Origin of the sequence: Campylobacter sp. CNRCH_2015_1657, assembly GCF_025772685.1 — a bacterium.
GTDB lineage: Bacteria > Campylobacterota > Campylobacteria > Campylobacterales > Campylobacteraceae > Campylobacter_D > Campylobacter_D lari_D.
Map to the genome: position 1 here is coordinate 1 of NZ_JAKMSO010000010.1, position 44,690 is coordinate 44,690.

Consider the following 44,690-nt stretch of genomic DNA (forward strand, 5'->3'; position numbering starts at 1 on the left):
TTACAAAATAAAAAGATGGTTTTAGTATTTATTAAGTGGTAGAAAATCAGAAAAGTTATTTAGAAATTTTATTTAGTAGTAATACTTTAATTTAATATTTTTAATTAGCCATAGTTGATATTTTTGGTTTTTGATATAAAATATTAATTTTTGTAATGTATTGTATCTTTTTTATTTTTGGAGGATATATGAAAAAATTATTTTTAACTTTAACGCTTGGTTTTACAAGCTTATTGGCTAATGAAAAAATATTAAATATTTACGAAAGTCCCACTTGTGGATGTTGCGATCTTTGGGCTAATTATATGAAAGATAAAGGCTATAAAGTACAAATACACAAAAGTGAAGATTTTTTAAAAATAAAAGAAAAAATGAATATTCAGCCTATGTATCAAAGCTGTCATACTGGCGTGATTGATGACTATGCTATAGAAGGGCATGTTCCTGAAGATGCAGTTGCTTGGCTTTTGGAAAATAAGCCTGAGGATGTTATAGGTATTTCTGCTCCTGGTATGCCTCAAGGAAGTCCTGGAATGGAACAAGGTTATGAAGAAGAATATCCTGTAGTTTTGATGCTTAAAAATGGAGATTATAAAATTTATGGGATCTATAAAGGACATAATTTAATCAAGACAAACTAAGTAAAATTGCTTAGTTTATTTTGTATATTAAAGGTATTCTTATATGAAAAGTTTTTTCATATTGTGGAAAATTCTTAGATGCTATGCGTATAGTTTCTAAGGCACTATCATTTAATAGTTTATATTTTGATGGTTTTAATATTTTTAAGTTTAATAAGTTTTTATCCTTAGTCCATGTGAATTCTACTAAAATTTCACCACTCATCCGCATTTTTCGAGCTTGCCTAGGATAAATTAAAGCTTTATTTATAGCTTGCTTAACTTCTTTTAAAAGTTCATTATTATTAGTTAAAGATATACTTTCTTGAGAATTTATCAGGATGTTTTTTTCTTGAGATGTTATTTTTTGAGATGTTATTTTTTGAGATTTTATTTCCTCTTTTAATCGATTTGTTGCTTTAGTATCGGTTGAAGTATTTATTTTTTTAGGTTGAACGATAGGTTTTTCTTTTACTTGTTCTATTTTTTTTATTTTTTCTTGTTTAGATTGTTCGTTTTTTACTTTAGGAGAATCTTGTAAAAATTGTTTTATAGCTATATTAAATTTTTCTTCCTTTGTAGTGTTATGTTGTATATGTAAAAAATTCTTAGTATAAAGAAAAACAAAAAGTAAAGGTAAAAAGATAAATAAAGTAATGAAAAATGATTGATTTTTATGATTACTTATAAAAGTCTTCATCTTTTTTGCTCTGTTAAAATTTGAAAATTTTCATGATTTTTATTTTTTAAAATATCAATAATTTTTACAAAGCTTTCAAATTTTGCCTCTTTATCGCTTTTTAACTCTACTAAGGTTTTAGAATTTATAGTGTCAAATTTTTCTTTTATTTCTTCTATGGAAACTGTTTTTCCATCGATATAAAATTTATTTTCTTTATCGATTAAGATGCTTATTTTGTCTTTATTTTCACTTATGGAATTTGAATTTTCACTTTGAGGTAGATTGATTTTGATTTCACCATGTGCGATAAAAGTGGATATACTTAAAACAATGGCTAGTAAAACAAGCATTATATCTATAAAAGGAATAATATTTAAACTTTCATTTTTTGGTAATTTAAGCATTTTTATCCTTAAAAATACGATATGCATTACTCAAAGTTGATATTTTTCTAAGCAATCCATTATAAGCCATCAAAGAAGGGATGGCAACTAAAATTCCCAAAGCAGTAGCCTTTAAAGCCAGCGATAAGCCAATAACAATAGATTTTACATCAATATTTCCACTTGCTCCCATGTCGTAAAATGTAATCATAATCCCTACTACAGTTCCTAAAAGTCCTACATAAGGAGCGTTAGTGTAAATAATATAAAGCATGGTGATATTTTCACTAATTGCATCATCAAATTTTTCTTGGCATTGATAATCATTTAGTTTAATTTTTCTAAAAAATAAGATGCGTTCTATAGTGCACCATATAGCAATAAATGCCATTAACCCTAAAACAATAAATATAATTAAGTCAATATAAGTTTTTAAAAATTCCATACATCCTCGCTTTAAAAATTTTTGTGATTATATTACTAAAAATTAAATTTTTTATTAATAACAATTATCATAATTGATACAATAAATTTATTTTAAATTAATAATTATTATCATAATATTCCAGTTTTGAAAATTTTATTTATCATGAAAGGAAATAATGAAAAAACATTGTTTATCATTTTGTGTCGCTAGTTTTTTGATCTGCAATGCTTTATCACAAGAAGTTTTATTAGATAGCTCCATAGTAAGTGCTTCGGGTTTTTCTCAAGATATCAAAGAAGCCCCTGCTACTATAAATGTGATTGGTAAAAAAGATTTAGAAAGTAAGCCTTATAGGGATGTTGCCGAAGCTATTGCTGATATTCCTGGTGTAGATTTATTTGCTAGTAAGGGAAAAACTGGATCTTATAATATCACCATGAGAGGTATTACAGGATACACTTTAATTTTAATCGATGGACGGCGACAAGGGATAGGTGGAGAAGTAGGGCCTAATGGTTTTAATGAAATTTCAAATTCATTCTTACCGCCAATTTCTAGTATAGAAAGAATAGAAGTAATAAAAGGGCCAATGAGCACTTTATATGGTTCTGAAGCTTTGGGTGGTGTTGTAAATATCATCACAAAAAAAGTAAGTAACGAGTGGGAAACATCATTTAGTTTGGATAGTATTTTTAATGCACATAAAGAATGGGGTAATACTTATGGCGCAAGTATATATTCAAGTGGTCCATTGATGAATGATCGTTTGGGACTTACTTTGCGTTTTAGAGAATTTTATAGAGAGCAATCTAATGTTGAATTTAGTAATGGGAGTGGTCAAAGAGTGCAAGGTGATCAAGCACAAAGTCCTACAAAAGCAAGTAATTTTAATTTAGGAACTAGATTAAATTACTTAATAGATGATTATAATACTTTGATATTTGATATTGATTTTTCAAGAAATCATTATAATAATAAAAAAGGCCAACTCGGTACATTAACAAAACCAACAGATAAAAATGATGGCTCTTTAACAGGTGGTTATACAGATACCATGCAAGTAGATAAGTTGGTAACTTATTTAAGTCATGAGGGGGTATATGATGATTTTTCAATTACTTCTGCTTTGCAGTATAACCGTGTAAGTAATGATGGGCGTGAGGTAGTTGGCCAAGCAAATCAGCCATTTTTAGGGCAAAATAGAGATATAGTTGCTGAAGATATTATTGTAGATACAAGATCAGTTATTCCTTTAGGCCAAAGTCATATTTTAAGCGTGGGTGGTGAGTATAGACTTGAAAAAATGCAAGATAAAATCGCTAATCCTACGAATTTTGATCAATATTTATTAGCTTTTTTTGTAGAAGATGAATATAGCATAAGAGATGATTTGAGGTTTACTTTTGGCGCGAGGTATAATCATCATGAAATTTTTGGAAATAATATTTCTCCAAGAGCTTATTTGGTTTATAATCCCACTAGTGAGCTTACTTTAAAGGGCGGTGTTTCAACAGGCTTTAGAACTCCATATGCTAATAGATTGATAGCTGGTGCTTATAATTATAGTGGACAAGGTAAGTACCCTATGTATGGAAATCCGAATTTAAAAGAAGAAACATCGCTTAATTATGAATTAGCCGCTGTTTATAATAATGATTTGTTTTATATTTCAGCAACTGGCTTTTTAACAAATTTTAAAGATAAAATTTCTAGTCAAAAATTTAGTAAAGAAAGTATGATTTTGGGTATTGGAAAATGTGAAGCTGATACATGTTATCAAGCGATTAATCATGGCAAGGTTGAGTATAGAGGCATAGAACTTGGAGCTGGGGTTACTCCTGTAGAGCATTTAAATTTAGATTTAGCTTATACTTATCTTGATAGTGAAATTAAAGATGCGCAAGATAAAACTATGATAGGAAAACCAGAAATTGATAGTCTAAAACACAATATCATGCTAAAAGCAAGTTATAATATCTTTAGCAAATTCACTCCATGGATAAAAGGCGAATGGCAAATAGATCGTTATATGGGTGATACAAATATTAATAGAGAGTATTATCAAGATGTCTTTTTAGCTTCTATGGGTGTGCGTTATGATATCAATAAAAAATGGAATATTAATGCGGCAATTTATAATCTTTTTGATAAAAGTTTTACAAATGATTGGGAGTCCTATAAAAACAAAGGTGAAGATACTTGGGTAAATACTTATAATCGCATAGAAGAAGGAAGAAGAATTTATATTTCAATCAACGGCAGTTTTTAATTTTGTATAGTTGGGGAGCCAAAGAGCTTATTGAGAGCTTCTTTGGTTTCGTCTTTAGGATCGTATTTTTTAGCATCTTTTTTAAAATTTTCAAAATGTTCATTTAAATTCGGAGTACTTTTTATTTCTTGTTTTATAGGAGTTTTGAATATATCTTGTAATTTTTGGGTATCTATAGTTTCTATTTTTTGAATTTTAATTTGTGTTTTTTCTCCAAAAAGCTCATGAAGCAAGACTTTGATTAATTTAAAGCCATTGTTTAGGGTTTTTCTATCATCATCTTTAGCATGTGAGCTAATACTTAAAATATCATCTTCAAAAGAAATAAACTGCGTAGTTTTTTTGAAAACTTCAGCTAAATCATAATCTCTTTTGTAAATAGCTTTTAACAAACTTTCATAAGGATTAAGTTTTTCTTCTTTAATTGTTTGTATAGAAAGAATTTCTTGTTGTTTTGGGCTTGGTGTGTTATCTTGTTTTGGACTTTTACTGTAAATAGCCTCATCAATACTTTTTAGATAAGTTGCTTCTATAAGCATGAAAGCCATAACACAAAGTACAAAACTATCATCATCGCTAGAATTTAACATAGTCTTAGCACGCGAAAGAATTCTAAAAAATCTTTCGTAAATTAACATAGAAAAAAGATTGTTTTTGGCAAAAAATGCTTCTTTTAAAAAAAATATCATCTCATCAATGACATTGCTTGCCTCGTAATTTTCAAATTCTTTTAAAAACTCAAGAACTTTATCTTTATCGCTAGCTAAAATGGCTTGATAAAATTCTTCAATTTTAGATGGATCTAAAAAGCCTAGCATCGCAGTAATTTTTTGTGTTTGTATATGATTTTGACAATATACTATGGCTTGATCTAATAAAGTTAGAGTATCTCTTAAAGAACCGTTTCCACTTCTTGCTATGAGTTTTAAAGCTTCTTTTTCATAATTGATATTTTCTTTTTCTAAAATCCACTCAAGATGATTTAAGATATCGTGGATAGAAATTTGCTTAAATCTAAAATGCTGCGTTCTTGAAAGAACCGTAGCAGGAAGTTTTAAAGGGTCAGTTGTTGCTAGTATAAATTTTACATAGCTTGGTGGTTCTTCCAAGGTTTTAAGCAAGGCATTTGCTGCTTGTGGGGTAAGCATATGCACTTCATCGATAATAAAAATTTTAAACCTAGCTAAAGATGGAGCGTATTTAACTTGCTCGATAAGCTCTTGAATGTCTTCTAAGCTTCTATGGCTTGCAGCATCCATTTCTATAATGTCTATATTAGAGCCACTGAGTGAAGATAAGCATTGAGAACATTCTCCACAAGGATTAGCACTTGGTCCCTTTTCGCATACTAGAGCTCTTGAAAAAATTCTTGCACTTGAAGTTTTTCCACTTCCGCGTAATCCTGAAAATAAATAAGCATGCGCTAAGCGATTATTTTCAAGAGCATATTTTAAGCTTGTAGAAACAGTATTTTGCCCTACAAGCTCATTGAAATTTTTTGGTCTGTATTTAACAGCAAGAGCTTGGAGCATTACTACTCATTCATGATGGATAACAACTCTTCATTGCTTTTAGTTTTTAGCATTTTAGAGTATAAGAATTTTAAAGCTTCTATATCATCCATTTGTGAAATAGCTGATCTAATTGCCCAAATTTTTTGAAGTTTTTCAACACCTTGGAGTAATTCTTCTTTTCTAGTGCCTGATTTTATGATGTTAATTGCAGGGTAAATTCTTCTGTCTGAAATATTTCTATCAAGAACGATTTCGCTATTTCCTGTTCCTTTAAATTCTTCAAAAATCACTTCATCCATTCTTGAGCCTGTTTCTATCAAAGCAGTTGCTATGATGGTTAATGAGCCACCATGTTCTATATTTCTAGCTGCACCAAAAAAGCGCTTTGGCTTATGCAAGGCATTTGCATCAACCCCGCCACTTAAAACTTTACCACTGCTTGGTGTGGCAGTATTATAAGCTCTTGCTAATCTTGTAATAGAATCAAGTAATATAATGACATCTTTACCTGTTTCTACCATCCTTTTTGCTTTTTCTATAACAAGTTCAGCCACTCTAACATGATTATAGGCAGGTAAGTCAAAAGTAGAGCTAAAAACCTCGCCTTTGACACATCTTTGCATATCTGTAACTTCTTCAGGACGCTCATCTACTAAAAGTACAATCAAATGAGCCTCCGGATGATTTTTAGCAATAGCGGTAGCTAGTTCTTTCATTAACTCAGTTTTACCAGTTCTTGGAGGTGCTACGATTAAGCTTCTTTGACCTTTTCCTATAGGGGCAAATAAATCAAGCATTCTGCCTGTTAATTTTAAAGGATCATATTCTAATTTGATTTTTTCAGTTGGAAAAATTGGAGTAAGATTGTCAAATAAAGGTCTTTCTCTAGCTTCTTTTAATGGAAGATAGTTGATTGCTTCAATTTTTAATAAAGCATAGTATTTTTCTTGATCTTTTGGCTCTCTAACTTGACCAGTAACTATATCTCCTACACGCAGAGCAAATTTGCGAATTTGTGAGTTTGATACATAAGCATCATTTACACTATCGCTTAAATTTGAGTCCATTCCACGCAAGAATCCATAACCTTCAGGCGAAATTTCTAAAATTCCTGTAAAGAGTATAAAGCCACCTTTTTTGGTTTGTGCTTTTAGAATTTCAAAAATAAGATCTTGTCTTCTAAATTCTCTTGGATTTTCTATTTCTGCTTCATTTGCTATTTTTACTAAGCTTTCTAAATCAAGCAACTTTAAATCTTCTATTTTATAACCTTCAACAGGAATGTGTGTTCTTTGGTGTTGTTTCTTTTCTTTTGTATTTTCCATATATCCTCATAAAATGTAGAAAATGTAGTTTTTGTTTTAGTTTATTCAAAAAAGATTTTATTAAAAAAAATACTTTTTTGTCAAATTTTGGAAATTATAATATAGCTTTGTAAATAATTTTTAAAATTGAAAGTTTGAAAAAATGATAAAATATTGTAAAAACTTATAAAGAAAGTATAAAATGAGATGTAAGCATTGCCAATTAAGCTTTAAACAAGAACAAATGATAGAAAAAAATGGAAATTATTTTTGTTGTAAAGGCTGTGAAAGTGTATATGAAATTTTACAAGAGAATAATTTGGAGGAATTTTATGAAAAACTTGGTAATCAAACTTTAACCCCAGTAACAATAGAATATAGTATTAAAGACTATGAAAAATACATACAAAAAACAAAAGAAGGCTTTAGTGAGGTTTTTTTACTGATAGAAGAAATTCATTGTGCAGCCTGTGTTTGGCTTAATGAAAAAATTCTCATTAAAAGTGAAGGAGTGATAGAGGTTGATATTAATTCTATTACTCATAAAGCTAGAATTGTTTTTGATGAAAAAAGTATTAATCTAGTAAAAATTATCCAAAATATAGAAAGTATAGGCTATAAAGCTAGTGTGTATTTACCTACAAAAAATGAACAAAGAGCAACTCAAACCAAAAGAGATTTTTATGCGAAATTAATAGTTGCTATAGCTTGCGTAATGAATATCATGTGGATATCTGTAGCTAAATATGCTGGGTTTTTTAGTGGTATGGAAGCTGATATTAAAGATATTTTACATTTTGCTGAATTTTTACTTTGTACTCCTGTACTTTTTTACACAGGCTCGATTTTTTATAAAAATGCCTATTATGCTTTGAAATTTAAAAGTGTTAATATGGATACTCTAGTAATTGGTGGAGCAAGTCTAGCTTATATATATTCAGTGTGGGCAATGTTCTCAAGAGCTTCACAGGTATATTTTGACTCTGTGGCGATGATTATTTGTTTTGTTTTTATAGGAAAGTATTTAGAGCTTTTAAGTAAGAAAAAAGCCCTTGATACGCTCGATCATTTGAGGTCATTTTTAGGTAATGAAGTAAGGGTGTTAAAAAATGAAAAAATAGAAAATATCGATGTAGAAGAGGTGCAAATAGGAGATATTATAGAGTTAAAAGAAGGCGATAGGGTTTTAATAGATGGAGTGTGTATTAGCGGTAATATTAGTTTAGATATGTCTAGTTTAAGCGGAGAGAGCTTACCACTTGATGTGCAAAAAGATGATATGATTTATTCTGCTTCTTTAGTTTTAAGCGGGAATGCTTTATATAAGACAAATGCTCTTTATAAGGATTCTAAATTAGCTAGGATTATTGATTTACTTGAAAATTCAAGTGCTAAAAAAGCCAAAATAGAAAAAATGGTGCAACAGGTAAGTAAGTATTTTTCGCCTATTATTTTAATTTGTGCTTTGTTGTGCTTTGTTTTTACTTTTTTTGTACTAAATTTAGGTTTTGAAGAAGCCATGATACGCATGGTTTCTGTGCTAATCATAGCTTGTCCATGCGCTTTGGCTTTAGCTACACCGGTGAGTTCTTTAGTAGCAATTAGTGCTGGTTTGAAGGAAAAAATTTTATTTAAAGAAGCAGGCGTTGTGGAGGATTTGAGCAAGTGTAATGTGACTGTATTTGATAAAACAGGGGTTTTAACAAAGGCTAGTTTGGAAGTTAAAAAAAGCTTTTTAGATGAAAGGTTGGATAAAAATGAATTATTAAATTTCTTACATTTAACTAACCACCCAGTGGCTAAAAGTATTTTAAAATTTTTAGATAGAAAAATAGATAGTAGAATAGAATTTGAAAAAGTTCAAAATTTTCAAGCAAGAGGCTATAAAGCCTTTTTAGGCAAAGATGAATTTTTGGGAGGGAATGAGAAATTTTTCAAAGAAAATCATATGCAAGTACAAGAATTTCAAACTACGCATTTTATATTTGCTAAAAATAAAACTATATTAGCAGTTTTTGAATTAGAAGATAGTATGAGAGAAAGCTCTGAAGAGTTGATTGAATTTATGAAAGAATGTAAAATGCAAATTTATATATTAAGTGGCGATAATTTAAATGCTGTGAGTAAGGTGGCTGAAAAATTAAAAATAAATAATTTCAAAGCCTCATGCATGCCAGAAGATAAGATGCAAACAATAGCTAGGTTAAATCAAACAGGTAAGGTTTTAATGGTAGGAGATGGGGTAAATGATACTTTAGCACTTTCTTATGCAGGTGTTGGGGTTTCTTTAAAAGAAGGTTCTGAGCTTGCTATGGAAAATAGTGATATTATATTGTTAAAAAACGACTTAAAAAGCTTGCAAAAGGCTATACAAATAGCTAAAAAAACTTATCAAATTATTAAACAAAATTTAGCTTTTTCTTTATTTTATAATGCCTTGAGTATGCCTTTAGCTTTTTTTGGTTTGATTAATCCTTTAATTGCAGCTTTATCAATGTCTTTTAGTAGTATAATAGTTATTTTAAATGCTTTAAGGATTAAAAAATGAATGGTGTTTTAATGATGATGATAGGTGTTTCTATGGTTGCTTTATTTTTGGCAATTTGTGCTTTACTTTGGGGGATCAAAAATAAGCAATTTGACGATGATTATAAATTTACTATTTTAAATGATAGCGAAGAAGCTTTAAACGATGCAGTGATTTTGGAAAAAAGAAAAAAAGAAGCTTTGGAAAAGAAAAATCAAGAAAAACAGCCATAAAGGCTGTCAAATTATTTTTTTAAGCTCTCGATGTATTCTTCAATTGCTTTAAAATCTGCTTCTGTTAAACCTTTAAGGTTAATCTTCATGATTGCACCTTGGCCATAAGCATTTCTTTTACCTGCTGCATAATCTTTCATGTATTGTAATCTTTCAGCTGCAGTTAAAGTATTTAAAGCAGGAACTTTGTTAAGATAAACTTTATCTGCTTTAGCACCATGACATACTGCACATTTTTTATAAAGTGTAGCACCATCCGCAGCAAAAGCTGAAACACTAAGACATGCCAAAGCTGATAAAACAAGTAGCTTTTTCATTGTATCACTCCTATATAAATTGAAAATAAAATGTTTTTAATTATATGCTTTTTTTATTTAAAGTCGCTTAAAAAACTTTTTTACTTGATAAATTATAAAATCTTAAAAAAAATTCATTATAATTTTTTTATGAAAACAAAGGCGTTATTTTTAGATAGAGATGGGATTGTTAATATAGATAAAAAATATGTTCATAAGATTAGTGATTTTGAATTTTGTGATGGTATTTTTGAACTTTGTGAATTTTTTCAAAAGCAAAATTTTTTAATTTTTATAGCTACTAATCAATCAGGTATTGCAAGGGCTTATTATAATGAAAAAGATTTTGAAATTTTAAGCTCATATATGCTAGGTGAGTTTTTGAAAAAAGGCATTAAAATAGAAAAAATTTATCACTGCCCTCATTTAGAAAATTGTGAATGCCGTAAGCCAAAACCTGGCATGCTTTTAAAAGCACAAAAAGAATTTAATATAGATTTTTCACAATCTTTTTTTATAGGAGATAATTTAAGTGACATGCAAGCTGGAATTAATGCTGGTATAAAAAATCTATTTTTGATTAATGAAAATTATAATGATGATAAAAACTATAAGGTCTTTAAAAATTTAAAAGAACTTTTGTATTATTTAAAGGATAGGAAATGAAAATTGTGATAACAGGTGGAGCAGGTTTTATAGGATCTGCTCTTGCTCTAGAACTTCAGGATAAACATGAGGTTTTGATTGTGGATAAAATGCGATCAAGTGCTACTTTTGAAAATGGAAATTTAGAAAGTTTTGGTCATTTTAAGAATATTTTAGATTTTGAAGGTGAGCTTTATGTGGGCGATATTAATGATGAAAAAACTTTAAAAGTTATAAAAGCTTTTAAACCTGATGTGATCTTTCATAAGGCTGCAATTTCAGATACAACTGTTTATGATCAAAACAAAGTTTTAAAGACCAATTTAAACACTTTTAAAGATTTTATAGAACTTGCTTTGGAACTTAATGCGAAATTAATCTATGCAAGTTCAGCTTCAGTTTATGGAGATGCTCCAAGTCCGCAAACTGTAAATTTAAGTGAAGCCCCTAAAAACCCTTATGCATTTTCAAAATTAATGATGGATAAATTAGCAAAAAAATATTTTGATAAAATGCATATAGTTGGGCTTAGATATTTTAATGTGTATGGCAAGGGAGAATTTTTTAAAAATAGCACTGCTTCTATGATTTTGCAATTTGGACATCAAATTTTAGCGGGTAAAAGTCCGCGTTTGTTTGAAGGAAGTGATCAAATTTATCGTGATTTTGTGTATATTAAAGATGTTGTGAGTGCAAATTTACAAGCTTTAGAAGCAAAAAGTGGAATTTATAATGTAGCTACAGGTAAAGCAAGAACTTTTCAAGATATAGTAGATATTTTGCAAAAAGAATTAAACACTAATTATCCTTGTGAGTATATTCCTAATCCTTACAAAAATGCTTATCAATTCCATACTCAAGCAAAATTAGATGAGAGTTTTTCATATAAAGCTAAATTTAGTCTTGAAGAGGGTGTAAAAGATTATTTAGATGAGATCAAGAGGCTTTATGAAAAGGAAGTAAATGTTTGATTTTTTAAGTTCTAAAAAGCCAAAAATTTTAGTTGTCGGGGATTTTATGGTGGATCATTATATATGGTGTGATTGCACTAGAATTTCTCCAGAAGCTCCTGTAATGGTGATGAAATCACAAAAAGAAGATAAAAGACTAGGTGGAGCTGGTAATGTATATGCAAATTTAAAAAGTCTTGGCGCTGAGGTTTTTGCTCTAGGACTTGTGGGTGATGATGAGAGCGGGAGGTTTTTAAAAGAGAATTTAAATGCAAAATTATTAGTAGAAAAGGATAGAAAAACTCCTCTTAAGAGTAGGATTTTATCACATTCTCAGCAAGTTTTAAGACTTGATGATGAGAATGATTTTAACACTAAATTAGAAGATGAAATTATTCAAGAGTATAAAAAAATCGCAAAAGATTATGACGCGATTATTTTGAGTGATTATGCTAAAGGAGTTTTAACTTCAAAAGTAACAAAATCTTTGATAGAGCATGCAAATACTTTAAATTTACCTATTTTGATTGATCCAAAAGGAAGCGATTTTAGCAAATATCAAAATGCAACCTTGTTAACTCCAAATAAAAAAGAAGCTATTCAAGCTTTAGGTGTAGAAAAAATTGATAATTTGGAAAAAGCTTTAAAAAAATTAAAAGATGATTTGAATTTAGCTTATTCTATTATAACTTTATCCGAAGAAGGAATAGCACTTTTTGATGAGAAATTACATATTATTCCCGCAAAAGCCTTGGAAGTTTATGATGTAACAGGAGCTGGAGATAGTGTTATAGCTATGCTTGCTTATGCTTTAGCCTTAAAAGTTGATATTGTAAAAGCATGTGAGTTAGCAAATGATGCAGCAGCTGTTGTGGTAGCAAAAGTAGGAAGTGTGAGTGTAAGTTTAGAAGAGATTAAAAATCTAAAAAAAGCTTCTTTTGAAGATAAAATTAAAAGCAAAGAAGAGCTTGTGAAGTTGATACAAAATCAAAAAGTAGTTTTTACCAATGGATGTTTTGATATTATGCATTATGGTCATATAAAATACCTTGAAAAAGCTAAAAAACTAGGAGATATCTTAGTTGTAGGTTTAAATTCAGATGAAAGCGTAAAAAGACTAAAAGGAAACTCAAGACCTATAAATTTAGAATTCCAACGCGCATGTATGCTTGCGAGTATGTATTTTGTAGATTATGTAGTGATTTTTAATGATGATACTCCTTATGAACTGATAGAGTTTTTAAAGCCTGATGTGCTAGTTAAAGGAGCTGATTATAAAGGCAAGGAAGTAGTGGGTTCAAATTTAGTAAAAAAAGTAGAATTAATTGACTTTGAAGATGGATTTAGTACTACTAATATAATTAATAGGATTGCAAATGATAAATAAAATTGAAAAGGAATTTATTCAACATCAAAAAACTTTAGAGCAAAGTTTGAATTTAAAAGAGCAAATTGCTACGGTTGCTCAAGAATTAAAAGTGTGCTTGAAAAGTGGTGGGAAAATTTTAATTTGTGGAAATGGTGGAAGTGCTGCAGATAGCCAACATTTTGCAGCTGAACTTAGTGGAAGATATAAAAAAGAAAGAAAGGCTTTAGCTGCTATTGCTCTAAGCACTGATACTTCTGCTTTAAGTGCTATAGGAAATGACTATGGTTTTGAATTTGTTTTTTCAAGACAAGTTGAAGCTTTAGCTAGCAATAATGATGTATTGATTGGAATTTCTACTAGTGGAAAAAGCCCAAATGTGATCAAAGCTTTTGAAAAGGCCAAAGAAATTGGCACTAAATGTATAGGGCTTAGTGGGAAAGGTGGTGGAGCGATGAATGCATTATGTGAGCATAATATAGTCGTCCCAAGTGATGATACGGCTAGAATTCAAGAAATGCATATTTTAATCATACACTGCTTATGTGATTTGATAGAAGAAGAATATTAAGTTTGGGTTATTTTCCCAAACTTAAATAATATTCAATTTGATCTTTTTGTAAAATTCTAATTAAATTTGTACTTCCTGCAACACCTACTGGAAATCCTGCAGTAAGAGTGTAAACCCCATCTTTTTTCATAAGGCCTTTTTCAACTCCAAGTTTTACAGAATTGCTTAAAAGTTCTGTTAAATTTTCATGCTTTTCTATCAATATAGCAGGTTGAACTCCCCAAACTATACTTAAAAAATTTAAAGCTTTTTTAGAATGAGTAATAGCTATGATATCCATTTTTGGACGATATCTTGCTGTTTTAACTGCAGAAGCACCACTGCTTGTAATGGTAAAAATTGCATTTGCATTTAAATCAGTTGCTAGTTGTGTGCTTGATTTGGCAATGATATCAGTTTCGTTAAAACATTTAAAATTTTCAAATTTTTCATAAGGATAGTTTTTTTCTGTTTCTATAATGGTTTGAGTCATAATATCAACCGCATTTGCCGGATCAATCCCCACTGCACTTTCTTCACTAAGCATAACCGCATCAGTGCCATCAAGTACAGCATTAGCAACATCTGAAATTTCAGCTCTTGTGGCAGTTTTTGATTTTGCAAGCGAAAAAAGCATTTGAGTAGCAGTGATTACAGGTTTATTGGCCTCATTAGCTTTTTTAATGATGAGTTTTTGTATATTCGGCACTCTATAATAAGGCACTTCAATGCCTAAATCTCCTCTTGCCACCATTATACCATCGCTGCTATTTATAATTTCATCGATATTTTCAACAGCATCAAATTTTTCTATTTTTGCAAAAATAGCAATTTTGGCATTATTTTCATCAAGTATTTTTTTAACTTCATCAATATCATGAGCATTTTGCACAAAAGATATAGCTAAAAAATCAACATCGTTTTTAATGCCCCATGCAAGATCGTCTTTATCTTTTTGAGTTATAACATCGATATTGATTTTTGTATTTGGAAAATTAATTCCTTTATTTGAACTAAGCACCCCGCTATTTTCTACTTGGGTTTGGATAAAATCTTTTTCAACTTGTATAACTTTAGTTTTAATAGAGCCATCACAAAGATAGATGTATTCTCCCACTTTTAGCATAGAAAGAATTTCGGGATGATTAATACAGACTTTATAATGTTCATTAGAAAGTTTTTCGCCTTCAAAAGTATCTTTGTAGAAGTCTAGTCTATCTCCACTTTTTAGCTCAAAAGCTTCTGGAATTTTTAAGGTTCTAATTTTTGGCCCGCTAATATCTTGTAAAATTCCAATCCTTGCATTAAGTTCAGCTGCTACTTTTCTAATGGTGGCTAGGTTTTGACTATGATATTCATGAGTTCCATGTGAGAAATTTAAGCGAAAAACATTCACTCCATTAATAATCATTTGTCTTATTGTAGTTTCATTTTCACTTGCTGGTCCAATTGTTGCGACTATTTTTGTTTTTTTTAACATTTCCTATCCTTTTTATAGCAGTTCGCTAGTAAATAAATCTTCATTAAAATTAGCACCCAAGTATTGACAAATAAGTTTTGCATCTCTATAACCATTACCAAGACAACTCGTAGCACCTGGGCTTGGTGTCATATTAAAAATTATACCCGGAATTTCAGTGATGCTAGCCTCTCCAAGCATTAATTCTCCTGCTTTTTTATCAAGCACTTGAGGTCGCACTCCTCCAAAATTTTTAGCATAGTAAATATCATCTGTTTTTAAACTAGGAACTATTTTTTTAGCATCTTTTACAAAAAGTTTTTTGTTGATATAAGGAATTTCAAATAAATAATTATAAAGAATATAATTTCTAATAGTAGAATCTTTAAAAAGATTAAAACAAATTTTAATTACATTCATATCAAGATTAAGTGTTTTGAAAAATTCAGGTAAAGATTTAAAGCCATGGTATCTTTCTAGCATAGGAATAACTAAAGCAGTAGGACCAAAACGGGTGTTCATGTTAGTTAGTAAATCAGGATCGCCATGTAATGCAGCAAATGGGAGTTTTGGATTTTGCACCATATAAACCTTACCATTTAAAATTTTTCTTTTTGCCATGTAAAAACTTCCTGCAACAGGAAAGCAAGATTTGTCTAAACCTATACCCATTTTATGTGCTAAAAATAACGAGTGTGCGCCTGCATTGACGATAATGGATTTTGCACTATATTCTTTAAAATCTCTTGTTTTTATATAAAAAATATCATCTTTTTTTTCTATAAACACAACTTCTTGATTGTAAGCAACATGAGTATCTTTACCTTGTTTGCAAGCTTGCTCTATGAGATTTTGACTCATAAGTCCAAAATCTACTGTGGTATAAATTTCACCTTCTTCTACACCCATAGCTACTATATTATCCGCCCTATCATTGACACCATCTTCACCTAAAACAACATTTGGTTCTATTTGTTTGATTTCATTTTTTGTGTAAAATTTAATATAAGGATATAATTCTTTAAATTCTTCATATCTATTTTTCATATATTCACATTCTTTTTCCCCAACTGCAAGTGCAAGTTTTTGGTGTGAATACATGAATTTATTTTGTGCATTTTGCAAGAGCCCATATTTTACAATCATATCTGCTGTTTTTTTAACTTTTTTTGCTTTTTCCAAGGTATAGTTAGTTTCTATATCACCGCAGTGGATGGTTTGTGAATTACTTGTGCTATGACTATTTAATGTTGCAGCGTTATTGTATTTTTCTAATAATGCAATACTTTTAATATCAGTATATCTTGCTAATTCGTAAAATGCTGCAGCACCAGAAATCCCACCGCCAATTACCACGGCGTCAAAGTGTTTTCGATCCATTATCATCAATTCCTTTTGTGTATGTTTGATTTTGCTAATAATATCAAAATATAGTTGTTTTGAGTTTAAATAAAGCTTATAATTGAAAAGCCAAAGATATGGTTAATCTTTTAAAGTATAAAATTTTCACAAACAGCTTTTTTCATACCTCTAAAAATCAAAAATTTATCATAAATTGCATAATCAAAAAAATTTGCAAGAAATTGCCCATCGCCACCTGTAAAATATAACTTTTTATCATATGCACTATCTTTTATAAGTAAATATATACTTTTAAAAACTCCATAACTTAAGGCATCAATAGTTCTTTGGGGAAAGGCATCAAAGTTTATTTGAGTGTTAAGTTCGTGTTTTAAGCGAGAAGAAATACTAGCAAAAGATTTTTTGTAGCTTTCAATACCAGGCAGGATAAATCCTCCAAGATGGATTGAATTTGAAACAATATCCACAGTTATTGCAGAGCCAGCATCAACTACTACCCCATCTTCTATGGTATAGCAAGCTGCTATTCTATCAACTCCTAAATTCTTATAAATAGTATCAAAATTAAAATATGGAGCAAGGTTAATAAATAAAGGATTTTGCTTTAATCTTTGCTCTAAATTTGGATTAACATTGATGTAAAACACTTTTTGTGTCGGCTCATACTGTAAAAATTGTTCTATGCTCATAGAATGAAATTTTTGCTCATTTAAAAAACTTGCAGTTGTATTACCAATATCACACAAAAGCATAACTTTGAATTCCTTTGGTGAATAAATATTCTTTTGCTTTTGAGCAAATTAGAGACTGATGAAAAATAAAATGATTTTTAAATTTTAAATTTAAAATTTGACTTATGTTTTGAAAAATATTTTCAAATTCTAAACCATCTTTTTTTAAAATCTTACTTTTTGCAAAAGAAAATAAAAATAAACAATATTGTTTTTTTGTATTTTCTCCATAAAAGCAAATTAGTTTTTTCTTTTTGCTAAAAGCATGGATATCCAAAGAATTAATATTTTTTAAAATAATTCCATGTTTAATAAGAATATCGCTTAGTTCTTGATTCATTTTAATTTAATTGTAAAACTTTATTGTGATAGAAAAATTTACCATTAGCCATAAAACTTTTTTTATCAATAGCTTCATTTAATTTATATACGGTAAAATCTTTCAGATTTGTATTTAATTTAATTAAATAGCCAGTTTTTTCAAATATATACAAAGAATCATTATATAATGTGCTTTTGGAAAATAAAGCAAATTGAAATTTTATTTCATCAATTTTTCTAAGATTATAATCATTTTTGATAACTCTTCCATCTTTTGTTAATATAAAAATTTCTTTATCATTAATATTTACCTCTTTAATGTTTTCGTTTAAGTATAAAGTTCTATTTGGTGTTACAACGATGATTTTTTGTGCTGTTGCGGCAACCATTGTATCGTTTTTAACATGAAGATAGATGATATTGTTAAAAAATTCTTCACTACTTACTAAAATTTCTTTACTAACTTTTAGTGTACTTTTGTTAAGTATGGCTAATTTTCCATTAAGCATAGGGTATATGATAATGGTATTTAAAAAATAAGGATTAGCATAGCGACTATCTTGAGCATAAGCAGTGCCTAAATTTTGTAGCATTCTTATACCAAGATTTTTATTAGCATACACTAAAGTATTACTTGCTAAAATCAAAGCTATATCATCCCCGTCTACATTAGCACTTACTACACTTTCGTTAAATTTATGAGAAAATAATTCTTCACCTTGTAAATTTAAAATTTTAAAATTCCCATCATTATCAGCTATAAGAATTTCTTCTTGACGGATATTTAAAATATTATAGTTTTTATCTATTTTTAAAGCAGTAATATTTCCTTTATTGTCTATGAAAGTATTATTATTTAACTGAGCAATGTTGTTGTTAAAATTAACTATTTTTCCATTAATATTTTTAGAATTATAAGGAAGTTGTTCTAATTGTGTTGGTTGATAGTATTCCCTTTTAGTGCCACAAGCACTAAAAAATATTAAAGTAATAATAAATAAATAAAAATGCTTCATTTTATTCCTTGATAGTGTTTTAAGCTTGTGATGATTTGCCATAAAGGAGAATTTATAGGTATTTTATTAAATTCAACATCTGCGTTTTTAAAATCATTTTGTTTTAAAAATTCAAAACCTATTAATAGAGTATTATAATCTTTTAGAAAATCTGATTTTTGATTATTTTGGGCAAGCACTATTTGTTTTAACAAAGGATCTATATTAAGACTCAAGGTTTGATTAAGATCTTGATTATTTTGACCCATAATATATATGGTGTATAAATTTGCATTTTTTTGCTTTAATTCCTCAATTAATTTTTGATCTGAAGGATTTTTTAACAGATTATTAAAAATGATATTACTTTCTTGGATATTTTTTTCTTGTTTTATATTATAAATATAACTTCCACTAAAATAAAGAACTAAAAGAGTAATAAGAGCAATAAAATAATATTTGTATTTTCTTATAAAGCGTTCTGATTTGATAAAATTTTCCATCATTTGCTCTTGAGAGCTTAATTCTTCTTTTACTGCTTTCAAATTTTCTTTTAAAGCCATATTTTTCCTTTATTAATATAAAAAATGTTATTTTGTAATTTTAAAGTCTATAATTGTAACATATAAAAATGAAAAAATAAATTATTTTATGTTATAATTTTCAATCTAAACCAAAGAGTTTTATAAAATTAAAATTAAGGTAAATGATGCAAATTGATGATAAATTATTAACTAAACTTGAAAAGCTAAGTGCTCTAAAAATAGCAGATGAAAAAAGACAAGAATTAGAAGAACAATTAAGTCAAATTGTTAATTTTGTAGAAAAATTAGATGAATTAAAACTTGATGATATAGAAGCCATGACTAGCACAACAAATGGTGGAACCTTATTGAGAAATGATGAGAGTAAAAAATCTGATGTGATAGATACGATAAGTAAGCATGCTCCAAATTCTCAAGATGGATTTTTTATAGTCCCTAAAATAATTGAATAAAATATTTGGAGTTTAGCGTAGATGGAAAATTTTTCGTGGTTTGATGTTTTTGTTTTAGGTTTGACTGTAATTTTAGGCTTAAAAGGCTTGGTAAGTGGCTTATTTAAAGAAATTTTTGGTTTATTGGGTATAGTTGGTGGGGTTTTACTTGCTTCAAGATATGCTAAAGAGGTAGCAGAGATTATCAATAATAATTTTTATGCAATTGAAAATGAAAACCTTGCTATTTTTGCAGGTTTTTTAGTTTTGTTAATCGTGATATGGATAGCATGTATGGCCTTGGGAAATATATTATCAAAAATGTTTAGCATGAGTGGTCTTGGTTTTATAGATCGTATAGGTGGATTTTTATTTGGAAGTGCTAAAATATTTTTAATTTTTGCAATTTTAGTTGCTTGTATTAATAATATAGAATTTTTAAATTCAAGTTTAGAAAAATATGCAAACAATAGTCATACTTTAAATTTACTTAGAAAAACAGGTGAATTTATAATGAATACTGATTTTACTCAAAATAGTTTAGAAAAAATAGAAGAAAGAATTAAAGATTCTAATATAAGTCTAAATTCGGAGGTAAATAATGCAAATTGAAAATATAGAATATGATGTTTTACTTGAGCGCTTTAAGAAGACACTTAAGGATAATGGCTTAAAATATACCAAACAAAGAGAAGTGCTTTTGAAAACTTTATATAATAGTGATATGCATTATACCCCAGAAAGTTTGTATGTGGAAATCAAGCAAAAAAATCCTGAATTAAATGTAGGAATTGCTACAGTTTATAGAACTTTAAATTTATTAGAAGAATCGGGCATGGCTACTTCTATATCTTTTGGAGCTTCAGGGAAGAAATTTGAACTTGCAAATAAACCTCATCATGATCATTTAATTTGTAAAAGTTGTGGAGAAATAGTTGAATTTGAAAATTCTATTATTGAGCAGCAACAAATGTTAATAGCAAAAGAATATAATTTTAAATTAACAGGGCATTTAATGCAACTTTATGGGTTATGTCCGCAATGTAGTAAAAAATAAAGGTAAAATTAATGTTTGATAATATTTTAGAACAACAAAAAATTCAAAAAGCACAAGAATTAAAAAAGCTAGGAATTAATCCATATCCACATTTTTTGAAAAAAGAAATGAGTATAGTTGAATATAAAAATAAATTTACATACATTAAAGATACGGAAAATCAGCGTGATGAAAAAGTATATGGAGTGTTAGCAGGAAGATTAAAACTTCTTAGAATAGCTGGTAAATCGGTATTTGCCAATATAGAAGATGAGCAAGATAATATTCAAATTTATTTTAATCAAAATATTTTAGGGGAAGAATACTTTGCTATTTTAAAAAAATATCTTGAAGTAGGGGATATTGTTTTGGTTAAAGGTTTTCCTTTTATGACTAAAACAGGAGAATTTAGTCTTCATGTTGAGCAAATTCAAATAGCTACAAAAGCCATAGTGCCTTTACCGGAAAAATATCATGGGCTTACTGACATTGAGCAAAGATATAGAAAAAGATACCTTGATATGATCATGAATAGTGAAGTAAGAAAAGATTTTATTTTGCGTTCTAAAATTGTTTCTTACATTAGATCTTTTTTTGATAATAAAGGATTTTTAGAGGTTGAAACACCAATGATGCATCCTATTGCAGGAGGAGCAAATGCAAAGCCTTTTGTGACTTATCATAATGCTTTAGGTGTGGAAAGATTTTTAAGAATTGCTCCAGAATTATATCTAAAGCGTTTGATTGTAGGTGGTTTTGAGGCAGTTTATGAGATTAATAGATGTTTTAGAAATGAAGGAATGGATTTAACACATAATCCTGAATTTACTACAATCGAGTTTTATTGGGCTTATCATAATTATCATGATTTGATGGATTTAACAGAAGAGCTTTTTGCTATGCTTTTGGATAAATTAAATTTAGATAAAAAACTCGAATTTGATGAAAAAATAATTGATTTTTCTAAACCATTTGAAAGAATTACTTATAAAGATGCTTTGAAAAAATATGGCGGTTTAGATGATGAGCTTATTAATAATAAAGAATTAATTTTAGAAAAATTAAAAAAAGATGGTTTTGAAGCCAATGAAAAATTGGAATTAGGTCATTTGCAAGCTGAACTTTTTGATAATTATGTTGAAGATAAGTTGATTAATCCCACTTTTGTAATAGATTTTCCTATTTCTATAAGTCCTTTGTCTAGAAGAAGTGATAAGGATAAGGATATTGCTGAAAGATTTGAATTGTTTATCGCGGGTAGAGAGATTGCTAATGGATTTAATGAGCTTAATGATCCGCTAGATCAATATGAGAGATTCTTAAAGCAAATTGAAGCTAAAAATGCAGGTGATGAGGAAGCATGTGAAATGGATGAAGATTTTGTTAATGCATTGGGCTATGCTATGGCACCAACTGCAGGTGAAGGTATAGGAATAGATAGGCTAGTCATGCTTTTAATTAATAAAAAATCAATTCGTGATGTAGTGCTTTTCCCAGCTATGAGGCCACTTAAAAATGAGGTAAAAGGAGAGTAAATGTTGGAAAATTTTGATAAAGAAATTTTTGATTTAACCCAAAAGGAGTTAGCAAGACAATGTGATGGTCTTGAAATGATAGCGAGTGAGAATTTCACTATACCAGAAGTAATGGAAGTAATGGGGAGTATTTTAACAAATAAATATGCAGAAGGCTATCCTGGTAAAAGATATTATGGTGGATGTGAATTTGTAGATGAAATTGAGACAATTGCTATAGAAAGATGTAAAAAACTTTTTAATTGTAATTTTGCCAATGTGCAGCCTAATTCAGGTTCTCAAGCAAATCAAGGTGTATACATGGCATTGTTAAATCCTGGTGATAGAATTTTGGGTATGGATTTAAGTCACGGAGGACATTTAACTCACGGTTCTAAAGTAAGTTCTTCTGGAAAAGTTTATGAAAGTTTTTTTTATGGGGTAGAGCTTGATGGGAGAATTAATTATGATAAAGTTAGAGAGATAGCAAAAGAAGTTAAGCCAAAACTTATTGTTTGTGGTGCTAGTGCTTATCCTAGAGTGATTGATTTTGCTAAATTTAGAGAAATAGCAGATGAGGTTGGCGCATATTTATTTGCTGATGTTGCGCATATTGCAGGATTGGTTGTAGCAGGTGAGCATCCTAGCCCGTTTCCCTATGCTCATGTTGTAAGCTCTACAACACATAAAACTTTAAGAGGTCCAAGAGGCGGGATTATTATGAGTAACGATGAAGAAATTGCCAAAAAAATCAATTCTGCAATTTTTCCGGGTATTCAAGGTGGTCCATTAATGCATGTAATTGCCGCCAAAGCTGTTGGATTTAAATATAACTTAAGTGATGAGTGGAAAATTTATGCTAAGCAAATCATTAAAAATACTGCTACCTTGGCTCAAGTTCTAATAGATAGAAAATATGATTTAGTTAGCGGTGGTACTGATAATCATTTAATTTTATTAAGCTTTTTAAATAAAGATTTTAGTGGTAAAGATGCAGATTTAGCTTTAGAAAGAGCAGGTATTACAGCAAATAAAAATACGGTTCCAGGGGAAACTAGAAGTCCATTTGTAACGAGTGGTTTAAGACTTGGAACAGCAGCTTTAACAGCAAGAGGTTTTAAAGAGGAGCAAATTGCTATTGTTGCAAATTATATAGCTGATATTTTAGATGATATACAAAATACAAAACTACAAGAAGAGATTAAAGTTAAACTGAAAAATTTGGCAAGTAATTTTATTATTTATGAAAGGGCTTTATTTTGATTACAACTATGGATTTGGCTTTAATTAAAATGGTTACAAGCCATTATTATATTAAGCGTAATGCTATAATTAACAAATATGAGCATAAAGGTAGAATTTTTTTTGATAAATTCGAAAAAGTAAATGCTCCTTTGACAGCTAATGTTATACAAGAACATATGGAAAAAAAGATTATTGTAGCACACTCTTTGATTAATAGTTTTGATAAGGTTGAAAATATTGTATTTGATTACAATGGTTTTAACGCAGAGCGTTTTTGGCATAGAGCACAGCTTGTTTTAAGGGAAGAAGGTTTTATAAATTTTACTGCCTATAAAACAAGAACTAATAATCATTTGCATTTGTATATCCATAAAGGACATACTACTTTTAATGAAGCATGCTCTTTGGGAACAAAATTATCTTTGCTTTTTTCTCAAAAAATGCCTGTAGAGTGGAAAGTTTTTCCTAGTATGGATATACCTAAGGAATTTAATATTTTAACTTTACCTTATGAGGTTTATCAAAAAGAGCGTGGCGCTTCTTGGTCTAAACATATGTAATTTTTGAAAGGATGAAAAATGGAAGAAAACAACAAAAATGAGTTTGATGATATTATCTTGCAAAAAAGCAATAAAAGTGAAAAACTTAAAAAAATTTTACTCAGATCGATTATTTTAATTATTGTGTTTTTGGTAGTAATGATAGCAATGAAGTTAATTAATGATCCAGGCGAGGAAAAATCACTACAAATGCCATCAGAGCCGCAAGAGCAAGCTTCTTATGAAAATAATTTTAATTCTTTGCCTATTACGGATAATACTAAAGAAGAGGATGAATTTGAAGCTTTAGCTAGAAAACTGAAAGAAGAAAGTTCATTGGCTGATGCAAATAATACCATAGAGGAAAAACAGGAAATTCCAAGCAATAGTGTATTAGATCAAATTACATCAACAGAACCAAAAGAAGAGCCAGCTAAGGTGGAAGAAAAACAAGAAGAGATTAAGCCTGTAGAAAAATCTATAGAAAAACCAATTCAAAAACCTTCTGAAAAATCAAAAACTAATGTTGTTGAAAAGCCAAAAGATCCAGAGCAAAGCAATGCAAATGAATTGTTTGAGAGTATAAAAACCCCAAGTATTCAAACACAACTTCCTGCAGGTACTTATATTCAAGTTTTTTCTTTAAATAGTCTTGATCCTAAATCAAAAGAATTAAATATACTTAAAGAAAATGGATATGAATATAAAATTTACAAAACAACAGTAAATGGCAAAGAACTTACAAAAGTTTTAGTTGGGCCTTATAAAGAAAGCGAATTAAAAGCTGAATTGGAAAAGGTGCGTTCTAAAATCGCAAAAGGTGCTTTTACTTTTAGAGTAAAATGAAAATTTTCACAGTTATAGGTGATCCTATTGTGCATTCTAAATCTCCAAGAATGCACAATAATGCTTTGCAAGTTCTTAAAAAAGACGCAATATATACAAGATACCATTTAAAAAATAAAGCAAAATTAAAAGAAATTGTTCAAAAATTTGATGGAGCAAATATTACTATACCTTTTAAAGAAGAAGCGTATAAAATTGCAGATTTTTGTGATGAAAGTGTTAAGCAAATAGGATCTGCCAATACTTTAATAAACAAAGATGGTAAAATTTATGCTTGCAATACAGATTATTTGGGATTTTTAAAAGCAATTGAAAATTTTTTTTCTATTAAAAATGCTTTGATTTTAGGTGCTGGTGGCACCGCTAAAGCTTTAGCTTATGCTTTAAAATCTATAAATATTGAAGTTGCAATAGCAAATCGCTCTAGTGTTAGATTTAAAAATTTAAATAATTATCCATGTTTTTTATATGATCAACTTGATTTAAATACACAATTTGATTTGATAATAAATACGACTAGTGCAGGTTTACATGATGAAAGTTTACCTTGCGAAGAAAGGATTTTAAAAAATATTTTTCAAAAAGCTAAGTATGCTTTTGATGTTATTTATAGTAGAGAAACATCTTTTTTAAAGTTGGCACGAGAAAATGGATTAAAAATAAAAGATGGCACGCAAATGCTTTTATGGCAAGGTGTTTTTGCTTTTGAGCTATTTTTAGAGTGTCAAAAAACAGAAGAAATTTATAAAGCCATGGAGATGGCTTTAAAACTTCCTTAGTGACTAAACCAAGATTTGATTTTATCAAACAAGCTTTCTTGTTCTATAAAAGCTTCCTCATTTTCTAAGCCAAAGCTTTTTTCAAGTTGCAATAGTAGATTTTTTTGTTCATCAGTAAGTGTTTTTGGAAATTTTATTTCAATTTGTACAATATGTGAACCAAGTTTTCCATTGTGGATATTTTTAACACCTTCATTAGCTAATTCAAATTTTTGTTTATCTTTTGCACCCACTGGAAGTTTAAGATCAGCTTCTCCTCTTATGGTGGAAATTTTAATTGTCTTTCCAAGAGCAGCTTGGGTAAAAAATACAGGTACTATGGTATATATATCATCATCATGTCTAATAAATTTATTATCATCTTCTACAACGATTTTGATATACAAATCGCCTCTTTGAGAAGAATTTGGAAGCTCATTTGCTTTGTTTTGCACTCTAAGACTCATACCGCTATCAATACCTTCTGGTATATCAAGTTCTATATGATCTTTTATTTCTTCATAACCATTTCCATGGCATGTTTTACACTTATTTTTTATTATTTTCCCACTGCCCTTACAATGATCACAAGTTTGTACAAAAGTCATAAAACCTTGTCTAACACCAACTTGTCCTTTTCCTCCACAATGAGAACAAATATCTTCTTTTCCATTTTCTGATCCACTACCATTGCATATTTTACAAAATGTTTTATAGGTAAAATCAATTTCTTTTTTGCAGCCAAAAACAGCCTCTTTGAAGCTAATCTTTACCGCTATTTTTAAATCATGTGGATATTTATTTCCTCTTTCTTTTTTACGCGTTGAGTTTCCAAAACCAAATCCATCTCCAAAAAAACTTGAAAATATATCCCCTAAATCAACATCTCCAAAACCACCAAAACCACCGGCTTGTCCTTTTAATCCTTCTTTGCCGTATCTATCATATATACTTCGCTTTTCATCATTGCTAAGTACTTCATAAGCTTCATTGACAAGTTTAAATTTTTCTTCAGCTTCTTTATCTCCTTGATTTCTATCAGGATGATATTTTAATGCCATTTTTCTATAAGCTTTTTTTATAGTTTCTTTATCTGAAGTTTGAGAAATTTCTAATATTTCATAATAATTAAGTTCCACTTTTTTCCTCTCTTGAAAAATTAATATTATAATTTTAGCAAAAAAATAAATGAATAGTTAAATTATGTGTTATAATATTAAGTTCGTAACATATTTTCACTAATAAGGGGTAGAGATGATTAATGTTTTAATGATCGAAGATGATCCAGATTTTGCAGAGTTTTTAGCAGAATATTTGGCCCAATTTAATATCAAAGTTACTAATTATGAAGATCCGTATTTGGGAATGAGTGCTGGTATAAAAAATTATGATTGTTTAATTCTTGATTTAACTTTACCTGGACTTGATGGTCTTGAAGTTTGTCGCGAAATAAGAGAAAAATATAGTATTCCTATTATTATTTCTTCAGCTAGAAGCGATTTAAGTGATAAAATTGTAGGACTTCAAATAGGTGCGGATGATTATCTACCAAAGCCTTACGATCCTAAAGAAATGCATGCAAGAATTATGAGTTTAATCCGTCGTTCAAAACGCGTAAATGAAACTCCTGAAAAAATAATCAATTCAGCTTTTAAAATTGATGAAAAAAGACATGAGATTAGTTACAATGAAGAGGTTTTAATTTTAACTCCTGCTGAATATGAAATTTTAAGTTATATGATAAGACAACATGGATTTTCAGTTAGCAGAGAGCAGCTTGTGTATCACTGCAAAAGCTTAAAAGATAAAGATTCTAAAAGTTTAGATGTAATTATTGGTAGGCTTAGAACTAAGATCGGCGATAGTTCGAAGGCACCAAAGCATATTTTTTCAGTTAGAGGGATAGGATATAAATTAATAGGATGAAAGTAACTATTAATCTTAAGATTACCGTTCTTTTTGCAACGGCTTTTTTGTTTGTTTGTGCTTTATTTGTGCTTTTGGGTAAGGTTCAGGTTGATTCTTATTTAACCAATGAGCAAAATAGACAAAAAGAAATTGTAGAAAAAATTATATATAATTTAGAAAGAAAAGAAGGTTTTTCAATTTATGATTATCTTCTTTCTAAGTCTTTTAAAATAGTTGAAAATGAACGCAGCGCAAAACATATAGTTGCAAAAGGTGAAAAGGTGCTTAAGGTTAATTCTGCTTACGGTAGTTTTTCTTCTATTATTTATCATAATCAAATTTTTTTTTATGTTGAACAAGCTAATTTAAAGCAGCTTTATGAGCTAAATGCATCTACGCGTTTAGAGTATTTGTTTTTACTAAGTTTCTTTTTTAGTTTGATTTTGATTATATTTTTATATTTTTCTGTTTTAAGATCTTTAATGCCTTTAAAAATTTTAAAAAAGAAAATTAAAAATATTAGTGCTGGAAAAATAGAACCTTTATCTGAATATTCACAAATTAATGATGAGATTTCAGAAATTTCTTTTGAATTTGACCATGCTATTAATAAAATACAAGAATTAGTAAAATCAAGACAATTTTTTTTAAGAATGATTATGCATGAACTTAAAACACCTATTGGAAAAGGTAGGATAGTTTGTGAGATGCTAGACAATCAAAAACAAAAAGACCGCTTAGTAGCGATTTTTGAAAGACTTGAATTATTGATTGATGAATTTGGTAAAATTGAAAAAGTTTTATCTAGAAATTGCCAACTAAATTTGCAAACTTATCATTTGAGCTTAATTTTAGAGCAGGCTGAAGATTATCTCATGAGAGATGATTTTTATCAAAAAGTTAAGATTTCTTACAAAGAAGATACTATGATTGTTGCTGATTTAGAACTTTTTTCCTTGATGCTTAAAAATTTGATTGATAATGCTATTAAATATTCTGACGATAAAGCTTGTGAGATTATATGTTCGGGGGACTATGTAATTGTTAGAAATAAAGGGGTTCAACTTAAAAAAACTTTTGATTATTATTTGAAACCTTTTGTAAGAGAACAAAATACTCAAGTTGAAGGTATGGGATTGGGGCTTTATATTATCAATAATATTTGCAATCTTCATGGTTATAATTTAACTTATAGTTATGAAGATGGTTATCATATTTTTAAGATTGTTTTTTCAAGGTTAAAATGACTTGAAAGATTTAGAAAAATTTAATGAATTGGTAAATGCATTTTCTGCATTGCCTACTATCGGTAAAAAGTCCGCATTAAGACTTGCTTATCATGTTTGTATAAAAGATCCTTTGCTAGGTTCTAAACTTGCTTATAGTATTGAAGAATCCATTAGAGGGATTAAAAAATGTATACAATGCGGGGCTTTAAGTGAAAATGAATTATGTGAAGTTTGTTCTGATATAGAAAGAAATAATAATATTATTTGTATAGTGCAAGATCCTAAAGATGTATTAATTTTAGAAGATAGTAAAAGCTATGATGGGCTTTATTTTGTACTAGAAAATACTAACGAAGAAAATATTACTAAATTAAGAGTAATGATTGAAAACAAAAATACCAAAGAAATTTTTTTCGCTTTTACTCAAGGCTTAAATTCAGATGCTGTAGTTTTTTTTATAGAGGAAAAATTAAAGGATTTAAATTTGAGTTTTTCCCAAATAGCCCAAGGTATTCCAAGCGGTGTTAGTTTGGAAAATGTCGATTTTATATCTTTACATAAGGCTATTAATCATAGAACTAAACTTGATTAATATATTTTTTAAGTAAAATTATCCATTCATTTTTGCTAATGTCATTTATAATTTCATCGGCAAAATCACAATTTTTAACTCTATTTTTGGTAAAAAGTAAAATTTTATTTTGTGAATTTTGTATTTTATATTCATGTAGTATTTGACTAAAATGTAAAATATCGAACTTTATGACTTCATAATCAACCAAAATTAATCTAAAATTTAATTTTAAAGCGTTCTTAAAATCACTTAGGCTATCTACGATTTGATTATTTGAGCAAAATTGATTGGTTATATTTAAAATTAGATTATTTTCAAAACTAGAAGATTTAAAAATCAATACATTGTATAAATTTGCTATTTGATAACTTTCTTCTTTAAAATTTGTACTTAAAAAATTGATAAGATCTTTGACATTGACATCTACAAATGTGTAGTTTAGCGTATTTTTTATTTTCTTCTTTGAAATAATAAAGGAATATTTTTTCTCTACTTTTTGAAAATCATCAAAAATTTCACTACTAATGCCTATATCTAATAAAATACATTGTAATAAAAAATTTTCAATCACATCATCATTTACAATGCATGCGTGGATATTCTTAAAAATAATATTTTTTGTTTTTGTATTTATTTGATATTTTTTTAAAATCGGTTTTAGTGCAATGGAATTTTCTAATCGCATATAGTTAAAACTTTGAATAAGATATTGTAAGTTTTTTTGTAAAAGTTTGTTTTGTATTTTTTGATCTTGCAATTGTTTTTGCGTTAGCTCAAATGATGTTTTTAATTTTTCTTTTAGATCTATTAAAGAGGTTGAACTTGATATTTTTAAAAATTTTTCTATTTCTTGAATAATGATATTATCTTTTTTAAGTTTTTGATTTTTTATAATTAAATAAATACATGTAATGATAAATATTAAAATACTAATAGAGGTATAAATATAGAATAATTTTTGATCAATTGGATATAAAAAATAATAATTGAAAAAACATAAAATCAAAGTTAAAGAACTAATAAAAAATATCATAAATTTTCCTTAATTATTTTGGCTATTTTTATATTAGAAAGTGATTTTAATTCATTAAAATCGGCTTTACTGATTTTATCAAAACTACCATAATAATCTAAAAATTTTTTAATATAACCTTGAGAGATTCCAAGTTGTATCAACTTAGAGCTTTGTAGGTCCTGTTTTCTTTTTGTTTTTTGGTGAAAACTAATTGCGAAGCGATGTGTCTCATCGCGCAATTTTTGTAAAAATTGCAATTTTTTATCATCGGTAGAAAGTTGAATTTTTCCTTCTTGAGTATAAATTTTATCTTTCGCACTTCCTTTTGCTCTATAAGCTTTAGCATCTATTTTTTCTTTAGATATAGCTAAAATATCCACATTTGCTCCAGAACTTTTAATAATATCATTTGCTAGTTTCAATAAGGCATTCCCGCCATCAATCAGCCATAAATCAGGCGGTGGATTTTTATCAAAGGATAAAGCTCTTTTACTAAGGATTTGAAGCATTTGATCATAATCATTTTTATAAGATAAATGATAGTGTCTATAAGAGCTTTTATCAAATTTCCCATCTTTGAAGGTTACTAAAGCACCTACAATTGCATCACCTTGCATATGAGAATTATCAAAAATTTCTATATGATTGGGATAATTTTGCAGATTGAAAAAATCTTTTAATTCTTTTAAAAATAAATAATTTTCATTTTTTAAATGCTTTTGTATGTTTATTTTTGCATTTTCTAGAGCAAGCTCACACAGGGCTTTTTTTTCACCAAGTTTTGGCGATTTAAGGTAAAATCTTCTAGAAAATCTCTCGCTGAGTAGATCTTGCAGTAGCTTCATGTCTTCAAAATCTTTGTGTGTATAAATATGAGTTGATTTTATTGGAGATTCTTGTGTGTAATTTTCTAGAATATATTGTTTATAAATTGCATTTAAGTCAAATTCGTTTTGATTATTAAGAGCTAGTATTTTATGATTTGAACTAATGATTTTACCATTATTTATTACAAAACGCACCATGGAGAGTATGTTTTCTTCGCAATAAATAGCATAAATATCAAAATCTTCTAATTTTGCAAGGTCTATTTGTATTTTTACACTTAAATCTTCAATTGTTTTAATTTGATCCCTTATAAGAGCTGCTTCTTCGTAGTTTTCACTCTTTGCGTATTCAAGCATTTTATTTTCTAAATTTTTTGTTAAAGATAAGGGATTTAAAAGAGCTTGTGTGGCTTTTTGGATAATTTTTTCATATTCTTGTTTAGAAATTTTTTGCTCGCACGGACCTTTGCAACGCTTAATCTGATAAAAAAGACAAAGTTCTTTGCAAGATTTCTTTTGTCTTAGCTCAAAAGATAAATATAAAGCATTTAAAAGCTCTTTTGCTCCTTTAAAAAAGGGACCAAAATATTTTATTTTATTTTTTTTGATAATTTTTCTTGTAATCTCAAATCTTGGAAAATCTTCATTTAAGTCTATATAAATATAAGGGTAGGTTTTATCATCTCTTAATAATATATTGTATTTTGGGTGTAATTGTTTTATAAAAGAATTTTCTAGTATTAAAGCATCGGCCTCACTTTTTGTGGTAATAAATTCTAAATGATGTGTTTGGCTAATCATCTTTTGAATTCTTAAACTATTGCTAGGATTTGGGCAAAGATTTGGAGTGAAATTAAAATAACTTCTAACGCGGTTTTTTAAATTCTTGGCTTTACCTACATATAAAAGCTTACCTTGTATATCAAAATACTGATACACGCCAGGTAAATTAGGCAAGGTTTTGAGTTCATTTTCAAGCATTTTTTATAAGCTTTCGTAGTTCTTCAAATTTATTATATAAAATAGGATTTTCAAAATGGTTTTTAAAATTTCCATTAGAAAGTTCTAGATGAGTTTTTTTATGTGCGCTAAAAGTATTGTTTTTGGATATAAAGTTTTTGTCGCTAAGTATTTTTATATTTTCCACTTTTGCAAAATTACTCATTGGCTTGGCTAAAATATAGTTTTTTATGAGACTTTTAATCATTTTTTTGGTATTATCGTGATTAAGCTCCATATATGCAATGTGGTGTTTAACTAAAATAATCAAAGTATTATTTTTTATAAAGAGTTTAGTAATCATTTGTTGGTGATTATGGTTAAATAGTTTTAAAAACTCTTTATATTGCAAAAGTGCTTTTAAAGGTCTATAATGTTTATATTTTTCAGAATTAGCAAATATATCAATAACATCACGACTTGTTTTAATATCATTTTTAACTTCCATTTAATTATTGTAACATTTTTTTTATTAATATTTTTAAGTGCATGTGGTTATAAAGCTGCCCCATTTTATGAAATAAAAGATAATAATGGCAGCGTAAAGGAAATAAAAAAATTCCAATCTTTGGAGAGTGAAATATGAGTAGAATACTTTTTTTACTTTGTTTTAGTATTAGCTTTTTATTAGCAGGTCAAACTCATGAGTTAAATTTGGCTTTTAGTGCTTTGGGTATAGGTGTTTTAATAATTTTTGTATTGGGGTATTATTTTATAGCAGCAGAAGAAAAATATCATATCAACAAAACTAAGCCTGCTTTGTTTATAGGAACATTTTCTTTTATTGTCATTGGCATATATATGGTAGTAAATGATTTAGACACGCAAATACTTGAAGAAAGTGTTAATCATCTTATCTTGGAAATCGCACAAATTGTGTTTTTCTTAATAGCAGCAATGACTTTTATAGAAGCATTAATAGAAAGATCGGTTTTTGAAACTTTAAAATATAAGCTTGTAAGCAAGGGTTATACTTATAGAAAATTATTTTGGCTAACAGGAATTTTGGCTTTTTTTATCTCTCCGATTGCAGATAATCTTACCACAGCTTTGATTTTATCTACTGTGCTTTTAACTATAGATAAACATAATAAAGAATTTTTAATCCCAGGTGCTATAAATATTGTAGTAGCAGCTAATGCTGGTGGAGCTTGGTCGCCATTTGGTGATATTACTACTTTGATGGTTTGGACGGCAAAAAAAGCTACCTTTTTTGAATTTTTTGCTCTTTTTCCTGCTTCTTTTATTGGATGGTTTCTTACGGCTTATTTGCTATCGCGTTATGTGCCTGATGTTGAGCCAAATTTTCATAAAGATAATCTAGAAAAAGTTGAAATTAAACCAGGTGGTAAAGTATTTATTGTGCTTGGTTTTTTAACTATCGCTTTAGCAGTTTTTATCCATAGTATTTGCGATTTGCCTGCAATGTGGGGTATGATTTTTGGTCTTTCTTTGCTCAGCTTATATATGTATTTTTTCAATAGAAAACAAGGTAAAAAAGATTTAAATATTTTTCATTATATGACGCGTATTGAAATGGATACTTTATTATTTTTCTTTGGAATTTTATCTGCTGTGGGCGCTTTACATTTTGTTGGATGGCTTGCTTATGCTTCCGATCTTTATACAAAATTTGGAGCTACTAGTATTAATATAGGCGTAGGATTTTTATCTGCTATTGTAGATAATGTTCCGGTTATGAGTGCGGTATTAAAAGCTAATCCAAGTATGGATGATACTCAATGGCTTTTAGTAACTCTTACAGCAGGAATTGGAGGATCATTAATAAGCTTTGGCTCAGCAGCTGGTGTGGGGGTAATGGGAAAAATGAAGGGAATTTATACTTTTAACTCTCATTTAAAATATGTATGGACGATTTTAATTGGATATATAGTATCTATTATAGTTTGGTATGTACAATTTCAATTGTTAAATTTATAAAGGAGTTAGATGAAAAAAGCAGATATTTTGGTTTTGGACTTTGGTTCGCAATATACACAGCTCATTGCAAGAAGATTAAGAGAGCAGGGCGTATATGCAGAAATTTTACCTTTTAATGTAAGTTTAGATGAAATTAAAATTAAAGAGCCTAAGGGTATTATTTTAAGCGGTGGACCGGCTAGTGTATATGCAAATGATGCTTATTTTTGTGATAAAGGTGTTTTTGATTTAAATATACCAGTTTTAGGAATTTGTTATGGTATGCAACTTATGGCACATCATTTTGGTGCAAATGTAGCTCCAGCAGGTCATAAAGAATATGGCAAAGCAACTATAGATATTCAAAATGATAGTGACTTGTTTAAAAATTTACCTAAAAAACAAACGGTATGGATGAGTCATTCTGATAAGGTAGAAAATTTGCCACAAGGTTTTGAGGTTTTAGCAACAAGTGAAAATAGTCCTTTTTGTGTATTTGGAGATGAAAAGCGTAAATTTTTTGCTTTACAATTTCACCCTGAAGTTCAACATAGTGAGTTTGGAAAAAGCATCTTAAAAAATTTCGCTAAGTATGCATGTAATTGTGATAGTATATGGAATATGGGATCTTTTGCAAAAACTCAAGCGCAAAAAATTAAAGAAGAGGTAGGTAATGATAAGGTATTATGTGCTGTTAGTGGTGGGGTTGATAGCAGTGTAGTGGCTGCATTACTAGCAAGTGCGATAAAAGATCAAGTGGTAGTAGTATTTGTTGATAATGGTCTTTTAAGAAGCGGTGAAAAAGAGCAAGTTGAATATATGTTTAGACATACTTTAGGTATTGATCTAATTAGTATTGATGCTAGGGAGATTTTCTTAAGTCGCTTAGCAGGTGTTAGGGATCCTGAACAAAAGAGAAAAATTATAGGAAATACCTTTATAGAAGTTTTTGAAGAAGAAGCTAAAAAACATAAAGATGTAAAATATTTAGCACAAGGAACTTTATATACTGATATTATTGAAAGTTCGGTTGTAGGAGCTAGTAAAACCATAAAATCTCATCATAATGTGGGTGGGTTACCTGAAAAGATGAATTTAAAACTTATTGAACCTCTAAAAGAAATTTTTAAAGATGAGGTAAGAGCTTTAGGAATAGAACTTGGCTTGAGTAAAGATGTAGTTTATCGTCATCCTTTCCCGGGACCAGGGCTTGCTATACGCATTATGGGTGAAGTAAATGAGCCTAGTTTGGAGCTTTTGAGAAAAGCTGATGTGATTTTGATTGAAGAATTAAAAAGCAGTGGTTGGTATGATAAAACATGGCAGGCTTTTTGCGTGCTTTTAAATGTGCAAAGTGTTGGCGTAATGGGAGATAATAGGACTTATGATAATGCAGTTTGCGTGCGTGTGGTGAATGCAAGTGATGGTATGACAGCTACTTTTTCTCATTTACCTTATGAGTTATTAGAAAATATTTCACGCCGTATTATTAATGAAGTAGAAGGAATTAATCGTGTGGTGTATGATATTTCTAGTAAGCCACCAGCGACTATTGAATGGGAATAGTTATTTAGTGCAAAAATAAACAAAAGCAGGAGGGAGATTTTGCCAAATGATAGGTGAAATTTCTACCTTGCTAAAAGTAGTAAAAAGTTTTTTCTTAAAAGCTCTTCCTTTTGGCGTGGGCAGTATATATGCAAATGTTGCAAAGCAACCATTTTCCTCTAAAACTTCATGAATGGATTTTAATAATAAATCTTGTTCTTTGGAATTTAATAAAGCCCAAGGAATTCCAGAAATAATTAAGTCTGCGTTGTTGATTGCTCTTTTTTCTAACATATCAGGTAAAAATTCTGCTGATCTAATTTCTAAATCTATATTTTTTATATTTTGTTGTAGTTTTTTTGCCATATGTGGATTAATTTCAACTGCAAAAAATCTTGCATCATGATTTTTTTGCTTAAGGATATATTTGGTAAAACTTCCTGTTCCAGGTCCTATTTCAATAATATTTTTTGCATGTTGAACATGAGAGGTTATGAGTTTGCTTAGTTTTTTTGAGCTTGCACAAAATGCTCCTGTTTGCTTTGGATTTTTAAAGTATTGATATAAAAACATAGATTAAATACCTAAGATAGTTATTTTTAATAAATTTTAAAATATTATTGTAAATTTATAAAAACAAAGTTAAAATAAGAATTTAATTTTTCTTTAGATCAAGGATTTGGATATGCATGGAAAAATAATGGTTTATGTGGATGGTACTGGAAGAGGAACAGTAATTAATCTTGCAAAAACATTTTTTGAATTTAATAAACATGCTTGGCACGATAAAAGAAGCATGCCAACGGTTGGTATGTTTGTTGAGTTTAGATCCGATGGAAAGCATATTACAGATTTAAGACCTTCTAAATTTCAAGAATTTGGAGATAATGATTTTATCAAAGAAAGAGATTTTTGGAAAACAGATAGTGATGATGAATTGGAGGATTTAAGACTAACAAGGCGTGATGCTTATGTTCAAGAGCTTTATAGAGAAACCGATTATGATAATCTTGATAAGATTACTCTAAATTTGACTATCCCACAAGCCATTCAAAGGTATTTTTATAATGAAACACTATCAATCAATGCTGTGAAAGATATTAATACAGATGAGGTGCCATATATTATAGATTTTTTTGCTATGAAGCGTTTTTTACATAAGGCTTTGGATACTTTGCTTTTTTCAGATAATACCATTAACCAAGCTGACTTTTCTGCTATGAAAAATATTATAGTACATCTTGAAATGGCTTATAAAGATATGAAAGATAAACAAAAACATATCAACATGGAGCGTTTGTATGATGAAGTCTTTTTGTCTCATCAATGTCATTATCAAGCACTTCTTGCTTCGATCGATAATAGGAAAAATAGAAAATTAGCACTTGATCGCCAAATGAGTACTTTGATTACAGATATTAAATCAAAACAAGCGAGAATAGAAACAGAAAGTGGCAAAAAACGACAAGAATTTGAAGAAATGATACAAAGTAAAAAACAAAGGCTTGTTGAAATAAAAAATGAAGTAGATTATTTTACAAAAAGCATTGAAAAATTAGAGGCAATGAGAAAGTCTTTCTATGAAAAAAATCTTACCATTTTTAATAATAGTTTTAATATGGCTAGAGAGAAACTTTTTGAGAAAATTAAACAAGGTTTAAATATATGTGCTACAAAATTAGATATAGAAATTTGGAAAAAATCTTTAAAATCAACAAGTATAAAAAATTCTTATTTTAAAACTGCAAGCGAAATTTCTTTCTGCACTCTTTCTTTTGCTGAACTTTATTTAAATAGATTAAATAAACATGCGCTAAATCCAAATGATCAATTATTGCTTTCTTATGTTAAAAAAGTAAGAAAAGAATGTGAAAAAAGTTTTTTAATAGTTACTTCCAATCCTGATTTATATGTTAATATGAAAATCCAAATTTTTGCAATGAATCCTTATTATGTTGTTAAGCATGCACCTAAAAAAGTAAATTATCAAGGATTGATGAAAAATACTGAATTTGATATAGTTTATGTAGATGAAAAAACTATTTGGGCATCTGTTGCTGATGTTATTTTAGAAGGAAAGTATTTTTTAAAAAAGGACTCTAAAACTAAATTCAAAATTTTATAAAAATCCTTTTAAACCCTATTTTTAAGTTTTCTTAGTTATAATTAGAATGCCTAAATGGTTCGATATGGTATTAAAGAGGATCCAACACATTAATTATAAGCTGTGATGTGTGATTTACCGTGTTCTGTGACTTCGTTTGAGTTTTGAAAAAAAGCGAGAAGCTGCAGCCTTTAAAAATCACCTAATGGCATACTTTGACTTTTTGAGGGTCAGACACTTATACTCCGGCCATTTGGGTTTTGATATTTTAAGGAAAATAATGAAAATTTTAATATTAGGAAGCGGTGCTAGGGAATATTCTATCGCTTTGGCTCTTCAAAAAACAAATGATAATTTGGAATTTTATTTTGCACCAGGAAATGGTGCTACCGCTAAAATAGGAACAAATCTTAATATGAAAGATCCTAAGGTTATTACAGCTTATGCAAAGGCATCTGAGATTGATCTTTGTATAGTTGGAAGTGAAAATTTTCTAGCAGAGGGTATAGTAGATCTTTTTAAAGAAAATAATATTGCTATTTTTGGTCCTACTAAAGCTGCTGCTATGCTTGAAGCTTCAAAATCTTATATGAAGAGTTTTTTAAAAAAATATAAAATTAAAACAGCTAAATTTTTAAATACAACAGATTATGAGAAAGCTAAGAAATTTATTATGAGTTTAACTCCTCCTATAGTGGTAAAAGCAGATGGTTTGTGTGCGGGCAAAGGTGTGATTATTGCTCAAAGCCATGAAGAAGCTTTAGAGGCTACTAAAAATATGCTTAGCGGAGAGAGTTTTGGTGAAGCCGGTAAGATTGTTGTTATAGAAGAATATCTCAACGGATTTGAATTAAGTGTATTTGCAGTTTGCGATGGAGATGATTTTATATTGTTACCTGCTGCACAAGATCATAAAAGATTACTAGATAATGATAAGGGACCAAACACAGGAGGAATGGGTGCATATGCTCCAAGTATTTTAGCAAGTGAAAATTTATTAGAGCAAGTAAAAAAAGATATAGTAGTACCAACTCTTAAAGGTATGAAAGAAGAGGGTACTGAATTTGTTGGAGTGTTGTTTATAGGTTTGATGGTTGTAAATAATAAACCTTATGTTTTAGAATACAATGTGCGTTTTGGTGATCCTGAGTGCGAAGTTTTGATGCCTTTGATAGAAAATCCTTTGGATTTATTTTTAGCATGTGTGAATAAAAATCTTGCAAATACTCGTATAAAAATCAAAGATGAATTTGCAGTAGGTGTGGTTTGTGCAAGTAAAAACTATCCTTATAAAGATTCTCCAAAAGCATTAATTGATATAGGAGAAATTCCGCAAAATTCTCATATTTCTTATGCTGGAGTAATTTTAGAAAATAACAAACTATATGCTAGTGGTGGTCGTGTATTAGTTTGTGTAGGAACTGGAAAAAGTATTGAAGAAGCGCAAAAAAACGCTTATATGCTTTGTGATAATGTTCATTTTAAAGGAAAACAACATAGAAAAGATATTGCTTTTCAGGTTCTTAAATGAGTGCAAATCAAGAATTATTTGACAAACTAGAAAAAGAAGAGCTAAAAATAGCAAGTTTTAAAAAAAGATTTTTAGCTTATATTGTTGATAGCTTTGTGATTTTAGCTATTGTAAGTATTATTTTATTTGATAAGATTAGTTCTATGCAAACTTATGATGAAATTCACAATCTTTTAATACGTTTTGCTGGTGGAACTTTAATTTTGCAATTTACATATCATAGTTTATTTACATATTTATATGGTGCAACTTTAGGAAAAATGCTTTTGAAGATTATGGTTATTGATCAAAGCTTATTAGATAAACCAAATTTCATTCAAAGTGCTTTAAGAGCAGGTGTAAGGCAAATTAGTGATATGTTGTATGGTTTGGGTTTTGCTTGGGCTTTAAGCAATATCGTTTTAAAAACTTGGCATGATTATGCGGCCAGAACAGTGGTGATAGATCTTGCGTAAAATATTACTTTCTTTGGCTTGCATAGGAAGTTTATATGCTTCTAAAGTAGATATCTATGCTTTGGATGTTGTTAAAAAAAATGATATTATAGAGGCAAAAAATAATGTAGTTGTGGTATCTGATTTTTATTTGATAACTGCAAGCGAGGCTAAATTTAATGAAACAACAAAAGATTTGGAGCTTTTTGGAGATGTTAATATCTTAAGGGGGCAAAAAGAAAGAACTAATTCTACTTATACAAAGATTAACTTAAAAGATAACACTACAGCTTTTAAAAATTTATTTTTTTCAAATAATGATTTGGAGGTTTGGCTACAATGTCATCAAGCTAAAATTGATGACAAATTTGTAATGGGTAAAAAGTCTGTTGTATCTAGTTGTAATGTTGAAAATCCTGATTGGGAAATTCGTTTTGATGAAGGCAAATTAAACAAAGAGAGTAATTTTTTACATCTTTATAATGCAAGATTATATGTAAAAAATGTTCCGGTGATGTATTTACCTTATTTTGGTTTTAGCGTAGATACTAAAAGAAAAAGTGGATTGTTAATTCCCCAAGTAGTTTTAAAACAAAGTGAGGGGCTATATTATAATCAGCCAATTTATTATGTTATTGATGATAATGCGGACATTCAATTTGAACCTCAGATTAGAACAAAAAGAGGTTATGGCTTATACTCAACTTTAAGATTTATTGATACCCCTTATTCTCAAGGTGAAATTAGCGGTGGTATTTTTGGTGAAAAATCAAGTTATAAAAGAGAAGAAAATTTAAAAAATAAAGAACACTATGGTTTAGAGGTTAAATATTCAAATGAATCTTTATTTAAAAGTCTTTTAGGTGAAGAATTTCAAGAGGGTTTATGGGTTGATGCTACTTATTTAAATGATGTTGATTATATGAATTTAAGTTCTAGTGCAAAAACCGAAGCTTCTTTAGTTACTTCTAAAATAAATTATTTTTTATCAGATGATGATAATTATTATGGTGCTTATGCAAAGTATTATATAGACACTTCTAAAATTAGCAATAAAGATACTTTACAAGAATATCCATCTTTTCAATATCATAGATATTTAAATGGATTTTTTGATAATTATATACAATATAGCTTGGATGCTTCTTTTCATAGGTATTATAGACATACGGGTATTTATGCTAAAACTTTAGATTTTGATTTACCTTTAATTTATCATACGAGTTTTTTTGATGATTTTTTAAATTTTGCGTTCACAGAAAGGATATATGCAAATTTTGTAGATTATTCTAATACAGATGTTAAAAATCAAGAACATTTATTTAGAAATTCTCATAATTTTTCTTTATATACAGATCTTTCAAAGCCATATGAAAATTTTTATCATACTCTATATTTAGGGGTTAATTATTTTCTACCTGGAGCTAAATCGGGTGAAATCACTGAAGATTTTGTAGAGTTAAAAAATGATCCTGAGCAACTTAATTTTTCAATGTATCAGTATTTTTATAATACTTTAGGCAAAAAAAAATTATATCATAACTTGAAGGTTAAATACTTTACTAAAGAAGGTAGCTTTGGTGCTTTTGATAATGTTGTAGAATATTTTTACAATGATTATATAAGTTTAAGAAATGAAGCTGAATATTCTGGAGTTGATAATCGTTTTGATAAGGTTTTTAGTGAAGCTTTGTTTGATTATGGTGAATGGAAGATTAGTTTAAACCATGCTTATAGAATGTATGAAAATGAAAAATATAATTTTATAGGAACTAAAGCCCAATATGATATAAATACTAATTATCAAATTTTTGGCGGATTGTGGTTTGATTTGAACAAAGATCCTGAAAAATGGGAAATAGGTTATACTTATCAAAGAAAATGTTGGAATTATTCTTTGATGTATCGCAAAGATATTTCACCTAAACTTACAAGTGGTGGTATTAGTGCTAAAGATCAAAGTGGTGTATATTTTATGTTTAATTTTTATCCATTAGGCGGGGTATCTTATGATTTTTCTTTAGAGGAAAATGAAAGGTCGATATGATATTTTTTGAAGATGAAAAAGATGCACTTGAGAAATTATATGATATATTACCATTAAACAAACTAAAAGATTATATTATTATTACACCTTCTTTAAAATCGATAGTTTTTGTTGATGCACTAGCACAAAAATTAGAAATTCCATATGATTTTTTATTTACAGAACAAATTAAAGCTCCTAATAATGATGAATGTCAAATAGCTATGATTAGTGAAACAAAGGAGTTGGTTTATAATGAGGCTTTAGTTAAAGCTTTTGATATAAGTTTAGATTATATTTATGGTGAAGCCAATAGAACCTACGAAGAAAAAATTTTAAAAAATGTGTATCGTTATAGAAAAGGAAATCTTTTAAAGGATTTAAAAGGGAGAAATATTTTAATATTGCATGAAGGTTGCGAAAGTGGAATTACTGCTTCTTCATGTATTAAAAGTTTGTTAAAAGAAGAAGTAAATAGTATTGTTTATGCTACTGCTTTAATGCCAAGTGATGTATATGAATATATCGGTGTTTTTGTAGATGAGGTTTATTGTGTGCAAAAAATTGATCATTTTGTGAATATTGAGTTTTATTTTAAAAATAAAACGATTTTGCAAGCTCATGAAATTTTAGATATTTTAGAAGAAAGTAAATATTATCTTCCATTAAAGAGATAAATTTATATCTAAACAATCGGTTGTTTAGATATAAATTTATAGGCAAAACAAAAACAGGCTTTTTAAGTTTTAATTTTTAAAATTTAAAAAGCTTATTTGGTTTTTGCCTATGATGAAAATATTAAAGGAAAAATCATGCGACATGAAATAAATATTAATAATCATCTTGAAATATTTGAGACTAATAAGGTTGCAAAACAAGCAGCAGGTGCAGTTTTAATGCAAGAAAAAAATGCTGTAGTTTTGGCAACTGTTGCCAGAGAAGAAAAAATGGTAGAAGAGGATTTTTTACCTCTTACGGTACAATATATAGAAAAAGCTTATGCAGCAGGAAGAATTCCAGGTGGTTATGTAAAAAGAGAAACTAAACCAGGTGATAATGAAACTTTAAGTGCAAGGATTATAGATAGAAGTTTAAGACCTCTTTTCCCAAAAGGCTATGCCTATCCAACTCAAATTGTAGTAATGGTTCTTTCTGCTGATCCTGAAGTAGATCTGCAAGTGATGAGTTTAAATGCCGCAAGCATTGCTTTATATTTAAGTGATATTCCTATAAAAGCGCCAGTTTGTGGTGTAAGAATAGGTCGTATGAATAATGAATTTGTTTTAAATCCAAGCAATAGTGAATTAAAAAATAGCACCCTAGACCTTTATGTGGCAGGTGTTAAAGATGAGCTTTTAATGATAGAAATGAGAGCTTTAGCAAACAAACAAAATGGTCAACATTGTATGAACGAGCTTAATGAGGATGATGTTTTAAAGGCTTTAGAATTTGCAGGTAATGCGATTTTGCGTGGCTCTAATGAATATGAAAGAGTTTTTGCTGCTTATAGAAAAAATTCCAAACTTGAATTTAAAATAGAAACAGATGGTGGCAAAATTGTTGATTTTATTAAAAATTCCTATATCTCAAAGCTTAAAATTGCAATTAACCAAATGGCAAAAAGTGAAAGAGCAAGTGAAATCTCACAAATAGCAAAAGAGATTGAAAATGAAGCTAATGCTATTGAAAATGAATGGAAAATTGAAGATATTGAGAAAGCTTTATATTTGTGCAAAAGAGAGCTTGTTAGAAGTCAAATTCTTAATGAAAATAAAAGGGCAGATGGTAGAGGCTTGAAAGATGTTAGAAAGATAGATATAGAGACAAATATTCTGCCAAATGCACATGGATCGTGTCTTTTTACTAGAGGGCAAACTCAAGCTTTGGTTATAGCTACCTTGGGAAGTGATAATGATGCGCAAATGTCAGATTTACTAACAGAAAAAAATCCTATATGCGAAAAATTTATGGTAAATTATAATTTTCCAGGTTTTTCCGTAGGTGAGGCTACTCCTATAAAAGCTCCAGGTAGAAGAGAGTTAGGGCATGGAAATTTAGCAAAAAGAGCTTTACATCCTAGTATTGATACGGATTATATTCATACTATTCGTTTAGTGTCTGAAATTTTAGAAAGTAATGGTTCTAGTTCTATGGCTACTGTTTGTGGTGGTGCTTTGGCTTTAAGAGCCGCAGGGGTAAAAAGTGAAAAACTAGTGGCAGGTGTGGCAATGGGACTTGTTTTTGAAGATGAAAAATATGCTATTTTAACAGATATTATGGGTCTTGAGGATCATGATGGGGATATGGATTTTAAAGTAGCAGGAAGTTACAAGGGAATCACTGCTTTGCAGATGGATATAAAACTTGGCGGTATAGAGCAACAAGTTTTAAAAGAGGCTTTATATCAAGCAAAAGAAGCTAGGGAGCACATTTTACAATTAATGGAAGAGGCCAATCAAAACATAGTTGTTAATGAAGCAATTTTACCAAAGATTGAAATTTTTAATGTAGATCCAAGTAAAATCCCTGATATTATTGGCCAAGGTGGTAAAACTATAAAAGAGATTATAGAAAAATTTGAAGTTAATATTGACTTAGATAGAGATAAAGGTGAGGTTAAAATAGCAGGAATTAATCATGATTTTATTTCTCAAAGCAAAGAATATATATTAAATTTAGTTCATTCTAAAGGTTCTAATAAAAAGCGCGATAGAAAAGAAGTGCCTAAATTTGATATCGGAGAAGAATTTATAGGAAAAGTTCAAAAAGTTGTAGAATTTGGAGTTTTTGTAGAACTTAGAGATGGCGTAGATGGTTTATTGCATAATTCTAAATTCAAGGAAAAGCTAGAAATTGGTAATGAGGTTAAAGTTAAGGTGGCAGAAATTAAAAATGGAAAAGTGTCATTGGACTTAGCTTAATTGTTTAAATTTAAGCATATTTAAGAATATGCTTAAATTTTTATTTTAGATCTTGACAAAAAAATATTCTTTTGGCATAATTTCATTTTTTGATTGTCTCGTTAGCTCA

44 protein-coding genes are annotated in these 44,690 nt (G+C 28.8%); 27 read left to right on the forward strand and 17 right to left on the reverse strand.

The annotated features are described in order from the left end of the window. The first annotated feature begins 188 nt into the window (after nt 1-188). Nucleotides 189-641, forward strand: a complete 453-nt coding sequence (locus tag L8X27_RS06890; RefSeq protein WP_220567152.1) for a DUF411 domain-containing protein — start codon at nt 189-191, stop codon at nt 639-641. A 10-nt stretch (nt 642-651) separates the two neighbouring features. Here L8X27_RS06890 and L8X27_RS06895 read toward each other — a convergent pair whose 3' ends face one another. The 3 genes from L8X27_RS06895 to exbB are packed head-to-tail and all read right to left on the reverse strand — an operon-like array spanning nt 652 to nt 2,130. Next, complete coding sequence (locus L8X27_RS06895; protein ID WP_263671679.1) at nt 652-1,320, reverse strand: energy transducer TonB; 669 nt, start codon at nt 1,318-1,320, stop codon at nt 652-654. Beyond that, nucleotides 1,317-1,706, reverse strand: a complete 390-nt coding sequence (gene exbD / locus L8X27_RS06900) for a TonB system transport protein ExbD (protein WP_220567154.1) — start codon at nt 1,704-1,706, stop codon at nt 1,317-1,319. Before exbD ends, L8X27_RS06895 begins: the two co-directional genes overlap by 4 nt. After that, nucleotides 1,699-2,130, reverse strand: a complete 432-nt coding sequence (gene exbB, locus L8X27_RS06905) for a TonB-system energizer ExbB (RefSeq protein ID WP_133319846.1) — start codon at nt 2,128-2,130, stop codon at nt 1,699-1,701. Before exbB ends, exbD begins: the two co-directional genes overlap by 8 nt. Before the next feature lie 157 nt (nt 2,131-2,287). On the opposite strand from exbB, the gene L8X27_RS06910 reads away from it, so the two are divergent. After that, entirely contained in the window at nt 2,288-4,381 is a 2,094-nt protein-coding gene (locus tag L8X27_RS06910) for a TonB-dependent receptor domain-containing protein (RefSeq protein WP_263671680.1), read from the forward strand. Here the strand turns inward: L8X27_RS06910 and L8X27_RS06915 are convergent. Together L8X27_RS06915 and rho are read right to left on the reverse strand one after the other, a co-directional pair. Continuing rightward, nucleotides 4,378-5,913 carry a DNA polymerase III subunit gamma/tau gene (locus L8X27_RS06915; protein WP_263671681.1) on the reverse strand — a complete coding sequence of 512 codons (1,536 nt, stop codon included), beginning with the start codon at nt 5,911-5,913 and terminating at the stop codon, nt 4,378-4,380. The genes L8X27_RS06910 and L8X27_RS06915 overlap by 4 nt on opposite strands. Before the next feature lie 2 nt (nt 5,914-5,915). Next, nucleotides 5,916-7,220 (reverse strand): transcription termination factor Rho, encoded by a 1,305-nt coding sequence (gene rho, locus L8X27_RS06920; protein WP_039617780.1) that lies wholly within the window; start codon nt 7,218-7,220, stop codon nt 5,916-5,918. A gap of 181 nt (nt 7,221-7,401) precedes the next feature. Between rho and L8X27_RS06925 the strand changes: the two genes are divergently transcribed. Both L8X27_RS06925 and L8X27_RS06930 read left to right on the forward strand, forming a co-directional pair. After that, on the forward strand, nt 7,402-9,747 hold the full coding sequence (locus L8X27_RS06925) for a heavy metal translocating P-type ATPase (RefSeq protein ID WP_263671682.1): 2,346 nt from the start codon (nt 7,402-7,404) through the stop codon (nt 9,745-9,747). Then, on the forward strand, nt 9,744-9,959 hold the full coding sequence (locus tag L8X27_RS06930; RefSeq protein WP_220567158.1) for a cbb3-type cytochrome oxidase assembly protein: 216 nt from the start codon (nt 9,744-9,746) through the stop codon (nt 9,957-9,959). The genes L8X27_RS06925 and L8X27_RS06930 overlap by 4 nt, the downstream gene beginning before the upstream one ends. A gap of 11 nt (nt 9,960-9,970) precedes the next feature. Here L8X27_RS06930 and L8X27_RS06935 read toward each other — a convergent pair whose 3' ends face one another. Beyond that, nucleotides 9,971-10,276 carry a c-type cytochrome gene (locus L8X27_RS06935; RefSeq protein WP_133319851.1) on the reverse strand — a complete coding sequence of 102 codons (306 nt, stop codon included), beginning with the start codon at nt 10,274-10,276 and terminating at the stop codon, nt 9,971-9,973. A 30-nt stretch (nt 10,277-10,306) separates the two neighbouring features. Here L8X27_RS06935 and L8X27_RS06940 point away from each other — a divergent pair, with 30 nt between their 5' ends. Genes L8X27_RS06940 through gmhA form a run of 4 tightly spaced genes read left to right on the forward strand, consistent with a single transcriptional unit; the run spans nt 10,307 to nt 13,787 of the window. Next, nucleotides 10,307-10,921, forward strand: coding sequence for a D-glycero-alpha-D-manno-heptose-1,7-bisphosphate 7-phosphatase (locus tag L8X27_RS06940; protein ID WP_412175105.1), 615 nt, complete (start codon nt 10,307-10,309; stop codon nt 10,919-10,921). Next, complete coding sequence (rfaD, locus tag L8X27_RS06945) at nt 10,918-11,871, forward strand: ADP-glyceromanno-heptose 6-epimerase (protein ID WP_263666816.1); 954 nt, start codon at nt 10,918-10,920, stop codon at nt 11,869-11,871. The genes L8X27_RS06940 and rfaD overlap by 4 nt, the downstream gene beginning before the upstream one ends. Then, the gene (rfaE1, locus tag L8X27_RS06950) at nt 11,864-13,237 is read left to right on the forward strand and encodes a D-glycero-beta-D-manno-heptose-7-phosphate kinase (protein ID WP_263671685.1); all 1,374 of its coding nucleotides are present in this window, start codon (nt 11,864-11,866) and stop codon (nt 13,235-13,237) included. Before rfaD ends, rfaE1 begins: the two co-directional genes overlap by 8 nt. Next, nucleotides 13,227-13,787: a D-sedoheptulose 7-phosphate isomerase gene (gene gmhA / locus L8X27_RS06955; protein ID WP_263665890.1), complete on the forward strand. Its 561-nt coding sequence runs from the start codon at nt 13,227-13,229 to the stop codon at nt 13,785-13,787. Before rfaE1 ends, gmhA begins: the two co-directional genes overlap by 11 nt. A gap of 7 nt (nt 13,788-13,794) precedes the next feature. On the opposite strand, the gene pyk is transcribed toward gmhA, so the two are convergent. The 6 genes from pyk to L8X27_RS06985 all read right to left on the reverse strand — a co-directional run bounded on the left by pyk (nt 13,795) and on the right by L8X27_RS06985 (nt 19,197). Further along, complete coding sequence (pyk, locus tag L8X27_RS06960; RefSeq protein WP_214114012.1) at nt 13,795-15,246, reverse strand: pyruvate kinase; 1,452 nt, start codon at nt 15,244-15,246, stop codon at nt 13,795-13,797. A gap of 12 nt (nt 15,247-15,258) precedes the next feature. Then, nucleotides 15,259-16,605 (reverse strand): FAD-dependent oxidoreductase, encoded by a 1,347-nt coding sequence (locus tag L8X27_RS06965; protein WP_263660760.1) that lies wholly within the window; start codon nt 16,603-16,605, stop codon nt 15,259-15,261. Between the two features lie 110 nt (nt 16,606-16,715). Further along, the gene (locus tag L8X27_RS06970; RefSeq protein WP_133319858.1) at nt 16,716-17,339 is read right to left on the reverse strand and encodes a type III pantothenate kinase; all 624 of its coding nucleotides are present in this window, start codon (nt 17,337-17,339) and stop codon (nt 16,716-16,718) included. After that, the gene (locus L8X27_RS06975; RefSeq protein WP_220567165.1) at nt 17,326-17,658 is read right to left on the reverse strand and encodes a hypothetical protein; all 333 of its coding nucleotides are present in this window, start codon (nt 17,656-17,658) and stop codon (nt 17,326-17,328) included. Before L8X27_RS06975 ends, L8X27_RS06970 begins: the two co-directional genes overlap by 14 nt. A gap of 1 nt (nt 17,659) precedes the next feature. Then, complete coding sequence (locus tag L8X27_RS06980; RefSeq protein WP_133319860.1) at nt 17,660-18,655, reverse strand: hypothetical protein; 996 nt, start codon at nt 18,653-18,655, stop codon at nt 17,660-17,662. Then, on the reverse strand, nt 18,652-19,197 hold the full coding sequence (locus L8X27_RS06985) for a hypothetical protein (RefSeq protein ID WP_263660757.1): 546 nt from the start codon (nt 19,195-19,197) through the stop codon (nt 18,652-18,654). The genes L8X27_RS06980 and L8X27_RS06985 overlap by 4 nt, the downstream gene beginning before the upstream one ends. Before the next feature lie 146 nt (nt 19,198-19,343). Between L8X27_RS06985 and gatC the strand changes: the two genes are divergently transcribed. Genes gatC through L8X27_RS07025 form a run of 8 tightly spaced genes read left to right on the forward strand, consistent with a single transcriptional unit; the run spans nt 19,344 to nt 25,569 of the window. Beyond that, complete coding sequence (gatC, locus tag L8X27_RS06990) at nt 19,344-19,631, forward strand: Asp-tRNA(Asn)/Glu-tRNA(Gln) amidotransferase subunit GatC (protein ID WP_133319862.1); 288 nt, start codon at nt 19,344-19,346, stop codon at nt 19,629-19,631. Nucleotides 19,632-19,652: 21 nt separating this feature from the next. Further along, the gene (locus tag L8X27_RS06995; protein WP_133319863.1) at nt 19,653-20,222 is read left to right on the forward strand and encodes a CvpA family protein; all 570 of its coding nucleotides are present in this window, start codon (nt 19,653-19,655) and stop codon (nt 20,220-20,222) included. Then, the gene (locus L8X27_RS07000; RefSeq protein ID WP_043019516.1) at nt 20,212-20,667 is read left to right on the forward strand and encodes a Fur family transcriptional regulator; all 456 of its coding nucleotides are present in this window, start codon (nt 20,212-20,214) and stop codon (nt 20,665-20,667) included. Before L8X27_RS06995 ends, L8X27_RS07000 begins: the two co-directional genes overlap by 11 nt. An 11-nt stretch (nt 20,668-20,678) precedes the next feature. Then, nucleotides 20,679-22,181, forward strand: coding sequence for a lysine--tRNA ligase (lysS, locus tag L8X27_RS07005; RefSeq protein WP_263681165.1), 1,503 nt, complete (start codon nt 20,679-20,681; stop codon nt 22,179-22,181). Beyond that, nucleotides 22,182-23,423, forward strand: a complete 1,242-nt coding sequence (locus L8X27_RS07010; protein ID WP_133319865.1) for a serine hydroxymethyltransferase — start codon at nt 22,182-22,184, stop codon at nt 23,421-23,423. Next, a complete protein-coding gene (locus L8X27_RS07015; protein WP_263671689.1) occupies nt 23,420-23,965 on the forward strand; it encodes a DUF1882 domain-containing protein in 546 nt (181 codons plus the stop codon). The genes L8X27_RS07010 and L8X27_RS07015 overlap by 4 nt, the downstream gene beginning before the upstream one ends. An 18-nt stretch (nt 23,966-23,983) precedes the next feature. Beyond that, nucleotides 23,984-24,790, forward strand: coding sequence for an SPOR domain-containing protein (locus L8X27_RS07020; protein WP_263671690.1), 807 nt, complete (start codon nt 23,984-23,986; stop codon nt 24,788-24,790). Beyond that, on the forward strand, nt 24,787-25,569 hold the full coding sequence (locus L8X27_RS07025) for a shikimate dehydrogenase (RefSeq protein ID WP_263671692.1): 783 nt from the start codon (nt 24,787-24,789) through the stop codon (nt 25,567-25,569). The genes L8X27_RS07020 and L8X27_RS07025 overlap by 4 nt, the downstream gene beginning before the upstream one ends. Here L8X27_RS07025 and dnaJ read toward each other — a convergent pair. Beyond that, entirely contained in the window at nt 25,566-26,687 is a 1,122-nt protein-coding gene (gene dnaJ, locus L8X27_RS07030) for a molecular chaperone DnaJ (protein ID WP_263671693.1), read from the reverse strand. The two genes, L8X27_RS07025 and dnaJ, sit on opposite strands and share 4 nt — an antisense overlap. Nucleotides 26,688-26,802: 115 nt before the next feature. Between dnaJ and L8X27_RS07035 the strand changes: the two genes are divergently transcribed. From L8X27_RS07035 to recR, 3 genes are read left to right on the forward strand one after another with little or no spacing between them, the layout of a single operon-like run. Further along, entirely contained in the window at nt 26,803-27,474 is a 672-nt protein-coding gene (locus L8X27_RS07035; protein ID WP_066006696.1) for a response regulator transcription factor, read from the forward strand. Next, entirely contained in the window at nt 27,471-28,703 is a 1,233-nt protein-coding gene (locus tag L8X27_RS07040) for an ArsS family sensor histidine kinase (RefSeq protein WP_263671694.1), read from the forward strand. The genes L8X27_RS07035 and L8X27_RS07040 overlap by 4 nt, the downstream gene beginning before the upstream one ends. Before the next feature lies 1 nt (nt 28,704). Then, a complete protein-coding gene (recR, locus tag L8X27_RS07045) occupies nt 28,705-29,277 on the forward strand; it encodes a recombination mediator RecR (protein ID WP_263671696.1) in 573 nt (190 codons plus the stop codon). On the opposite strand, the gene L8X27_RS07050 is transcribed toward recR, so the two are convergent. The 3 genes from L8X27_RS07050 to L8X27_RS07060 are packed head-to-tail and all read right to left on the reverse strand — an operon-like array spanning nt 29,264 to nt 32,548. After that, the gene (locus tag L8X27_RS07050; RefSeq protein WP_263671698.1) at nt 29,264-30,292 is read right to left on the reverse strand and encodes a hypothetical protein; all 1,029 of its coding nucleotides are present in this window, start codon (nt 30,290-30,292) and stop codon (nt 29,264-29,266) included. The two genes, recR and L8X27_RS07050, sit on opposite strands and share 14 nt — an antisense overlap. After that, the gene (gene uvrC / locus L8X27_RS07055; RefSeq protein WP_263671700.1) at nt 30,289-32,082 is read right to left on the reverse strand and encodes an excinuclease ABC subunit UvrC; all 1,794 of its coding nucleotides are present in this window, start codon (nt 32,080-32,082) and stop codon (nt 30,289-30,291) included. Before uvrC ends, L8X27_RS07050 begins: the two co-directional genes overlap by 4 nt. Next, nucleotides 32,075-32,548 (reverse strand): hypothetical protein, encoded by a 474-nt coding sequence (locus tag L8X27_RS07060; protein ID WP_263659807.1) that lies wholly within the window; start codon nt 32,546-32,548, stop codon nt 32,075-32,077. The genes uvrC and L8X27_RS07060 overlap by 8 nt, the downstream gene beginning before the upstream one ends. Nucleotides 32,549-32,682: 134 nt before the next feature. Between L8X27_RS07060 and nhaD the strand changes: the two genes are divergently transcribed. Together nhaD and guaA are read left to right on the forward strand one after the other, a co-directional pair. Then, on the forward strand, nt 32,683-34,041 hold the full coding sequence (gene nhaD / locus L8X27_RS07065; RefSeq protein WP_263671702.1) for a sodium:proton antiporter NhaD: 1,359 nt from the start codon (nt 32,683-32,685) through the stop codon (nt 34,039-34,041). Nucleotides 34,042-34,050: 9 nt separating this feature from the next. After that, nucleotides 34,051-35,586, forward strand: coding sequence for a glutamine-hydrolyzing GMP synthase (guaA, locus tag L8X27_RS07070; RefSeq protein WP_220567179.1), 1,536 nt, complete (start codon nt 34,051-34,053; stop codon nt 35,584-35,586). Here guaA and L8X27_RS07075 read toward each other — a convergent pair whose 3' ends face one another. Further along, nucleotides 35,587-36,138, reverse strand: a complete 552-nt coding sequence (locus L8X27_RS07075; RefSeq protein WP_133319878.1) for a class I SAM-dependent methyltransferase — start codon at nt 36,136-36,138, stop codon at nt 35,587-35,589. Between the two features lie 112 nt (nt 36,139-36,250). Between L8X27_RS07075 and L8X27_RS07080 the strand changes: the two genes are divergently transcribed. The 6 genes from L8X27_RS07080 to L8X27_RS07105 all read left to right on the forward strand — a co-directional run bounded on the left by L8X27_RS07080 (nt 36,251) and on the right by L8X27_RS07105 (nt 44,581). Next, nucleotides 36,251-37,690 carry a hypothetical protein gene (locus L8X27_RS07080; protein ID WP_263659810.1) on the forward strand — a complete coding sequence of 480 codons (1,440 nt, stop codon included), beginning with the start codon at nt 36,251-36,253 and terminating at the stop codon, nt 37,688-37,690. Nucleotides 37,691-37,949: 259 nt separating this feature from the next. Continuing rightward, entirely contained in the window at nt 37,950-39,200 is a 1,251-nt protein-coding gene (gene purD, locus L8X27_RS07085) for a phosphoribosylamine--glycine ligase (protein ID WP_263671703.1), read from the forward strand. Next, entirely contained in the window at nt 39,197-39,655 is a 459-nt protein-coding gene (locus L8X27_RS07090; protein ID WP_263671705.1) for an RDD family protein, read from the forward strand. Before purD ends, L8X27_RS07090 begins: the two co-directional genes overlap by 4 nt. Further along, complete coding sequence (locus L8X27_RS07095; RefSeq protein WP_263671706.1) at nt 39,645-41,681, forward strand: LPS-assembly protein LptD; 2,037 nt, start codon at nt 39,645-39,647, stop codon at nt 41,679-41,681. Before L8X27_RS07090 ends, L8X27_RS07095 begins: the two co-directional genes overlap by 11 nt. Further along, the gene (locus L8X27_RS07100; protein ID WP_133319883.1) at nt 41,678-42,337 is read left to right on the forward strand and encodes a phosphoribosyltransferase; all 660 of its coding nucleotides are present in this window, start codon (nt 41,678-41,680) and stop codon (nt 42,335-42,337) included. Before L8X27_RS07095 ends, L8X27_RS07100 begins: the two co-directional genes overlap by 4 nt. 135 nt (nt 42,338-42,472) lie before the next feature. Then, nucleotides 42,473-44,581 (forward strand): polyribonucleotide nucleotidyltransferase, encoded by a 2,109-nt coding sequence (locus L8X27_RS07105; protein ID WP_263659813.1) that lies wholly within the window; start codon nt 42,473-42,475, stop codon nt 44,579-44,581. Nucleotides 44,582-44,690: the final 109 nt, after the last annotated feature.

Excerpts from the sequence above, each read along its gene's own strand:
- L8X27_RS06890 (WP_220567152.1), top strand. The coding sequence starts at position 189 with ATGAAAAAATTATTTTTAACTTTAACGCTTGGTTTTACAAGCTTATTG.
- L8X27_RS06895 (WP_263671679.1), bottom strand. The coding sequence starts at position 1,320 with ATGAAGACTTTTATAAGTAATCATAAAAATCAATCATTTTTCATTACT.
- exbD (WP_220567154.1), bottom strand. The coding sequence starts at position 1,706 with ATGCTTAAATTACCAAAAAATGAAAGTTTAAATATTATTCCTTTTATA.
- exbB (WP_133319846.1), bottom strand. The coding sequence starts at position 2,130 with ATGGAATTTTTAAAAACTTATATTGACTTAATTATATTTATTGTTTTA.
- L8X27_RS06910 (WP_263671680.1), top strand. The coding sequence starts at position 2,288 with ATGAAAAAACATTGTTTATCATTTTGTGTCGCTAGTTTTTTGATCTGC.
- L8X27_RS06915 (WP_263671681.1), bottom strand. The coding sequence starts at position 5,913 with ATGCTCCAAGCTCTTGCTGTTAAATACAGACCAAAAAATTTCAATGAG.
- rho (WP_039617780.1), bottom strand. The coding sequence starts at position 7,220 with ATGGAAAATACAAAAGAAAAGAAACAACACCAAAGAACACACATTCCT.
- L8X27_RS06925 (WP_263671682.1), top strand. The coding sequence starts at position 7,402 with ATGAGATGTAAGCATTGCCAATTAAGCTTTAAACAAGAACAAATGATA.
- L8X27_RS06930 (WP_220567158.1), top strand. The coding sequence starts at position 9,744 with ATGAATGGTGTTTTAATGATGATGATAGGTGTTTCTATGGTTGCTTTA.
- L8X27_RS06935 (WP_133319851.1), bottom strand. The coding sequence starts at position 10,276 with ATGAAAAAGCTACTTGTTTTATCAGCTTTGGCATGTCTTAGTGTTTCA.
- L8X27_RS06940 (WP_412175105.1), top strand. The coding sequence starts at position 10,307 with ATGTTTTTAATTATATGCTTTTTTTATTTAAAGTCGCTTAAAAAACTT.
- rfaD (WP_263666816.1), top strand. The coding sequence starts at position 10,918 with ATGAAAATTGTGATAACAGGTGGAGCAGGTTTTATAGGATCTGCTCTT.
- rfaE1 (WP_263671685.1), top strand. The coding sequence starts at position 11,864 with ATGTTTGATTTTTTAAGTTCTAAAAAGCCAAAAATTTTAGTTGTCGGG.
- gmhA (WP_263665890.1), top strand. The coding sequence starts at position 13,227 with ATGATAAATAAAATTGAAAAGGAATTTATTCAACATCAAAAAACTTTA.
- pyk (WP_214114012.1), bottom strand. The coding sequence starts at position 15,246 with ATGTTAAAAAAAACAAAAATAGTCGCAACAATTGGACCAGCAAGTGAA.
- L8X27_RS06965 (WP_263660760.1), bottom strand. The coding sequence starts at position 16,605 with ATGGATCGAAAACACTTTGACGCCGTGGTAATTGGCGGTGGGATTTCT.
- L8X27_RS06970 (WP_133319858.1), bottom strand. The coding sequence starts at position 17,339 with ATGCTTTTGTGTGATATTGGTAATACAACTGCAAGTTTTTTAAATGAG.
- L8X27_RS06975 (WP_220567165.1), bottom strand. The coding sequence starts at position 17,658 with ATGAATCAAGAACTAAGCGATATTCTTATTAAACATGGAATTATTTTA.
- L8X27_RS06980 (WP_133319860.1), bottom strand. The coding sequence starts at position 18,655 with ATGAAGCATTTTTATTTATTTATTATTACTTTAATATTTTTTAGTGCT.
- L8X27_RS06985 (WP_263660757.1), bottom strand. The coding sequence starts at position 19,197 with ATGGCTTTAAAAGAAAATTTGAAAGCAGTAAAAGAAGAATTAAGCTCT.
- gatC (WP_133319862.1), top strand. The coding sequence starts at position 19,344 with ATGCAAATTGATGATAAATTATTAACTAAACTTGAAAAGCTAAGTGCT.
- L8X27_RS06995 (WP_133319863.1), top strand. The coding sequence starts at position 19,653 with ATGGAAAATTTTTCGTGGTTTGATGTTTTTGTTTTAGGTTTGACTGTA.
- L8X27_RS07000 (WP_043019516.1), top strand. The coding sequence starts at position 20,212 with ATGCAAATTGAAAATATAGAATATGATGTTTTACTTGAGCGCTTTAAG.
- lysS (WP_263681165.1), top strand. The coding sequence starts at position 20,679 with ATGTTTGATAATATTTTAGAACAACAAAAAATTCAAAAAGCACAAGAA.
- L8X27_RS07010 (WP_133319865.1), top strand. The coding sequence starts at position 22,182 with ATGTTGGAAAATTTTGATAAAGAAATTTTTGATTTAACCCAAAAGGAG.
- L8X27_RS07020 (WP_263671690.1), top strand. The coding sequence starts at position 23,984 with ATGGAAGAAAACAACAAAAATGAGTTTGATGATATTATCTTGCAAAAA.
- L8X27_RS07025 (WP_263671692.1), top strand. The coding sequence starts at position 24,787 with ATGAAAATTTTCACAGTTATAGGTGATCCTATTGTGCATTCTAAATCT.
- L8X27_RS07035 (WP_066006696.1), top strand. The coding sequence starts at position 26,803 with ATGATTAATGTTTTAATGATCGAAGATGATCCAGATTTTGCAGAGTTT.
- L8X27_RS07040 (WP_263671694.1), top strand. The coding sequence starts at position 27,471 with ATGAAAGTAACTATTAATCTTAAGATTACCGTTCTTTTTGCAACGGCT.
- L8X27_RS07050 (WP_263671698.1), bottom strand. The coding sequence starts at position 30,292 with ATGATATTTTTTATTAGTTCTTTAACTTTGATTTTATGTTTTTTCAAT.
- uvrC (WP_263671700.1), bottom strand. The coding sequence starts at position 32,082 with ATGCTTGAAAATGAACTCAAAACCTTGCCTAATTTACCTGGCGTGTAT.
- L8X27_RS07060 (WP_263659807.1), bottom strand. The coding sequence starts at position 32,548 with ATGGAAGTTAAAAATGATATTAAAACAAGTCGTGATGTTATTGATATA.
- nhaD (WP_263671702.1), top strand. The coding sequence starts at position 32,683 with ATGAGTAGAATACTTTTTTTACTTTGTTTTAGTATTAGCTTTTTATTA.
- guaA (WP_220567179.1), top strand. The coding sequence starts at position 34,051 with ATGAAAAAAGCAGATATTTTGGTTTTGGACTTTGGTTCGCAATATACA.
- L8X27_RS07075 (WP_133319878.1), bottom strand. The coding sequence starts at position 36,138 with ATGTTTTTATATCAATACTTTAAAAATCCAAAGCAAACAGGAGCATTT.
- L8X27_RS07080 (WP_263659810.1), top strand. The coding sequence starts at position 36,251 with ATGCATGGAAAAATAATGGTTTATGTGGATGGTACTGGAAGAGGAACA.
- purD (WP_263671703.1), top strand. The coding sequence starts at position 37,950 with ATGAAAATTTTAATATTAGGAAGCGGTGCTAGGGAATATTCTATCGCT.
- L8X27_RS07090 (WP_263671705.1), top strand. The coding sequence starts at position 39,197 with ATGAGTGCAAATCAAGAATTATTTGACAAACTAGAAAAAGAAGAGCTA.
- L8X27_RS07100 (WP_133319883.1), top strand. The coding sequence starts at position 41,678 with ATGATATTTTTTGAAGATGAAAAAGATGCACTTGAGAAATTATATGAT.
- L8X27_RS07105 (WP_263659813.1), top strand. The coding sequence starts at position 42,473 with ATGCGACATGAAATAAATATTAATAATCATCTTGAAATATTTGAGACT.